This window comes from Halopseudomonas sabulinigri (assembly GCF_900105255.1).
GTDB classification, from domain to species: Bacteria; Pseudomonadota; Gammaproteobacteria; order Pseudomonadales; family Pseudomonadaceae; genus Halopseudomonas; species Halopseudomonas sabulinigri.
The window spans coordinates 3182672-3240342 of record NZ_LT629763.1; the positions used below are offsets into that span (position 1 = coordinate 3182672).

45 protein-coding genes and 2 pseudogenes (2 of these 47 running past the window's edge) are annotated in these 57671 nt (G+C 59.9%); 33 read left to right on the forward strand and 14 right to left on the reverse strand.

All coding sequences use genetic code 11. The features are described from left to right. Window positions 1-5548 carry the 5' end (the start) of a VCBS domain-containing protein gene (locus BLU26_RS14430; protein ID WP_092287575.1) on the reverse strand. 14459 nt of this gene lie to the left of the window's left edge, so only the first 5548 of its 20007 coding nucleotides appear in the window; it begins with the start codon at window positions 5546-5548; the stop codon falls past the left edge of the window. Between the two features lie 220 nt (window positions 5549-5768). Between BLU26_RS14430 and BLU26_RS14435 the strand changes: the two genes are divergently transcribed. Next, window positions 5769-6557 (forward strand): SIR2 family NAD-dependent protein deacylase, encoded by a 789-nt coding sequence (locus tag BLU26_RS14435; RefSeq protein WP_092287576.1) that lies wholly within the window; start codon window positions 5769-5771, stop codon window positions 6555-6557. A 38-nt stretch (window positions 6558-6595) separates the two neighbouring features. On the opposite strand, the gene BLU26_RS14440 is transcribed toward BLU26_RS14435, so the two are convergent. Together BLU26_RS14440 and BLU26_RS14445 are read right to left on the reverse strand one after the other, a co-directional pair. Continuing rightward, complete coding sequence (locus BLU26_RS14440) at window positions 6596-6877, reverse strand: hypothetical protein (protein WP_092287577.1); 282 nt, start codon at window positions 6875-6877, stop codon at window positions 6596-6598. Window positions 6878-7098: 221 nt separating this feature from the next. Next, window positions 7099-7977 (reverse strand): cache domain-containing protein, encoded by an 879-nt coding sequence (locus BLU26_RS14445; protein WP_092287578.1) that lies wholly within the window; start codon window positions 7975-7977, stop codon window positions 7099-7101. Between the two features lie 231 nt (window positions 7978-8208). Here BLU26_RS14445 and BLU26_RS14450 point away from each other — a divergent pair, with 231 nt between their 5' ends. After that, window positions 8209-9780 carry a gamma-glutamyltransferase family protein gene (locus BLU26_RS14450; protein ID WP_092287579.1) on the forward strand — a complete coding sequence of 524 codons (1572 nt, stop codon included), beginning with the start codon at window positions 8209-8211 and terminating at the stop codon, window positions 9778-9780. 132 nt (window positions 9781-9912) lie between these two features. After that, complete coding sequence (locus BLU26_RS14455) at window positions 9913-10608, forward strand: GntR family transcriptional regulator (RefSeq protein WP_092287580.1); 696 nt, start codon at window positions 9913-9915, stop codon at window positions 10606-10608. Here BLU26_RS14455 and BLU26_RS14460 read toward each other — a convergent pair. From BLU26_RS14460 to BLU26_RS14475, 4 genes are all read right to left on the reverse strand, one after another. Next, window positions 10582-11841, reverse strand: coding sequence for an amidohydrolase family protein (locus tag BLU26_RS14460; protein WP_092287581.1), 1260 nt, complete (start codon window positions 11839-11841; stop codon window positions 10582-10584). The two genes, BLU26_RS14455 and BLU26_RS14460, sit on opposite strands and share 27 nt — an antisense overlap. Continuing rightward, window positions 11838-14354 carry a branched-chain amino acid ABC transporter ATP-binding protein/permease gene (locus tag BLU26_RS18790; protein WP_092287582.1) on the reverse strand — a complete coding sequence of 839 codons (2517 nt, stop codon included), beginning with the start codon at window positions 14352-14354 and terminating at the stop codon, window positions 11838-11840. The genes BLU26_RS14460 and BLU26_RS18790 overlap by 4 nt, the downstream gene beginning before the upstream one ends. Continuing rightward, complete coding sequence (locus BLU26_RS14470) at window positions 14351-15220, reverse strand: branched-chain amino acid ABC transporter permease (protein ID WP_092287583.1); 870 nt, start codon at window positions 15218-15220, stop codon at window positions 14351-14353. Before BLU26_RS14470 ends, BLU26_RS18790 begins: the two co-directional genes overlap by 4 nt. 66 nt (window positions 15221-15286) lie before the next feature. Beyond that, window positions 15287-16474, reverse strand: coding sequence for an ABC transporter substrate-binding protein (locus BLU26_RS14475; protein ID WP_092287584.1), 1188 nt, complete (start codon window positions 16472-16474; stop codon window positions 15287-15289). A gap of 198 nt (window positions 16475-16672) precedes the next feature. Between BLU26_RS14475 and BLU26_RS14480 the strand changes: the two genes are divergently transcribed. Next, window positions 16673-17071 carry a nuclear transport factor 2 family protein gene (locus tag BLU26_RS14480; RefSeq protein ID WP_092287585.1) on the forward strand — a complete coding sequence of 133 codons (399 nt, stop codon included), beginning with the start codon at window positions 16673-16675 and terminating at the stop codon, window positions 17069-17071. Between the two features lie 3 nt (window positions 17072-17074). On the opposite strand, the gene BLU26_RS14485 is transcribed toward BLU26_RS14480, so the two are convergent. Then, window positions 17075-17899 (reverse strand): AraC family transcriptional regulator, encoded by an 825-nt coding sequence (locus BLU26_RS14485; protein ID WP_092287586.1) that lies wholly within the window; start codon window positions 17897-17899, stop codon window positions 17075-17077. A gap of 136 nt (window positions 17900-18035) precedes the next feature. Between BLU26_RS14485 and BLU26_RS14490 the strand changes: the two genes are divergently transcribed. Continuing rightward, window positions 18036-19028, forward strand: coding sequence for a bile acid:sodium symporter family protein (locus BLU26_RS14490; RefSeq protein ID WP_092287587.1), 993 nt, complete (start codon window positions 18036-18038; stop codon window positions 19026-19028). An 82-nt stretch (window positions 19029-19110) separates the two neighbouring features. Here BLU26_RS14490 and BLU26_RS14495 read toward each other — a convergent pair whose 3' ends face one another. Next, entirely contained in the window at window positions 19111-19479 is a 369-nt protein-coding gene (locus BLU26_RS14495) for a hypothetical protein (protein WP_197674491.1), read from the reverse strand. A 408-nt stretch (window positions 19480-19887) separates the two neighbouring features. Between BLU26_RS14495 and BLU26_RS14500 the strand changes: the two genes are divergently transcribed. From BLU26_RS14500 to BLU26_RS14520, 5 genes are all read left to right on the forward strand, one after another. Next, the gene (locus tag BLU26_RS14500; protein ID WP_092287588.1) at window positions 19888-20757 is read left to right on the forward strand and encodes a sugar phosphate isomerase/epimerase family protein; all 870 of its coding nucleotides are present in this window, start codon (window positions 19888-19890) and stop codon (window positions 20755-20757) included. Between the two features lie 118 nt (window positions 20758-20875). Continuing rightward, window positions 20876-21889: a fatty acid desaturase family protein gene (locus BLU26_RS14505; RefSeq protein WP_092287589.1), complete on the forward strand. Its 1014-nt coding sequence runs from the start codon at window positions 20876-20878 to the stop codon at window positions 21887-21889. A gap of 47 nt (window positions 21890-21936) precedes the next feature. Beyond that, complete coding sequence (locus BLU26_RS14510) at window positions 21937-22743, forward strand: ABC transporter permease (RefSeq protein WP_197674492.1); 807 nt, start codon at window positions 21937-21939, stop codon at window positions 22741-22743. A 115-nt stretch (window positions 22744-22858) separates the two neighbouring features. Next, window positions 22859-23908 carry an ABC transporter substrate-binding protein gene (locus tag BLU26_RS14515; protein WP_197674493.1) on the forward strand — a complete coding sequence of 350 codons (1050 nt, stop codon included), beginning with the start codon at window positions 22859-22861 and terminating at the stop codon, window positions 23906-23908. Then, a complete protein-coding gene (locus BLU26_RS14520) occupies window positions 23905-24717 on the forward strand; it encodes an ABC transporter ATP-binding protein (protein WP_092287590.1) in 813 nt (270 codons plus the stop codon). Before BLU26_RS14515 ends, BLU26_RS14520 begins: the two co-directional genes overlap by 4 nt. 90 nt (window positions 24718-24807) lie before the next feature. On the opposite strand, the gene ppnN is transcribed toward BLU26_RS14520, so the two are convergent. Continuing rightward, window positions 24808-26181: a nucleotide 5'-monophosphate nucleosidase PpnN gene (ppnN, locus tag BLU26_RS14525; RefSeq protein WP_092287591.1), complete on the reverse strand. Its 1374-nt coding sequence runs from the start codon at window positions 26179-26181 to the stop codon at window positions 24808-24810. A 268-nt stretch (window positions 26182-26449) separates the two neighbouring features. On the opposite strand from ppnN, the gene BLU26_RS14530 reads away from it, so the two are divergent. The 6 genes from BLU26_RS14530 to BLU26_RS14555 all read left to right on the forward strand — a co-directional run bounded on the left by BLU26_RS14530 (window position 26450) and on the right by BLU26_RS14555 (window position 31828). Further along, entirely contained in the window at window positions 26450-26629 is a 180-nt protein-coding gene (locus BLU26_RS14530; protein ID WP_092287592.1) for a DUF2292 domain-containing protein, read from the forward strand. A gap of 232 nt (window positions 26630-26861) precedes the next feature. Then, complete coding sequence (locus BLU26_RS14535; RefSeq protein WP_092287593.1) at window positions 26862-27878, forward strand: sulfate ABC transporter substrate-binding protein; 1017 nt, start codon at window positions 26862-26864, stop codon at window positions 27876-27878. Between the two features lie 65 nt (window positions 27879-27943). Continuing rightward, window positions 27944-28765, forward strand: a complete 822-nt coding sequence (cysT, locus tag BLU26_RS14540; protein ID WP_197674575.1) for a sulfate ABC transporter permease subunit CysT — start codon at window positions 27944-27946, stop codon at window positions 28763-28765. Window positions 28766-28778: 13 nt separating this feature from the next. Continuing rightward, entirely contained in the window at window positions 28779-29702 is a 924-nt protein-coding gene (gene cysW, locus BLU26_RS14545; RefSeq protein ID WP_092287595.1) for a sulfate ABC transporter permease subunit CysW, read from the forward strand. Further along, window positions 29699-30781, forward strand: a complete 1083-nt coding sequence (locus BLU26_RS14550) for a sulfate/molybdate ABC transporter ATP-binding protein (protein ID WP_092287596.1) — start codon at window positions 29699-29701, stop codon at window positions 30779-30781. Before cysW ends, BLU26_RS14550 begins: the two co-directional genes overlap by 4 nt. A 156-nt stretch (window positions 30782-30937) precedes the next feature. Next, window positions 30938-31828, forward strand: coding sequence for an alpha/beta fold hydrolase (locus BLU26_RS14555; protein WP_092287597.1), 891 nt, complete (start codon window positions 30938-30940; stop codon window positions 31826-31828). A 163-nt stretch (window positions 31829-31991) separates the two neighbouring features. Here the strand turns inward: BLU26_RS14555 and BLU26_RS14560 are convergent, their stop codons facing one another. Continuing rightward, window positions 31992-33194, reverse strand: a complete 1203-nt coding sequence (locus BLU26_RS14560) for an alpha/beta fold hydrolase (protein WP_197674494.1) — start codon at window positions 33192-33194, stop codon at window positions 31992-31994. A gap of 497 nt (window positions 33195-33691) precedes the next feature. Here BLU26_RS14560 and BLU26_RS14570 point away from each other — a divergent pair, with 497 nt between their 5' ends. From BLU26_RS14570 to BLU26_RS14585, 4 genes are all read left to right on the forward strand, one after another. Then, window positions 33692-34765, forward strand: a complete 1074-nt coding sequence (locus BLU26_RS14570; RefSeq protein WP_092287600.1) for an amidohydrolase family protein — start codon at window positions 33692-33694, stop codon at window positions 34763-34765. Between the two features lie 8 nt (window positions 34766-34773). Beyond that, window positions 34774-35958: an amidohydrolase family protein gene (locus BLU26_RS14575; protein ID WP_231701956.1), complete on the forward strand. Its 1185-nt coding sequence runs from the start codon at window positions 34774-34776 to the stop codon at window positions 35956-35958. Between the two features lie 3 nt (window positions 35959-35961). Then, the gene (locus BLU26_RS14580) at window positions 35962-37203 is read left to right on the forward strand and encodes an NADH:flavin oxidoreductase/NADH oxidase family protein (RefSeq protein WP_092287601.1); all 1242 of its coding nucleotides are present in this window, start codon (window positions 35962-35964) and stop codon (window positions 37201-37203) included. Between the two features lie 138 nt (window positions 37204-37341). Then, complete coding sequence (locus BLU26_RS14585) at window positions 37342-37956, forward strand: TetR/AcrR family transcriptional regulator (RefSeq protein WP_407920354.1); 615 nt, start codon at window positions 37342-37344, stop codon at window positions 37954-37956. A 35-nt stretch (window positions 37957-37991) separates the two neighbouring features. Here BLU26_RS14585 and BLU26_RS14590 read toward each other — a convergent pair whose 3' ends face one another. Beyond that, complete coding sequence (locus BLU26_RS14590; protein ID WP_197674495.1) at window positions 37992-39611, reverse strand: bifunctional 3-(3-hydroxy-phenyl)propionate/3-hydroxycinnamic acid hydroxylase; 1620 nt, start codon at window positions 39609-39611, stop codon at window positions 37992-37994. A 239-nt stretch (window positions 39612-39850) separates the two neighbouring features. On the opposite strand from BLU26_RS14590, the gene BLU26_RS14595 reads away from it, so the two are divergent. The 10 genes and pseudogenes from BLU26_RS14595 to BLU26_RS14640 form a co-directional block, all read left to right on the forward strand. After that, entirely contained in the window at window positions 39851-40942 is a 1092-nt protein-coding gene (locus tag BLU26_RS14595) for a VOC family protein (protein WP_092287604.1), read from the forward strand. 90 nt (window positions 40943-41032) lie between these two features. Further along, window positions 41033-41992: a fumarylacetoacetate hydrolase family protein gene (locus BLU26_RS14600; protein ID WP_092287605.1), complete on the forward strand. Its 960-nt coding sequence runs from the start codon at window positions 41033-41035 to the stop codon at window positions 41990-41992. Beyond that, the gene (locus BLU26_RS14605; RefSeq protein WP_092287606.1) at window positions 41992-43890 is read left to right on the forward strand and encodes an acyl-CoA synthetase; all 1899 of its coding nucleotides are present in this window, start codon (window positions 41992-41994) and stop codon (window positions 43888-43890) included. Before BLU26_RS14600 ends, BLU26_RS14605 begins: the two co-directional genes overlap by 1 nt. 89 nt (window positions 43891-43979) lie before the next feature. Then, entirely contained in the window at window positions 43980-45806 is a 1827-nt protein-coding gene (locus BLU26_RS14610) for a DUF1302 domain-containing protein (RefSeq protein WP_092287607.1), read from the forward strand. 9 nt (window positions 45807-45815) lie between these two features. Next, entirely contained in the window at window positions 45816-47177 is a 1362-nt protein-coding gene (locus BLU26_RS14615) for a DUF1329 domain-containing protein (protein WP_092287608.1), read from the forward strand. A 120-nt stretch (window positions 47178-47297) separates the two neighbouring features. Continuing rightward, window positions 47298-49277 (forward strand): arylsulfatase, encoded by a 1980-nt coding sequence (locus BLU26_RS14620; RefSeq protein WP_092287609.1) that lies wholly within the window; start codon window positions 47298-47300, stop codon window positions 49275-49277. 66 nt (window positions 49278-49343) lie between these two features. After that, window positions 49344-50129, forward strand: coding sequence for a crotonase/enoyl-CoA hydratase family protein (locus BLU26_RS14625; RefSeq protein WP_092287610.1), 786 nt, complete (start codon window positions 49344-49346; stop codon window positions 50127-50129). A gap of 88 nt (window positions 50130-50217) precedes the next feature. Then, on the forward strand, window positions 50218-52014 hold the full coding sequence (locus tag BLU26_RS14630; RefSeq protein ID WP_092288511.1) for an acyl-CoA dehydrogenase: 1797 nt from the start codon (window positions 50218-50220) through the stop codon (window positions 52012-52014). A 303-nt stretch (window positions 52015-52317) separates the two neighbouring features. Beyond that, a pseudogene (locus BLU26_RS14635) lies at window positions 52318-52443 on the forward strand (leucine zipper domain-containing protein); the annotation flags it as partial. Continuing rightward, a pseudogene (locus BLU26_RS14640) lies at window positions 52415-52714 on the forward strand (transposase domain-containing protein); the annotation flags it as partial. The pseudogenes BLU26_RS14635 and BLU26_RS14640, both read left to right, overlap by 29 nt. A gap of 107 nt (window positions 52715-52821) precedes the next feature. Here the strand turns inward: BLU26_RS14640 and BLU26_RS14645 are convergent. Continuing rightward, window positions 52822-53697 (reverse strand): LysR family transcriptional regulator, encoded by an 876-nt coding sequence (locus tag BLU26_RS14645; protein ID WP_092287611.1) that lies wholly within the window; start codon window positions 53695-53697, stop codon window positions 52822-52824. Between the two features lie 95 nt (window positions 53698-53792). Between BLU26_RS14645 and BLU26_RS14650 the strand changes: the two genes are divergently transcribed. Further along, entirely contained in the window at window positions 53793-54293 is a 501-nt protein-coding gene (locus BLU26_RS14650; protein ID WP_092287612.1) for a lactoylglutathione lyase family protein, read from the forward strand. 315 nt (window positions 54294-54608) lie between these two features. Here the strand turns inward: BLU26_RS14650 and BLU26_RS14655 are convergent, their stop codons facing one another. Then, entirely contained in the window at window positions 54609-55535 is a 927-nt protein-coding gene (locus BLU26_RS14655) for a quinone oxidoreductase family protein (protein ID WP_092287613.1), read from the reverse strand. 184 nt (window positions 55536-55719) lie between these two features. On the opposite strand from BLU26_RS14655, the gene fdhD reads away from it, so the two are divergent. After that, window positions 55720-56538, forward strand: a complete 819-nt coding sequence (fdhD, locus tag BLU26_RS14660) for a formate dehydrogenase accessory sulfurtransferase FdhD (RefSeq protein WP_092288512.1) — start codon at window positions 55720-55722, stop codon at window positions 56536-56538. Further along, window positions 56535-57671, forward strand: the start of a protein-coding gene (locus tag BLU26_RS14665; RefSeq protein WP_092287614.1) for an FdhF/YdeP family oxidoreductase. 1200 nt of this gene lie beyond the right edge of the window; 1137 of the gene's 2337 nt are visible here — the first part of the coding sequence; its start codon is at window positions 56535-56537; the stop codon falls past the right edge of the window. Before fdhD ends, BLU26_RS14665 begins: the two co-directional genes overlap by 4 nt.

Below are 57671 nucleotides of genomic sequence, written 5' to 3' on the forward strand. Positions count from 1 at the left end.
GGCCGACTTCGCTGCCGGTTCGCTCGCCGTTGCTATCGCAGTCGGTGCCGACGTTGGAACCGCCCCAGTCGGTAAAGTCTTCCGGCAGGCTGCTCCAGGTCAGGGTGGCGTCGGTACTGGCGATGGCGTCCTGATTGGGCAGGTCTACCTGATAAATCAGGGTGACAGTGCTGCCGCTGTCGAGCTGCTCGAAGTCGACGCTGAGCGCGCCGTTGGTAGCGGCAGTCACGCCGGCCGGCAAGCCGTCTGCGCTGTAGCTTATGCCGTCTATCTCAATGCTGAGCAACTGGTAGTTGCTGGCGGTGGGCAGGCTGTCGCTGAGGTTGACATCAAAGGCCGGCGAGCCGCCGTTCTGGGTGAAGCTGACCGAGACGGTGGCGCTGCCGCTGTTGCCAGCGGGATTGGCATCAAAGTCGATGATCTGCTTGTTCAGGCCGTTGAATGAGGGTTCGACTATGGTCTCGCGCAGACTCTTCTCGGCGGACAGGTTGTTGCTGCCCGACCGATCAACCGCCGTGGCGGTCAGGCTGGTGCCGGCAATATTGGCAGCGCTGTTTTCCACCTGCACGTTGAACTCAATGCTGACGCCCTCAAAGTCGTCATCGCTGTCATTGTTGACCAGTGAGCCCAGGTTGAAGTTGAGCACGGTGCGGCCGCTACCATCGGTGCTGACGCTGATCTGCGCGCCGTTGAGCACGCCGCCGGGTGAGTTGCCGGATAGATCCGGCTGGATCGGCTGAGCTTCGTCGCTGCCTTCGTTGCCGGTAATGTTGAGCACGCCAGCGGTAATCAGATCGGTGACATCGGTGCTGATGCCGTTATCGGAGATAAATACCACCCGGGCGGTGCCATCGTTGAGAAAGCCCAGCCCCTCATCCAGGGTGATCTGCAGGTTGTAGTCGCTGGTGCTGCCCTCTGCCAGCAGGCCGGAAACGCGGTAGCGAATGATTTCGCCGATCGCCACATTTTCATTGTCGCTGTTGGTCGGGTTGGGCGCAGCGGTGTCGTCCAGCCCACCCACGCGGGAGATCACCACCGCCTGCAGTACCGGCACCGAAATGGTCGAACTGCTGCGGTAGTCGTTGAGCACGCCGCTGTTTAGCGGGCCGTCCACACCAGTGCGTTCGCCCACGGCGCTTTGGTTGCCACCGGCGTCATTCAAACTGCTCCACTGCACGCTGGCGATATTGTCGAAACTGGCCTGGCTGGCGGCGCTGTCGTTGACCGTGCCGGAGATGCGAATCTCGATGCTGCCGCCCTTGCTGATATCAATATTCGCGCCATCAACGCTGCGCAGCTGGTTGCCGATCAGTTCAAAGTCGGCGCCGCCGTTGTTGGTGGCGTTGCTGTAGGTGATGCCATCGATTCTCAGGCCGCTCAGCTCGCTGGGCAGGTCGTCGAGGAAGCTGAGGTCGAAGGCGTCGAAGTCGCTGTCGGCATTGCTGTTGCGCAGGGTAATGATGTATTCGACGCTGTCGCCCTGATCCACGCCGCGGCTGTTGCTGAACTGGGTTTGCTGCTCAACGGTTAGCGTCGGCTCACGCAAGGTGATAGTGGGTTGGCCGCCGGTGAGGCCAAGGCTGCGTTCAATGTTGTCGCTGCCATTGGGCGTATCGCCATCGCTGTCCTGATAGCGCAGCTGTGCATTGTTCTGCAGTGACTGGTTGGCCTGGTTGGCAATTACGTTGCTGGCAATCAACTGCAGGCGGATGACGAAGCTGTTGTTGCCGGTGTCATTGTCGTTATTCACGTTGGCGGCGCTGAAGGTGAACTGCGCGTCTGCGCCGTCATCACCCAGGTTGCCGCCGCTGCCGGCAAAGCTGCTGACCGTGATAATGCCGCCAAAGTCGGCGCCCAGCGATCCACTGCCGGCGCTGCTGGTAATCAGCTGATAGCCCTGGCCGCCGTTGTAGTCGGTATCCAGGCGCATGCCGGCCGGGATCAAGTCTTCTATTACCAAACCTTGCGTGTTGCCTTCGGGCAGGGTGACGACGATGTCATAGAGCATGCTCTCGCCGATTACCAGATTGCTGCCCGTGGTGTGGCTGGCACTGGAGTCGCTGTCGTCGAGGCTGCCGTCGGCGAAGTTCTTGCTGATCTCAGGTGCGGCAACCTGTTGGTTGGCCTCGTCGCTCAGGTCGACGCCGGTGAAGTCGCTGCCACCGTCGACGCTGGCGTAGTTGCTCAGATCGGCGCTCGATTGCAGTGTGCGGCTGGCGTCGATACCGTCTGCTACCACCACATCGTAGGTGATGATGACAATATTGCTGCCGTTGTTGTCCGCTTCGGTGCCGTCACGCCCGGCCTGCAGCGAGGCGGCGAAATTGGCATCCAGGAAGGTGATCTGGTTGCCGCTGACGCTGTAATCCACGCCCTCGGTCAGGCTGGTGCCGTCGCCGCGGGTGACTTGCAGGTTGGCTGCATCCAGGTTGCCGCCGACGAAGCTCAAGCCGTTGGGCAGGGTCACGCTGGTGGTGACATCGTAAGCGCCGCCGCCACCGGTATTCTCGATGGCCGTCGCCAGGCGCAGCAGGTCGCCGGCGTCGACATCAGTGACGTCGCCATCAATCGCGCTCAGGTCGGTAATATTGCCGGAGAAGGGCGCGCCACCGCTGCCGGGTGCGTTCCAGTTGCCACTGGTACCGCTAACGGTGCCATTGCTGGCGGATACCACGCCGTGACTCATTGCCAATAGTGGTTCGGCAATCGACGAAATGATCGCAGTATCGGCGGAGGAAACCAGCGCTTTGCCATCCAGCGTAGTGACCTGGCTCGACTGCGCCAAGACGTTGAAGGAGCGGTTATCGGCAAACGGCTGGTCGCCGACGGTGATGGTGAATTCGACCTCGATACGGCTGCCGTCGACGCCGCTGTTAACGTAATCGCCAAAGTCGAACACGATCGAGTTGCCGGCGCCGGTGGTGACCGAAACAATCTGGCCGGGATTGGTGTTGCCGTCGCCGAGGCTCCACTGGTTGTTGCCATCGCCCTCGCTCCAGCTGACGCCGGAAATATTGAACAGCGGCAGCGGCAGGTAGGCGGTCAGATCAAAGTTCTCGTAATCGCCGGTGAGCAGGTCGTAACTCAGTCGGAAAGTAACCTCATCGCCAGGGCGCAGTTCAGCGTTGGGCGGCGGTGTGCTGCCGTTAATGTCCACCAGATCAATACCGACCGTGCTGGTAGGTATGCTGCTGCTGGTACTGGAGCCATCGGCCTCATCGTACCCGGTCAGGTTGAAGCGGTCCTGCAGCAGGGTGGCGGTGACGGTGGCGCTGTTGCCAAAGCCGTCGCCTTCGTTTATCTCACTGTGTGGCGCGCCCGCTGGCGGGGTGTAACTTTGGCCAATGACCGCCAGATAGCTGATCACCGCGGTGGTGGCGCCTTGTTGTTCATCGTCGAACGCCAGGTCACCGTTCAGCCAACTGACGATGGGGAAGGCGTTGGACAGCGATTGGCCAATATCGAACACCATGCTGGTGGTGCCGTCCGGATTTACCTGACTGCTGTATACCAGCTCGATGGTTTCACTCACGCCATTGCGGCTGAAGCTTAGCGTGGGTGTGCCGGTTAGCGTCTGGCCGTCGCTCATTTGGTCGGCAACGGTAAATTCGCCGGCTTCAAAGGTGGTGCGGCCGAACGCGAAGTAATCTGAAATCGCCAGATTCAGCGTGTAATTCAGGGTGTCGCCGGGGGTCAGGCCGCTGGAGCCAATATCGGTCTGCAGGCTGACGTTCTTGTCGAGGGTAATCGACTTGGCCACGAAGCTGGTCTCGAAGCCGTTGCCGCTGAAATCGATGCTGGTGTCGGGCTCGGTGACATCGCGTGGGTCAACCGGGATCCACTCGCCGCTGCCGCTGGGTGCGCCTATGGTAATGGTAACGTCGTCACCGGTCTGCGCGTTGATGATCGGCTGGCCGCTGGCATCGGTCTCTGGCACATAAAATGCCACCACGGTGTCGGTGGAGGCGGACATGGCGGCATAGGTAACCGTAAACTCACTGATGAAAACCGTATCGCTGGCGATGGCATCGGCGATCGCTGCCGGGTCGGTAATCACGCTGCCGTCTGTCAGGGTGATGGAATCCAGCGAGCCACCGTTACCGGGGGTGATGGCGGTGACCTGAATGTTGTCTGGCAGTGGCTGGGTAATGGTGACGTTGGTCAGCGTCTGGCCCGGTGCAGGCGTGGTGGTAATGGTTAAATCGCGACCAAAGTTGGGGCCGCTGGCGGTTTCACCCTCGGGCGTGCTGATGGTCTGATCGAAGGTGATCACGGTTGGCAGGATGACGAAGGACTGGGTGTCAGCCTCGATCAGCGTCGGGTCCTGGGTTGGGTTGTTCAGCGAGTCGTTGCCGTACTGGAAGCCGGCGCGGGCCTGAATGGTCAGCTCTGGCGAACCGTTGGAGAAGCTGGTGTCGGCCAGGTTGCTGAGGCTGGCAGTTACCTCGATTGGAATGATCGGTTGCCCGCTGGTCACACTGGCAAAGGGCACTGCCAGCACCACCAGCTTGTCGCCGGCCTGCATGCCGAAGTCGGCCGCATTGATAATCAGCGCTTCACCGTTGGCGTCAACAGCCAGGGGGTGAGTGGCCAGCCCGTTTTCGTCAAAGGTTACGGTACGGCTGGTGAGGCTCTGACCCAGGTAGCTGGCCGAAATAAACTCGACGCCATCGTCGCCGTCTCTCCCGGTAGCCGGTATGAACAGGTCGACAAAGGGTGCATAGCCCTCTTGGCTGGCGGGGTTGCTGAGGTTGACCGTGAAATTGAACTGATCACCCAGCAGCACGCTACTACCACCGCTGCTGAGGGTGGTGGTGGGTTCGGCGTCGGCCAGCAGGCCATCAAAGGCCGCCACGGCGGCGGCATCGAGCGCCAGGGTTTTGTCGATATCGCCTACGCGGGTTTCCAGTTCCCAGTCGCCACCGGCGGCGATACTGCCGGTATCGTCAGCCGAGGCAGCGACATCGGCCCCGGTCCAGCGCGCCAGTTCAGCCACCAGGGTCTGCCCCGCCTCGCCAGCGCCAATGCGGCAGCCGTAAAGCTGAATGTCGGCGGTCTCGCTGAGTTGGCTCTTCCAGCTCTCCAGGCTATCGGAGATGCCCGCCAGGTTGCTGCTGGTGATGTTACTGCTGCCGAGATTGAACTGCCCGGCGCTGCCGTGTGACAGAATCTGAATGGAGTCGACATCCTGCATCTGTTGCAGCGCGGCGGTAATGGCAGCGATACCGTCTTGGTCGCCGTTGATGATCAGTGCCTGTACGTCATCCGGTAGCTGAGCGGCCAGTTGCTCGTGGTTCTCCACCCGACTGTCGATGACCACCAGGTGGCGCGGTGCGGCCGCAACAGCGGGGTTGGCCATGGCCTCGGGTTGCAGCGGGGCATGGTCGTCGGTGGTATTGGCGGCGGCGTGGTGGGTAGCGCTGTCGTCAATCTGATCTGCCGCGGCGGTCACTGCAGCACCGTCAAACAGAATTCGCTGTTCCAGAGCCATGGCCTGGCTTTGGGGCTTGAGCGGTTTGAACGCGTTGCTTGACGGCGGCTTCTGCATCGACCCAAATCCTTTGATAGTCTGGTCCCGGTATGCGGAGCGCCGGGCTGGTTACTGCTGTTGCGTGCCAATCAGCTCCTGGAACCGGGCACGCAATGACCACGCTAAGGTATTTGTATAGTCAAGGGTTGGCCGGGCGTAAAGGCAGCAGGCCTTGTTTTAGAGCCGTTTTGCAAAAAGGTGACGCGGTTCCTGACGACCGCACGAGGATGGCATTTTTATGACGATCACCGGGCCGCCCGGATGGCAAAGTGACCACCTGTTGGCCACTACACTGAGGGCTTCGCAGCGCGTGCTGGTTTTCACTGGTGCCGGGGTATCTGCAGAGAGCGGTATCGCCACCTTTCGAGATGCACTGACCGGCCTGTGGGCCAACTTTGATCCCGCGCGATTGGCCACCGTCGAGGCCTTCGAGCACGACCCAGCGCTGGTCTGGGGGTGGTACGAGTGGCGCCGCATGCAGGTGCTGGCAGCGCAGCCCAATGCCGCACACCGGGCGATTGCCGATCTGGCCGCCAGCGTCCGCGAGGTCACGCTGGTGACTCAGAACGTGGATGACTTGCACGAGCGTGCGGGCAGCATCGGCGTAGTGCATTTGCACGGCAGTTTGCAACAGCCGCGGTGCCACGCCTGCGGCGCCGGTCATCAGCTACCGGAGCAGGCGCCTCGCGAGCCGGACGGCGGGCGCCGACTGGCGCCACCCTGCTGTGAATACTGTGGCGGTAAGGTCAGGCCGGGGGTGGTGTGGTTCGGCGAGGCATTGCCGAGCGCTGCGCTGGAGACGGCGTTTGCGGCGGCCGCAGACTGCGATTTACTGTTGTCGGTGGGTACTTCGGGGGTGGTATACCCTGCCGCGCAGGTGCCGGAAATCGCCCTGCGCGCGGGCGCCGCGGTGCTGCATATCAACCCGCAGCCACAACTGCTCGGTGGTGGGCGTGAATGGGCATTGGCGGGCACGGCTGCTGAAGTACTGCCTGCGCTGGTGGCGCAGTTAAATGCGGGGTGTTGACCATCGGCAGCGGCGTACTGCGGCTGCCGATAACAGGGTCAGACGTAGGCTTGCTGACCAAAGCCGCGAGGTAGCCGTTGCGGCCCGCTGAGGGCCGCCAATCGCTGGCTCCAGGCCGTGCGCCAGGCACTCGTGCTGTGCGCTGCATCGCCCTTACGCGCCGCACGGCGTGCGGCGTTGCGCTGATCTTTGCGGGCCTGCTTGTACACCTCGGTATTACGGCAGTTGCGGCATTTGACCTTGTTCAACTCGGTGCTGCTGGTCAGGTCGCCTTCGCGGCCACAGGCAAGCTGACCGTCGTGCATGAAATGCGTCACCATGGGTGTTTCTCCTTGTTATAGACAGCGGAGCCGGCAGTACCTGTACGTTGCAGCAGCACAGTTTTTTGTCTGCGGCACTGTAATCTCTGACCTTGCCGCGCCGGTTAGGTTCTGCATCCCGGCGCGGGCGACCGGCGGGCAAGAAAAAGCCGACCTGAAAAGGCCGGCTTTTTTCGAAGGCGCCAGTGCGCGCGGTTGAGCTTTGGCTGGGCGCCGGGCAGTTACTCTGCCGCTGGCTCGATTTCCTGGTAGTAGCCGACCGCGACCAGATAATTACCAACCTTGCGGATCAGGGTTTCCTTTTCTTCCAGGTGCCCGGTGACGGGGTTTGGCCATTCATAGGTGACCGCACTCTCGCCGGCGTTGGCGGCATCGATCAGCTTTTGGCCAACCTGAATACCCGCTGGGTTTTTCATGTCAGGGAAGTGAATACCGATCAGTCGGCGGTTGTAGCCATGCGCCACCATGGTCTGGCTGGTCAGGTCAGCCACAAACACGTAAAGGTCGTCGCGGTTGAACTGGGGATCGAGCTGGTTAATGCGCTGAATAGCCTGTTGCGGGTTTTCCTGTACTGCCGCGGCAGCGTCGTCGAGCAGTTTTTTTGCAGCCTCGGGGCTGGAGCGCTGCACGAAATAGCCCACAGCAAAAGATTTGTCGTCATACAGTTGGTAGTAAACCCGCTTGGGCTCCACCTTGCCGTCGCGCCAGTTCATCCAGCGATACTCGTCGCTGTAGATCTTGTCAGAGTCGGGCTGTTTGAGCGCTTCGGCCAGGTGCTCTTTCAGCTCGTCGTCCAGCAGCGGCGACACGTCGCGTCCGATCAGCGCGGCAGAAGGGCCGCCGGCGGCGAGCATGCGCCCATCACGGTCGAGCACGTAGACGTAAAGGTCGCCATCGGTAAACTCGCCCTGGCGGCTGAATTTGGCAAAGGCGGTTTTACCTTCTTCCTTGTACAGAGCCACTGCCTTGTTCAGCAGTGCGGTGGCGCGGGCCGCTTCTTCTTCGTAGCCGGGGGCTACCGGGGAGTCTGCCATGCTGGCAGTGGACAGAAGCGACAGCAAGGCTGCCGCTGCAAGCAGGGCCGGGGTCAATAGTTTCATAGGGTTTCCTCTGCGGGATTTGTGACTACTGGGTGGGGCGCAGCCGGCTGCGCCCTTGTCCAGCTTAGAAGTATACGCAGTCCTGTCTAGCCCCGCGCCGCGCCGTGCGCATTGGTCGCGGTGCTCAGCCGGTGAGCGCAATGTGAAAGCCCGCTGAAGCGTCAGGCCGGAATGAATCTTGCTTTAATTGCTAGCAATTAAATAAATTTTGGCTAGGAAAGAGAGGTTTGAATGCTGGCGCAATCCCACGGCGGGGTGATCTGTACTCCCCACGGCGAAGCAAGTGCAGCAGGTATGCGGGTTCTGCAGGCGGGCGGCACCGCGATTGACGCCATGCTGGCAGCCAGCGCCATGCTGGCGGCGGTGTATCCGCACATGACTGGATTGGGTGGTGACGCCCTGTGGATGATTCACGACAAGCGTGTGCGCACCATTATGGGGATCGGTCAGGCCGGGCAGCAGCTGCCCGAGGGTGGGGTGATTGGCTTGCGCGGGCCGAGCGCGGTGGCGACCACGGCGGGGGCATTGGCCAGCTGGCAGACCGCGCAGAATATCAGCCGGCAGGAGTGGGGCTCGCGCCTGGGCTGGCAGGACCTGCTCGGGGACGCCGCGCAGGTCGCGCGGACAGGGGCCGAGGTCTCGGCGTCGCACCTGTTCTGGCAACAGCAGCGGCAAGCGCTGATCGAAACCCTGCCGGATCTCAAGACGCTGTGTCAGGTAGACGGGCGCTGGCTGCAGGCCGGTGACCGGCTGCGCCAACCGCAACTGGCCAACACCCTTGAGCAGTTGGCGCGGCATGGCGTGCAGGACTTTTATCACGGTGAGCTGGCCAGTGCTTTTGCCGAGCATTTCACGCGGATTGGCTGCGGCTTGCGCCGTGAAGACTTGGCAGCGACCCGCGCTGAAGAGCTGGCGCCGCTGTCGATTCGTTATCGGCAGGGCACTCTGTATAACGTCGCGCCGCCCTGTCAGGGGTTGTATACCCTGCAAGCCATGGCCGCCCTGCAGCACAAGGCGCTGGCGGCCTGCGGCAATGGCAGCACGCGTTACTACCATTATCTGGTCGAGGCGATCAAACAGGGGCTGTTGCGGCGCAATGCTGAGCTATGTGATCCGGCCAGCATCGACTGGGATTACGCTGCCAGCCTGTCGAGTGGCTGTGGCCGCGATTATGCGGCAATCATTGATGACCAGCGCGCTGCGCCCTGGAGCGAGCCGGGCCGTCCGGCGGATACCATCTGGATGGCCGCGACCGATGCGCAGGGTCGCACCGCCTGCCTGATCCAGAGTCTGTTCCACGACTTTGGCTCGGGTTGCGTGATGGGTGACACCGGGGTGCTCTGGCAGAACCGCGCGGCCGGCTTCAATGCCGCCCCGACCCATCCCAACGCCTGGGCGCCCGGCAAGCGGCCGGCGCATACGCTGAACCCCTCGGCGTATCTGGCAGACAATGGCCGCCGGCTGTTTTTCGGTACCCAGGGCGGCGATGGCCAGCCGCAGACGCAGATGGTGCTGGCAACGCAGCTGGTGGACTTCGCGCAACCGATCGACAAGGCGCTGCGCATGCCACGCTTCCTGTTGGGACGCAGCTTCTTCGACAGTACCGACAATCTCAAACTGGAGGCGGATATCGACCCTGCCGTGGTAACCGGGCTGGCGCAGATGGGGCATGAGGTGGAAAGCATTCCGGCGCTCAGCCCGTTCACCGGGCAGGCCGGCGCCATCGCCATCGAAACCGATGGCCGGCGGTATGCGATGCACGATCCGCGTGGGCAGGGTACGGCGCTGGGCGAGCCTGGCTGATCGTGGCTCTGACGCTGTGGTCGCCAGCGCGGCGCAAGCGGCCGGTTGTATCAGCCCGTTGCGCAGGGTGATAATGCGCTACTGCTAGCCATCGCCCTTTTGCCCAGACCAAAAGGGTCCGACGAGAGAATCATGGTCGCGAAAACCCAAACCGCCAAACAAGCCGAAGTTCAGCGTATTTTCGATGCGCTCTCCAAGGCAATTGCCCAGCACCGCCTGCGGCCGGGCACCCGGCTGGTCGAGGCGCAGATCGTTGAAGCGCTCAAGGCCAACCGCAATCACGTGCAGAGCGCGTTGCAGCGGCTGGCGTTGCAGCGCATTGTGACCATCGAGCCGAACCGGGGCGCGCTGGTGTCGCAGCCCAGTGCTGCCGAGGCGCGGGATGTGTTTGTGGCGCGGCGGGCGATTGAGCGGGCGATTGTCGAGAGTATTACGCCTGCCGCCATGCACAAGCACCGGCAGCGAGTGAGCAACCATGTGTGCAATGAGCGCAAGGCGACCGACTCCACCGACCGCCGCGACATCGTGCGTGAGCTGAGTGAATTTCATCTGATGCTCGGCGATCTCAGTGGCAATCAGGTGCTGAAGGAAATTCTGGCCAACCTGATGGTGCGCAGCTCGCTGATAGTCGCGCTTTACCAGCGCAATGACGTGCCGTCCTGCGCCTCGGACGAGCACGAAGAGATTCTCGCCGCGCTGGAGCAGGGCGATCATGGGCGCGCCGTGCGGGTGATGATCGAGCACCTCGATGAGCTGGAAAGTCAGCTCGACCTGAACGAGGTGCCCGCCGCCGAGATAGACCTACGCCAGGCGCTGTCCGATCTCTAGCGGCTGATGCCGGTGCGGAGCCAGCAGCTGCGGCTGCTCGCGCACAAAGGTCTGGCGCCCGGCCTTGAAGCCCATCAGTGGTGCCTTGATCTGCGCGACCACCGCCGCCGCACTCGGGGCATCAAACACCACAAAATCCGCCTTGCAGCCGGGTGTCAGGCCGTAGTCCGGCAGCCGCAGCAAGCGCGCCGATTCAGTTGAAACCCAAGCCAGACAGCGCAGCAATTCGGCCTCGGTAGCCAGCTGGCTGACGTTGGCAAACAGGTTCGCCTGACGCACCAGCGAGGCATCACCGTAGGGCGTGAAGGGGTTGTCGATGTTGTTGGTCGAGAGCGAGCAGGTCACGCCGCACTGATCCAGTTGCGCCAGCGGCGCCAGGCCGCGTGGCTTGTTGTGGAATAGCTCGCGGCCGGTCAGAAACAGGTCGGTGCTCGGCAGGCAGGTGACATTCACCCCGGCTTGCGCCAACTGCGCCGCCTTGGCCAGCAGTTCCTCGCGGGGTAGTGCCGAGAGCTTGGTGACGTGGCCTACCGTAACGCGGCCTCGCCAGCCGTAGCGTTCGGCGCATTCGATAACCTTGTCGATGCCCATCTGCTGCGGGTTCAAATCAAAGTCGAGATGAAAGTCCAGGTCGCAGTTGTGCGCCTGCGCCAGCGCGAACAGGCGTTCTATTTGGCCATCAGGGTCACTGTCGGTGTAGGGGCAGCCGCCCAGCAGATCGGCGCCTTGCTGCAGCGCGCGCACCAGCAGCGCCTCGGTGCCGGGGTTGTTGAGCATGCCCTCCTGCGGGAAAACACAGATTTGCAGGCTGATGGCCCAGGCGTAATCCTCGCGCAGTCGCAAAACCGCGTGCAGCCCGGTCAGGCCGATCTGCGGGTCGATTTCCACGTGGGTGCGCATGTGGGTGGTGCCTTGCAGTATGGCCTGCTCGAGCACCTGCGCGCCGCGCTGGTAAACGTCCTCTTCGCTAAAGGCCGCCTTGGCCTGCCGGGTCTGCTCAACCGCTTCGGCGAGGGTGCCGTGCTGCAGCTGGCAGCGGCTCATGATGCAGGCCTTGTCCAGGTGGATATGGGTTTCCAGCAGGCCGGGTAGCACCAGTTGGCTCTGCAGGTCGAGGCTGGCTGGTGTTTGTCCGGTACTGAAATCGCTGACGAAGTAGCCATTTTCAATGCGCAGCTCGCACAGCTCGGCCTGTTCCGGCAGGCGGGCGTTGATCAGGCGTAAGGCGGTCATGCCACTGCTCCTGCGCCTTGACCTGTGCCCTGACCTTGGCCCAGGTAGGCTGCCTCTAGCTCGCGGTCGCCGCGTAATGCCTCGGCACTGCCGGATTTGACGATGCGACCGGTTTCCAGCACATAGGCGCGGTCGGCAACCTGCAATGCCAGATTGGCCATCTGATCGACCAGCAGCAGGGTCACGCCTTCATCGCGCAGTGCGGCCAGGGCGTCGTACAGCTCGCCGATCATCGCCGGGGACAGTCCCAGTGAGGGCTCATCCAGCAGCAGGATTTTCGGTTTGGCCATCAGCCCGCGGCCGACTGCGACCATTTGTTGCTCGCCGCCGGACAGCAGTCCGGCAGGGCTGTCGATGCGGTCACGCAAGCGCGGGAAGCGGCGCAGAATGGCGTCGATTTCCGCCGCCTCATCGACCTTGTCGGTGCGCGAAAACGCGCCGAGCAGCAGGTTGTCGCGTACCGTCAGCTGCGGGAACATCTGCCGGCCCTCCGGCACCAGCGCCAAACCGCGTTTGGCGATCTGGCTGGCATCCAGGTGATGAATGCTTTCGTTATCCAGCAGGATCGAGCCGGCGGTGGCCGGGTGCAGGCCAGCCAGGCTTTGCAGAATGCTGGATTTGCCCGCGCCGTTGGCGCCAAGAATGGCAATCAGCTCGCCGGGATTGACCACCAGATTGACCTTGTCGACCACCGGTGCAGCGCCGTAGTCGAGTACCAGATCCTTGATATACAAACGCGCATCGCGCGAACCGCGCCAGGCCTGTTCACGCGGGGTGGCCTGATAGCTGGTGCCGCCCAGATAGGCCGCAATCACTGCCGGGTTCTGGCGCACCTCTGCGGCCGAGCCCCAGGCGATCGGGCGGCCGGCATCGAGGACCAGAATGCGCTCGGACACCGCCATCACCAGCGTCATGTCGTGCTCCACCAGAATCACCGCAATGCCGTAGCCGGCGAGCGTGCGAAAGAGCGCGGCGAGCTGTTGGGTGTCCTGTTGGCTGAGGCCGGCGGCGGGTTCGTCGAGCAGTAGCACCCGTGGTTTCGAGGCCAGCGCGCGGGCGATCTCGACCAGGCGGCGATCCACGTGGGGCAGTTCGTCCGCCAGGGTGTTGATAGAGCCGCGGTAGCCAACCAGTGCCAGCAGTTGCAGCGCCAGCTCGCGTTGCTGGCTGCTGGCGCCTTTGATGATGTTACCCAGCTGGCCTTGCTGCATGCCGGCCAACAGGTTGTCGAGCACACTGAGTTCACCGAACAGCTGAGTGGTCTGGTAGGTGCGGGCAATACCGGCGCGCGCCAGTTTCCAGGCTGGCAGACCGGCGACTTCCTGGTCCAGCTGGATGCTGCCGCTGTTAGGCGCGTAGAAGCCGCTGATCATGTTCAACACCGTGGTCTTGCCCGCCCCGTTGGGGCCGATGATGCTGGTGATGCTGCCGGGCGGTGCGCTAAAGCTCACATCCTTGGCCGCCTGCACGCCGCCAAAACGAATGCTGATGTCGGTCACCTCAAGCCCATTGCCGGCTTGTCCTCCGGCAAAGAAAGCGCTCAATACGGGCAGGTCAGCCTGAGCAGGTGCGGGCTGTTTAACCGGCTTCAGCCACAGCCGCGCCGCGCTACCCAGCAGGCCGCGCGGGGCGACCCAGAGCACGCCCAGCAGCAGGCCGGAGAAAATCAGCAGGCGGTACTCGGCCGCGCCGGACAGCGCCTCCGGCAAGAGCACAATCAGCAGTGCGCCCAGCACTGGCCCCAGCACGGTACCGGCACCGCCGACGATCACCGCCAGCACAAAGAGAATCGATTGGGTAAAGGGGAAGGACGCCGGGTTGATGAACATCATCAGCGGCGAGACCACCGCGCCGGCCACGCCGGTCAGCAGAGCCGATAACGCAAAAGCCAGGGTCTTGGTCTGCACCGGGTTGAAGCCTAGCGAGCGAGCGGCGATTTCAGAAGCCTTGACTGCGCGCATGGCGCGGCCCCAGCCACTGTTGCGCAGCAACTGGAAGAACAGCAACGCGCCGAGCATCAGCGCACTGGAGATCAAGGCCAGCAGCACCGCCGGGTCGGTATCACCCAGGCTTGGCATGGGAATGCCCATCAATCCGTTGGCGCCGCCGGTCAGGCTGCGCCATTCCACCAGACCGTGATGGACCACCAGCGCGAAGGCAATGGTGATCATCGCCAGATAGGGGCCGTTGACCCGCAGCGCCGGAATCGCCAGCAGGCCGCCGGCAATCGCGCACACCAGCCCGGCAGCGGGCAGCGCCAGCCACAGCGAAAAGCCCTGCATGGTCAGCAGTGCCGAGACGTAGGCGCCGATCGCGTAGAAGGCGATGTGGCCGAAGGAAATCTGCCCGCTCAGACCGATCAGAATGTTCAGCCCCACGCCGACCACCACGGCCAGTGCGAAGAAACTGAACACCAGCAACGAGTAGCTATCCAGCGTGAAGGCCATGCTCACGCTGGCGATGGCCAGCGCGATCAGGCAGAGGGTCAGCAGGGCCTTGGCTTGCTTGTTCATACCTTCACCAGTGTCTTGCTGCCGAACAGGCCGTTGGGGCGCAACGCGAGCGCCAGAATGACCAGTCCGAACGTGAATATTTGGGTAAATGCCGAGCCGAAGTAGATGGTCACCAGCGCTTCTACCAGACCAAACAGCAGCCCGGCGAGAAACACCCCGCTGGCGCTGGAGATACCGCCCAGAATCGCTACGGCAAAGGCCTTGAGGCCAAACAGCGTGCCCATTTCGGCACTGACGTTGAACAGCGGCGCGATCAACATGCCGGCAATCGCGGCGAACACCGCCGAAACGGCGAAGGCAATGGCCACCACGCGGTTGACGCGGATGCCCATCAGCATGGCGGCTTGCGGGTTCTGCACGCAGGCTTCCAGCACCTTGCCAAGCCGCGTGTAACGGCGCACTAGCAAGAGTGCGAGGGCGATGGCAGCGCCGATCACCGGAATCAGCATCTGCAATACGGAAATATTGGCGCCCAACAGGGTGACGCCAGTGTTGGCCAGTTCGGAGGTGAACTGGCGAGGTTCCTTGCCGAAGGTAAACATGGCCAGGTTGTCGACCAGAATACCGGCGGCCACGGTCGCCATCAGCCAGGCTTCAGAGCCACGCGAGCTGAACGGGCGCACCAGAAAGCGTTCGACCGCCAGCCCGTAAACGGCGCAGAGGGTCAGGGTCATGGGTACCGCTAGCCAGATCGGCCAGCCCCAGGTGATATGAAAGCTGTAACCCAGCACGGCGCCGACCATCATGGCGCTGCCCTGGGCAAAGTTCACCGTTCGCGAGACCACGTAGGTAATGTGAAAGCCCAGCGCCAGCAGGGCATACATACTGCCCAGTCCGAGACCGCTAATAAGGGCGGCGGTAATCATGTTGATGCTCCTTCAAGGCGGCGACGGGTTACGCCGCCGCGGTATAGCCAGGTAATGCGAGTTTGCTCAGGGCTTGACCGGCACGATGCTGCCGTCAACAAAGTGGGTAAAGATGTAGTCCTTTGGCCCCAGGGCGTCGTGCTGCTCGGGGGTGAAGGCAGGCTTGTAGTCCTTGATCAGGCCCTTGTACTCGTCAATGGCATAAAACCCATCGCGTACCGCGGTGCCGTCGGTCGAGCCGGCCTTTTCAATCGCCAGGGCAGCCAGGTGCATGCCGTCATAGGCGTTGGCGATGCCGACTGCCGGGGTGATGTCGGCCAGGGTTTTGATCTCGGGGTACTTGGCTTTCAACGCGGCCAGTACCTGATCGCCCTTGGCGCTGTTGTTGTCGGTAAATACGTAGGTCTGGATGAAGTGCACACGGCTGGCGTTCGGGCCGGCCAGCTCACTGAAACGGCCACCGGCCGGACCCCAGTGGGAAACTACTGGCACGTCCCACTCCATGCGGTCCAGCGATTTGACCACCTGCGCCGAGGGGCCAACGTTGCCGACCATCAGCAGGGTATCAGCGCCGGCATTTTTCAGGCGGGTGAGCTGCGGGATCACGTCCAGGTCGCTGCTTTCAATACGCTCGATGCCGGCCCACTCCATATCGCGCGACTCCAGCGCATGGCGGAAACCTTTCTCGTTGGACTCACCCCAGGGGTTGTTGATCAGCAGCATGCCCGGCTTGCTCATGCCGTACTCATCGATGCCGTATTGCACCAGGGCTTCATCGACGATCTCGTCCATGGCCGACACGCGGAACACGTAGTTGTCCTTGGCACCGTTCTGAGTAATGGAGGTGCCGGCGGCCCACGGGCCCATGAAAGGCACTTTCATCTGATTGACCAGCGGCACTATGGCCAGCGACACCGGGGTGTCCAGGCCGCCAAACAGCACCGCGACCTTCTCGCGCTGCACCAGCTCGCGGGCTGCCAGCATGCCCTTGGCCGGGTTGCTTTCATCGTCGCGGCGGATCAGCTCGACCGGCTGGCCAAGAATGCCGCCGGCGGCGTTGATCTCGTCGATGGCGATGGTCAGACCACGGGTCAGCGCTTCACCAGATTTCGCCGATTGGCCCGACAGCGCCGCAACCAGACCGATCTTGATGGTGTCGGCGGCCTGCACCGGGCTCAGCACCATGAAGCTCAACGCGGTGACCACAGCGGCCTGTGGCCAGAGTCGGCGCAACGGGGTAAGTACCTTTTTCATGTTGTTTCTCCTTGATGGCTAGCATTTGTACGATATTTGCTAGCAAAATGGAGGCCATGCTTTAAAACCGGAATTCAACCGCGTTTTAGCCGGTTTTTTGCCATTTTTGCGCACCCTGGTGGTGCGCTGCGCACCGAATTCAGGCAGTGGCAGCGATGCCCTGCGTTTAGTAAACAGTGAGTAATCAAGAGACAGACAATGAGCATTGAAAATCAGGCGGTACAGATTGTTAGCGATTTTCTGGCGGCGTCCATGGCGCCAGACCCGGTCAAGGCCGCTACCTATATGAGCAGCGATGTACGCATCACCTTCACTGGTGGCCGCGTGATGCCCTCAGCGACCGAGATCACCGCGTTCAACGCCGCGCGCTACAACTGGGTAAAGAAAGAACTGGGCCAGTTCGACTGGACCGAGCACGCCGACCACACGGTGGTGTACTCCAACGGCACGCTGTACGGCGAATGGCCCGATGGCCGCAGCTTCAGCGGTAACCGCTATCTTGATCGTTTTGAGGTGCGCAACGGCAAGATCACCCGCATGGATGTGTGGAATGACAGCGCCGAATGGATTCTGGTCCCCGCGATCGCTAAACCCTGAAGATCAACGCGGCGGCAGCGCCGCAGTGAGTTGCCCGTGTTGTTCGCCGAAAGCGCTGGGCGTTAGCCCCATGTGCCGGCGAAAGGCGGCGATGAAAGCCGAGGTCGAGTCGTAGCCGCAGGCCAGTGACACATCGGTCACCCGTTCGCCCTGCTGCAGCAGGGGCAGGGCACTGAGCAGCCGCAGGCGCTGGCGCCAGGCCCGGAAGCTCAGCCCTGTGTGCTGCACAAACAGCCGGGTCAGGGTTTTCTCCGATAGCGCTAGTTGCTGCGCCCAGTCACTGAGGGTGTCGGGCAGGTCGGGGCTGCGATATAGCGCTTCGCACAGCGGCTGCAGGCGCGGTTCGGTCGGCCAGGGAAGGTATAACCCGGTATCGGCAGCGGCTTGCAGTTGATCCAGCAGAACCGCGACCAGACGGCCATCGGCGCTGCGCTCATCGTACTCGGCGGGCAGGCTGCCGAAGTGGTTGATCAGCTCGCGCGTCAGCGGATTGATCTCCAGCACCTTGCAGTGCTCTGCCACCCAGGGAATGGCGCTACGCTCGATATACAGGCTGCGCATCTCGGTGGCCGGTGAGCTGATCACGGCGTGCGGCAGATCCGGCGGTACCAGGATGGCCCGCTGCGGCGGGGCAAGAAAGCGGCCGCGTGCGGTGTGCACCGACAGCACCCCGCGAATGGCGTACGACAATTGCGCCCAAGGATGGCTGTGCCACTCGGTGGCGGCACTGCGCGGCAGCGACTCCACTCGCGCATAGAGCGGGCGGGGCAGGCCAGCCAGCTCGGGTACGCTGCGGTGAATGGGTGATTTGTGTCCGTTTTTCGACATTGTGTTGTCAGATCGCGTTAGTCGGTCGTGATGGCACACAGTAAACTGCGGCATTGCTGGTAACAAGCCAGTCGTTCGTAAGCCGCTGTGATAGGTAACTCCTGATAACACGCAGCACCGATAAAGAGAGCAGAGCATGGCTAGACCGCGTTTCCTTCCCGATAACATGACCCTTTGCCTGATCGCCGTGGTGATCGCTGCCAGCCTGTTCCCGGTCAGTGGCCAGGCGGCGGTGGCCTTCGATGGGTTGACCAACGCGGCCATAGCCCTGCTGTTTTTCATGCACGGCGCCAAGCTGTCACGCGAGGCGATCATCTCCGGCATGACGCACTGGCGCCTGCACCTGCTGGTATTTGCCTGCACATTTATTCTTTTCCCGCTGTTGGGGCTGGCGCTGAAACCCGTGCTGGTGCCGCTGGTCGGAGATGAGCTCTATCTGGGCATCCTGTTTCTCTGTGCGTTGCCGGCCACAGTGCAGTCGGCGATTGCGTTCACCTCGCTGGCGCGGGGTAATGTGGCGGCTGCGGTGTGCAGTGCGGCGACGTCGAGCCTGCTGGGTATCTTTGTCACGCCGCTGCTGGTGCTGCTGATGATCGGCGCCCAGGCCGGTGAGTCCAACACGCTGGATGCCATCGGCAAGATCGTGGTGCAGCTGCTGCTGCCGTTTATCGCTGGTCAGATTGCCCGGCGCTGGATTGGCGACTGGGTGACCCGCAACAAGGGCTGGCTCAAGTCGGTGGATCAGGGCTCGATTCTGCTGGTGGTGTTTGGTGCCTTCAGTCACGCGGTGGTAGAGGGTATCTGGCAGCAGGTGCCGCTGTTCCAATTGGCCGGTCTGGTGATCGCCTGCTGTCTGCTGCTGGCGCTGGTGCTGTTTATCGTCAGCTTTCTGGCCCGCCGCGCTGGCTTCAATACGGAAGATCGCATCACCATCCTGTTTGCCGGCTCGAAGAAGAGTCTGGCCACCGGGGTACCCATGGCGCAGGTATTGTTTGCCGGCGGCGCGATTGGTGCGCTGATTCTGCCGCTGATGCTGTTCCACCAGATTCAGCTGATGGTCTGTGCGGTGCTGGCGGAGCGGTATGCGCGGCGGCCTGAAGTGGCAGAGGGCGCGGTGGCCGACTCCTGATCGGCCCCCGTTCCACCGGGCTTCTGACGGCTAGAGGCCCGGCGCAGTCTGCTATGAGAGCTTGAACGCGCAAGTGACAAGCTTAGTTGCCGATATCTCTGAAGCTCGCACAGGTATGGTCCAGGAAGCGTTCAACCTTATCTATTGCGCGCTCACTCAGGGTGACCAGCCGAATACGCTTGTCGGTCTCACACTCGTGCTCAATCAATACGCCATCGTCAATGGCCTTTTGAACGTACTTCACCGCCGTACGCCGGCTGATATTGGGCATCAGATTATAAAGCTCGGTTTTCGGCTGTGGGGTGTCGTGGCGCATTAGCCACATCTGGGTAAACAGGTCGCAATAGTTCAGGTCGCTGAGCGTTGTATCTGCGAAAGTCTCTGCCCAGAAGCTGTCAATCGCAAAAATTGCCTGAGCGGCCTGGATACGCTGCGTGTTGGCTTTCTTCATCCGGGTGCTGGTGTCCGTGTCGGTCGATGCTTTTATTAGGCGTCATTGTCATGGCTTGTGCAACGTTGCACCTGTTTCAGGCAGCGCGAGTGCAAAGCCTCACTCGCCTTTAGTCAAGCTGTGTGACCTATTTCGCGATCCCTACCCGTGTTGCACAGAACATAAAGTGCGCACTACGCCGTTGTGTTTTGGCTTCCTCCCTGAAAAGGGAAGCGCGGCGGGCTGGTCGTCGCAATCTGGTGCACCTTGCCGCGCGCTGCGCTTGATCTGTGCACAATTGCATCTAAGTGCGAGCGTGCTCATACATGCTGAAGTGCATGTAAAACAAGGGAATATGCAACTTTGCATCTATATGGCATGGGCTTTGCTACCTCTTGGTAAGGCAACTTATCAGGCTGGAGTAGTTTCATGCGACTGGATTTGTTCAAGACGCTGTGGGGGCACGCGGGCAGTGTGCAAGAGGCCGCAACCTTGGCGGTAGACGCAGGATTTGTGGGCTTGGAGGCACCAGCGCCGGCTGATGATGCGGCGGTGGAGCAATTGCAGGCCACGCTGACGGAGCATCGGCTCGATTACATTGCCGAGATATGTACCACCGGCAGTTACGTACCTGATCGCCATGCCACGCCGGAGGACCACCTGGTGTCTCTGGAGCAGAAACTCCAGCGCAGCAAACGGCTGAACCCGCGTTTTTGTAACGTCATGGGAGGCTGTGACGCCTGGCCGCTGGACGTGCAGATCGATTTCTTTCGGCGTGCCAAGGATCTCGCTGACCGGTGCGGGATCATCTGCAGCTTTGAAACCCACCGGGGCCGCTCATTTTTCAATCCCTGGGTAACGCGTGACGTGCTGCGTGCCTTGCCCGATCTGCGTATCACCTGTGATTTCAGCCATTGGGTGGTGGTCTGTGAGCGGCTCATGGATGCGGAATGGGAAACCATTTTGGAAGTGGCGGAGCAAGCGCATCACGTGCATAGCCGGGTGGGTTATGACCAAGGCCCGCAAGTTCCTCACCCTGCAGCGCCGGAGTACGCCGTGGCGCTGGAATCCCACGAACGTTGCTGGCAGGCGATCTGGGCCAGCCAGAGCAAGCGAAACTACGCCAGCAGCACCATGACCCCGGAATTTGGGCCGGACGGTTATCTGCACACCCAGCCTTTTACCAGTATGCCGGTCGCTGACCTTTGGCAGGTAAACCGCTGGATAGGCTTGCGTGAGCGTGATCAATTCGAGGTCTGGCGAGCTGCGCGCAAAGAAAGCGCTGGCGCCAGCGCTTAGACAAATAGCGCTCTCACCGTCAGTAATGGCGGTCGAGACCAGATGTTGAAACACAAATAAGAGCGCCGCGTAACCCGGTGTGCGTTTTATGTTGGAAAGTGAGCAGGAGACATTGGTTATGCAGTTCTACAAAAACCTATGGCGTGATAGCGGCATGTTACCCAACACACTGGCAGTGGGTTACGTACTGTTGACCTATTTCGGCGGTTGGGCGCTGCTGTTTCTCGGCACTTGGTGGAGCCTGTTATTGGGCACGCTGGCTGTTGCGCACGGGATGACCATCGCGGCCTATCTGTTGCACGATTGTGGACATAACGCCTTGTGCAAGAAGGTGGAGCACAACACACGCCTCGGGCGCTGGATGAACGTAATTACCGGATCGCATTACGGCACTTATGAAGACATGCGATACAAGCACATGCGTCATCACGTCGACAACTGCGAGCCGGTGGCATTCGACTATCGCGCCTGGCTGGTCCAGCGTCCCGTCCTGCATAAGTTCGTACGTGCCCTGGAGTGGTGTTACATCCCGGCAGTGGAACTACTGATGCACGGCATGCTGATCGCCGCGCCCTTTGTCTATGACAGCAAGAAAGCGCAGCGCAGCCGCGTGCTTCGCATTACTTTGCTGCGCGTCGCCTGCTTTGGCTTGGTTGGCTGGTTCGCGCCTTTGGCGCTGTTGGGCTACGCGCTGGCTTACTGCCTGTTTCTCACGTTCCTGCGGTTTATGGATTCGTTTCAGCACAACTATGAGATTTTCTACACGCTGGACACGCCCGACGCCAAGCCACCGTACAAAGGCAACCGTGACTACGAAGAATGTAATACCTACAGCAACCTGATCTCGGCACGCTGGCCATGGCTGAACCTGCTAGCGCTGAATTTCTCCTATCACAATGCGCATCACACCAAGCCAAACATGCCCTGGTATCGACTGCCGGCTTACCACCGGGAAATTTACGGTGATAACTGCCCGCAGCAATTGAGCATTTGGGGGCAGGTAAAAAGCTTTCACCGCCACCGGGTTGAGCGCGTACTGGCAGAGGAATACGGCACGGCTGATGTGCGTGAAACTGTGCGTGAAGGCAAGGCTGTTGGGGTTAATGCGCTGTCTTTCCTGACCGCATTCTGAGTGCATATCCGCTGTATGACGGTGCCGGGAGAGAGTTGATGCGGGGATTGGGTACAGAAATTTGGAGCAGCTTTGATTTCAAACAACGGGTAACACCCACCACCAAGCTGATATTAGGTGTCGTCGCTTGGTTGGCCTTTGTTCTGTTATGGCACGTGGCCGCCAATGCCAAGGATACCCTCAGTCCGCTGTTTCCCGGCCCGCTACAGGTGCTGGAAGCCTTGCGCGAGCTCTTTTGGGAGCGTGAGTTCAGCGCTGACGTGTTGAGCAGTCTGCAGCGTATCGGTATCAGCTTTGCGGTGGCCGTCGCCATTGCATTACCGCTGGGTGTGTTAATGGGGGCGTTTCCGCTGATCGCGGCATTCTTCAGTCCATTGGTCTCGGCGTTCCGCTATTTACCGGACCCGGCGTTTATTCCGTTGTTGCTGATGTGGCTGGGTACCGGGAATGAACAGAAGATTGCACTGCTGGTTCTGGGCGTGATTTGGTTCCTGATTACCTTGGTCAGCGATGTCGTCCGGCAGGTACCGACAGATTTTATCGAAACGTCGAAAACACTGGGCGGCTCACGCAAGGTAATTCTCTGGACGGTGGTAGTACCTGCCGCGTTACCCGCAATTGTGGATACCTGCCGGCAGATGCTTGCCGTCAGCTGGACCTATCTGGTCATCGCCGAGATTGTCGCTGCCACCGACGGTATCGGCGCCATGATGATGCGCGCCAAACGCTTTGTGCATGTGGACGACATCATGGCCGGCATCCTGGTGATAGGTCTGCTGGGACTGCTGTGTGATCTGGCGTTTCGCGCAATCCACTGGCTGGCTTTTCCCTATCTGCGGCAAAGAGCACGTTAGCGCCCGTGAGGGGCCTGCGTGATGCGGTGACGGATAAAGCCGTCGATTCAGCTTGAGGGGCAGGCGTTACGGCAATAAGGCGGTTACAGGGTTTATTCCATCTAGGAGAGCGATAATGAAATTAGGCAACTGGAGCAAGGCAGCCAAGGGCTGCGTACTGGGCGCGGCGCTGATGTGCTCTAACGGCATGGTGCAGGCGGCAGAGAGCGTCAATGTGTCACTGTTTTCCTGGCCGGGGTATGGCTTCTGGTTCATCGCCAAGGAGAAAAACCTGGTACCTGAGCTGGATCTGAATATCAGTATTATTGAAGACCCCTACGAAAGTTTCGGGCTGATGACAGCAGGGCAGCTGGATGTCACCTCCAGCACGGTTGAATACGGGCCGATTGCGGTAGACAAGAACATCCCCATCAAACTGGTGACCTACACCAACCCGTCGTACGGCACGGACAAGATCATCTTGGCGCCGGGCATCAATTCGGCCAAGGATCTGATCGGTAAAAAGATCGCTGTGATGGAAGGTGGTTTGACCCAGATATTCATGGGCATCTGGCTGGAGCAGAATGGAGTCGCTATCGATGAGGTGGAATTCGTCAACGTGATCATGGATGAGGCCGTGGGCGCGATGCTGGGCGGCAGCGTGAGTGCGGTTGAGCTCTGGGAACCCTTTGGCAGCCAACTGCTGAAGAACATGCCGGGCGCTACTGTGGTGGCGGACTCCAGTCAGGGAGACTGGATCAGCACCGCGTTGCTGGGTGACGGCATGTACATGAGCGAAGCCTTTCTCACCGAAAGGCCGGAAGCGGCGAATTTGGCGATGCAGGCCTATTTCAAGGCGGTCGAATTCTGGAAGCAGAACCCGGAGGAGGGAAACCGGATTATTGCCGACGCCATTCAATTTGATGTGAGTGATGTGGAGATGGTCATTGGCGTCGATGGCGAGATCCACAAGGGCGGCATCATGGTGTTCGATCTGGACGAGGCTGCTCGGTTCATGGGCGTCAAAGACGGCGACCTGCCGCTGGGCATGTCCAATGGACAGATTGCCGAGCACTGGAAGACTACCAACACCTGGTGGCAAAAGTTCGGTATGGCCGACGCCATGCATGACTGGACAGAGGGCGTAGACCTGTCGCCGCTCAAGGCTGCAGTGGAGGCTGAATGAGTGCATCGCTAGCAGCAGAGCCGGGAGCCGCTCCTGCGGGCTTGCAGGTTCGGCAAGTGGGCAAGGTGTTTGCTGATCATGGCCGACAGGTTGTCGCCGTTGATGGCGTCAGCTTTGAGGTGGCGCCCAAACAGGTCTGCGTGCTGCTGGGGCCGTCGGGCTGTGGCAAGTCGACAGTGCTGCGCATGATGGCGGGATTGGAGTGTCCTTCTAGCGGCAGCGTCAGCCTGGATGGGGAAGCGGTGCGCGGCCCGCACCGCGACCGGGGGATGGTCTTTCAGGGGTACACCTCTTTCCCTTGGCTCAAGGTGCGGCAGAACGTGGCCTATGGGCTGCGCATAAATGGGGATGCCTCAGCGATGCGCGAAGGCACGGTCGATTATTTCCTCGACAGGGTTGGCCTCACAGCCTTTGCCGGCGCCTATCCACATCAGCTTTCCGGTGGCATGCGCCAACGGGTTGCCCTGGCCCGTGCCTTGGCCAATTCACCCAAAGTCCTGCTCATGGACGAACCTTTCGGTGCACTGGATGCGGAAACACGCTGGCAGATGCAAGAGCTGCTGCTGGATGTGATCCGCAAGGAAAGCATGACGGTGGTGATGGTCACGCACGATGTGGAAGAAGCGCTGCTACTCGCCGATCAGATTGTATTTCTGTCGAGTCATCCCGGGCGGGTAAAAACGGTTTTGCATCCGCCCTTCAAGGCCAATGGCAGCATCACTACCCGCGAGGACCTGCATGCCCACCCCGAGTACGCCGCGCTGGAGAAACGCATTCTGGAAATGATGCGTGAGGAAGGCCGGGCCTGAAACGCACCTGCGACCGGCGGCGTGCGAACAGGTCAGCGAACGCCATTGTTCGCTGACCTCAAGTGGTTATGGCGATGCCAAGAGCCGCGCTCAGCTCACCACCCGATAACAAGGCACATAATCCGCGCCACCCGGCAGCTTCATCCGGTGCTGGCTTACAAAGGCCTGTAGCAGACGGTCCAGTGGCTGCATGACCTCGGCGTCGCCGTGGATTTCGTAGGGGCCGAATTCTTCGATGCGGCGGATGCCCTTGTCCTTCACGTTGCCAGCGACGATGCCGGAGAAGGCGCGGCGCAGATTGGCGGCCAGTTCGTGCGGGGGCAGGTTGCGGCTTAGCTGCAGACTGGCCATGTTCTCGTGGGTGGGGTCGAAGGGACGCTGGAAGCCTTCTTCAATCCGCAGCAGCCAGTTGAAGTGGAAGGCATCGTTGCGTTGCCGGCGGAAACGCTCGACCTCACCCAGGGCACTGGTCATTTGCCGGGCCACGTCGGCGGGGTCGTCGATGATGATTTGATAGTGCTGTTGCGCCGCCTCACCCAGGGTAGCGCCAACAAATTCATGCAACTGCTGCAGATAGGCCTTGGCGCTGGCCGGCCCGGTGAGAATCACCGGAAAGGGCAGCTCGGCGTTGCTCGGGTGCATCAGAATGCCCAGCAGATAGAGAAACTCCTCCGCCGTGCCGGCGCCGCCAGGGAAGATGATGATGCCGTGGCCCACGCGCACGAAGGCTTCCAGACGTTTCTCGATGTCCGGCAGTATCACCAGTTCATTGACGATCGGGTTGGGCGCTTCGGCAGCAATGATGCCGGGCTCGGTCAGCCCCAGGTAGCGGCCGCCGCGGTTGCGCTGTTTGGCATGGGCAATGGTGGCGCCCTTCATTGGCCCCTTCATCACGCCAGGCCCGCAGCCGGTGCAGATATCCAGGCTGCGCAGGCCAAGTTCATGGCCAACCTTCTTGGTGTATTTGTACTCTTCGGTGCTGATCGAGTGACCGCCCCAGCACACCACCATTTTCGGCTCCACGGCCGGGCGGAGCGTGCGCGCGTTGCGCAGCAGGTGGAACACGTAGTCGGTGATTCCTTCCGAGCTGCTCAGGTCGATGCGCTGGCTTTCCAGCTCGCTCTCGGTGTAAACGATATCGCGCAACGCGCTGAACAGCATCTCGCGGGTACTGGCAATCATCTCGCCATCAACGAAGGCATCGGCCGGTGCGTTGACCAGCTCCAGGCGCACGCCGCGATCCTGTTGATGAATGTAAACATCAAAGTCCTGATACGCCTCAAGAATGGTTTTGGCGTTATCGACGTGGGCGCCGGTATTCAGAATGGCCAGGGCGCATTGGCGGAACAGGCTGTAGGTGCTACCGGAGCCGGCGGCGCTGAGTTGTTGTACTTCACGTTGTGACAGGGTTTCCAGACTGCCCTTGGGGCTGACTGAGGCGTTGATGACCTTCTTTACTGGCATGCGGTATTCCTGAGGTGGCGATCGGCCGAAGGGTAAATTCCGTGTTGTCTGCATTCTCCACGCGATGCGCTATTCAACGCAAACCCTGTGCAATCACAGTGGCCACGCCCAGAGGGCAGACGGCTGTTGAAAGGGCAGAAACGAAGCTGCTCTCTTATCTCTAAAAAGAATATAAAAATAAATAAACAGTATTTATTTGAATAAAGGTTTTATGGCTATGATCTGCCGGTCGACACATGGTGTGTCGCGCCAACTACAGGAATCAGCCATGACCGCAACCAACAAACTTAACGCGGCGGTGGATGATCAGCAGGTTATTGCCGTGATTGCCGAGGCCTTGCGCAGCATTCAGTTCGGCGCGCTGGAAATAACTCTGCACAACGGTCAGGTGGTACAGATTGAGCGCAAGGAAAAGCTGCGTTTTCAACCGCCGGCCAGATCGTCCTGAGTTAACCCGGCGACGGGATCAACCAAGTTTTACAACAACGCATCACCACCGACTGGACCGCCAGAGGTAGCTGACCAATCTTTACCTCAGGAGCACCTTATGCACCAGTCCATCGCTTTGGTAACACCTCGTTTCTCTGCTCTGCATCAGCTCTGTCGAATGTGTCGCCCTGGCACCTGAATTCGGCAGCACCCCTTACTGATTGCACTGTTGCATAGAGAGAGAAAGCACCATGAAAAATTCCTTGCGCCACACCCTGATCGGTGGCCTGGCTACGCTGTTTGCCGCCTCGGCGTCAGCCGCTCAGATTGAACTGTTGAACGTATCCTACGACCCGACCCGCGAGTTTTATCGCGAATACAACGCCGCATTCAGCCAGCACTGGAATGGGCTGACGGGTGATGAGGTGAAAGTGCGCCAGTCCCACGGCGGTTCCGGCTCGCAGGCACGCGCGGTGATCGATGGCCTGGATGCCGATGTGGTCACCCTGGCGCTGGCCTATGACGTGGATGCGCTGCGTCAGCAGGCGGAGCTGATCCCTGAAGACTGGCAAAGCCGGTTGCCGGACAACAGCGCGCCCTATACCTCGACCATTGTGTTGCTGGTGCGCAAGGGCAACCCGAAAAATATCCACGACTGGGACGATCTGGTGCGCGACGATGTGGCGGTGATCACCCCCAACCCCAAGACCTCCGGCGGCGCACGCTGGAATTACCTGGCTGCCTGGGGCTACGCGTTGCAAAAGTTTGCTGGCGATGAAGACAAGACCTACCAGTTCATCAGCAAGTTGTTCCAGAACGTGCCGGTGCTGGACTCCGGCGCGCGTGGCGCCACCAACACCTTTGTGCAACGCGGGCTGGGTGATGTGTTCATCGCCTGGGAAAACGAGGCCTTTCTCGCGGTAGAGCAGTTGGGCAAGGGCGAGTTCGAGATAGTGGTGCCTTCGGTGAGCATTCTGGCGGAGCCGCCGGTGACCCTGGTCGACAGGAACGTGGATCGCAAGGGCACCCGCGAGGTAGCCGAAGCTTACTTGCAATACCTCTACAGCGATGAGGCGCAGCGGCTGGCGGGCAAGCATTACTACCGCCCGTCCAACCCGGCCATCGGCAAGGAGTTTGCCGATAGTTTTCCGCAGGTTGAGCTGTTCAGGATCGACGAGGTATTCGGCGGCTGGCAACAGGCGCAGGAAACCCACTTCAACGATGGCGGCAAGTTCGACAGCATTCTGGAAGCCATCTCCCGGCGCTGAACACGAGCTTACCAACCAACCCGGGCGACCATCGCCCGGGACTCCGCTTGAGGTGATTTATGTCGCTGACGAGAAGGCGCCGCGTTATACCCGGCTTCGGGTTGACCATGGGGTTTACGCTGTTTTATTTGAGTTTCATCTTGCTGATCCCGGTCGGCGGCTTGCTGCTGTACACCTCGTTGATGAGTTGGGAGGACTTTTGGCAGGCGATCAGCCACCCGCAGGTGGTGGCCTCGTACAAATTGTCGTTCGGCGCATCGCTGATCGGCGCCTCTATCAACCTGGTGTTTGGTGCGCTGGTGGCCTGGGTGCTGGTGCGTTACCGCTTTCCGGGCAAAAAGCTGGTCGATGCCCTGGTTGATCTGCCCTTTGCGCTGCCAACGGCAGTCGCCGGTATCGCTCTGGTGACGCTGTATGCCAGCTCGGGTTGGGTTGGCCAGTATCTGCAGGTGGCCGGCATCAAGGTGGCTTACACCCAATTGGGTGTGGTGGTAGCGCTGACCTACATAGGCTTGCCCTTTGTCGTGCGCACGGTGCAGCCGGTGCTGGAAGACCTTGAGGCCGAGCGTGAGGAGGCCTCGGCCAGCCTGGGCGCGAGCCGCTTTACCACCATCAGACGGGTCATTTTGCCCTCGCTGCTGCCGGCCTTGATGACCGGTTACGCGCTGGCGTTTGCTCGCGCGGTGGGTGAGTACGGCTCGGTGGTTTTTATTTCCGGCAACATGCCCTATCGCACCGAAATCACCCCCTTGCTGATCGTCGCCAAGGCCGAGCAGTTTGACTACCACGGCGCTGCGGCTATCGGCACGGTCATGCTGCTGGCGGCGTTCGCGCTGCTGTTGCTGATCAACGGTCTGCAGTGGTGGACCGCAAGGCGTGGCGTATGAGGGGGAGAATCGCATGACAACAAAAACCGCAACTGGCTACCTGGTGCGCCACGAGGCCAATCCGCAGCTCGCCGCGCGCTGGCGCCGGGCGACCGAAGAGCCGGCCTGGGTGCGCTGGACCCTGATAACCATTGCGCTGACCTTCCTTGCGCTGTTTCTGGTCCTGCCGCTGCTGGTGGTGCTGTATGGCGCATTCGAGCAAGGCCTGAGCGTCTGGTTCGCGGCGATCAACGAGCCCGATGCCCTGGCAGCGATTCGCCTGTCTTTGCTGGTGGTGGTGATCGTAGTGCCGATCAATGTGCTGTTCGGCGTTGCCGCAGCCTGGGCCATCGCCAAGCACGAGTTTCGCGGCAAGCCGATTCTGATTTCGCTGATCGACATGCCCTTTGCCATCTCGCCGGTGGTGGTGGGGCTTATCTTCGTCATTCTGTTCGGCTCGCAGGGCTGGCTTGGGCCCTGGCTAGCAGCCCATGACCTGCGCATCATTTTTGCGGTGCCGGGCATCATCATCGTGATCGCGTTCGGCACCATGCCCTTTATTGCCCGCGAGCTGATCCCCCTGATGCAGCAACAGGGCAAGGAAGAAGAAGAGGCATCGCTGACGCTGGGCGCCAACGGCTGGAAGACCTTCTGGTACGTGACCCTGCCCAATATCAAGTGGGGGCTGATCTACGGAGTCATCCTGTGTAACGCCCGCGCGCTAGGCGAGTTTGGCGCCGTGGCGGTGGTCTCCGGGCGAATTCGCGGCGAGACCAACACTATGCCGCTGCACATTGAAGTGCTCTACAACGAATACCTGTTTACCGCCGCCTTTGCCGTGTCGTCGTTACTGACCGGGCTGGCGCTGGTGACCATCGCAATCAAGAGTTTCGTCGAATGGCTGGATGAACGCAGCCGCGAAGCTACCGCTATCAGCCATGAAGGGGCCGCGTCATGAGTATTGAAATTGATCAGGTGAACAAGCGTTTCGGCGATTTTGTGGCGGTGGATAACGTCAGCCTCAGCTTGAACGACGGCGAGCTGACCGCGCTGCTGGGGCCGTCCGGTTCCGGCAAGACCACCTTGCTGCGGATCATCGCCGGGCTAGAGCAGCCGGACTCGGGCCGTATTCGCTTTCAGGGCCAGGACACCACCGATCTGCACGTCAGTGATCGCGGTGTGGGCTTCGTATTCCAGCACTACGCGCTGTTCAAGCACATGAGCGTGTATGAAAACGTCGCCTACGGCCTGACGGTCAAACCTCGCAGCCAGCGCCCAAGCAAGGCCGAGATCCGTAAGCGGGTGATGCACCTGCTGGAGATGGTGCAGCTGGACTGGACCGCAGACCGTCTACCCTCGCAGCTGTCCGGCGGTCAGCGTCAGCGCATCGCCCTGGCCCGCGCGCTGGCGGTCGAGCCGCAGGTGCTGCTGCTGGATGAGCCCTTCGGCGCGCTGGATGCCAAGGTACGCGCCGAGCTGCGCAGCTGGCTGCGGCGGCTGCACGATGAGCTGCACGTCACCAGCGTGTTTGTCACCCACGATCAGGAGGAAGCGCTGGAAGTGGCAGACCGCGTGGTGGTGATGAACCACGGCGCAGTTGAACAGGATGGCCAGCCGGAAGCGGTCTACGACCACCCAGCCAACGCCTTTGTTTACGGCTTTCTGGGGCAGGTAAATCGCTTCAATGCGCAGGTGCAGGGTGGCGTTGCCCGCATTGGTCCGCTGCAGTTGCCGGCAGCGGAGTTTGCCGGTCAGGCAAACCGCCGGGCCACCGCCTATGTACGCCCCCACGACATAGACGTGTTGGCCACGGCGCAGCACGGCGCCCTGCCTGCGCAGATCGAGCAGGTGTTGATTGTGGGCCCGCATGCGCGGCTGGCGTTGCGCACGGCTGAGGCCGAGGAAGCGGTGAAGGTAGAGCTGTCGCGCGCACGCTTTCGCGAATTGGGCCTGCAGCAGGGCGCAGATGCCTGGCTCAAGCCGCTGTACTCGCGGGTGTTCCTGAACGACGACCAACTGGCTGACGCACTGGACTAAAGGGCCTCGGCTCGGGCCGTTGCTTTTTATGTATTATGGTTATAATTTAAAGGCGGTCTGTTGTTGCACCTGGGGCGCTAATTTGGATGCAAGCTGTCTTCAGCCGAACATTCACCGCGCGCTGGCGCGCTTCATCTGCCTGTTACAGGAGTTGCTATGACCATTTCATCCGCCAAGCACAGCAAGACCGCCACTGGTGCCGCACTGGCCACCTTCGAGGCATCGGTAGAGCATCATTACGCCGATAACCGCGGCGTGCGCATTCACTACGCAGCCGCCGGCAGCGGGCCTTTGCTGGTGTTTTTGCACGGCTTTCCGGATCACTGGCTCGGCTGGTGGCAAGTGATGGACAGCCTACGCTCGGACTACCGCGTGGTGGCGCTCGATATGCGCGGCTACAACCTGAGCGATCAGCCGGCTGAGCCGCAGGCCTACGCTGTGAGCGAGTTGGTCAAGGATGTGCGGGCGGTGATCAACCACGAGGGTGCTGAAAGGGCGACCATCATCGGTCACGATTGGGGCGGCTTCGTCGCCTGGCATCTGGCCATGGACATGCCCGAGCTGGTTGAGCGCTTGGTGGTGCTCAACATGCCGCACCCCTGGGCCATCTCGCGCGAGCTGGCCAGCAACCCGGCGCAGCAAAAAGCCAGTGAGTACGTGACCTTGTTCAGCCATCCACAGGCGCATCTGCAGTTCCCTCGCGAGCGGCTGGCAGCCTGGGTCACCGACCCCGCCTTCCAGGCCCGGCAGCAACAGGCCATGGACAACTCATCGCTCAATGGCATGCTCAATTACTACCGGGTGAACTGGCCGACGCCACCCTGCAGCCAGCACGCCGCCCCGCCCCCCAAGGTGCAGGCGCCCACCTTGCTGATGCACGGCCTGCAGGACCCCTACGCACTGCCCGCCGGGCTGAACGACGTGTGGCAATGGATCAACAACACGCTGGATATCTACACCCTGCCCGAGGCCGCGCATTTCATTCAGCATGATCATGCGCCTGAGGTGACGGCGCGTTTGCGGGCGTGGTTGGCGCGGGGAAGTTAATTGGTTGGGGCAGTGGAATGCGCTGAGATTTATTCCCATTACATTTTGCATCAGCCTGATGCGAGGGCGGCCCGAAGCGGCTGTCTTTTGTTTTGGTGTAAAGCTCGGATACTGTCCGATAAGACTGTGCTCAGCCTTATCGGACTGAGCACAGTCTTAGCTCTTAGAGCTCTTCTGGTTGGAAGAAGTCCAATAGTATCCGCAAAAATTCCTGCGGGTTATCTAGATGCACGACGTGCTCGGCGGCCACCTTTACGTAGGTGCCGTTCTGCAGCAGTGACGCGGCCTGGTCTGCTTCTTCCTGACTCATGGCGCCGTTCAGCGTACCGTCTTCCATAATCTCGGTGTTGGCGTGCAGCAGCAGCGTGGGTGCGGTGATCTGCATCAGCGCGGTTGCGTGATCAAAGCCGTAGTTCCAACTGCCATCGTAGAATGCGGCGCCGAACCGTGGGTCGTATTGATCAAGCCCACGAAGCAGAAGACGCACTATGTCATCTTTGATAATGCCAAGTTCGATTGGCTGGTTCGGATGAGTCAGCCGGTAGGCTTTGATGGTCTGCTTGAGAATGAACGGGGAGCCGACGCCGATGTTGTTGCGAAAGAAGTCGGCGTTGCCATCAATCCAGTACAACAGGAAGTCGTCCGGGTGGTCCACGGTCGCCGCTTCGTGGCTGGTCCGGAACGCACGGTAGGCAATGGTCTCTGTAATGCGCGGATACTCGGAAGAGAAGAGCGGAGGGTCTTCGAGCAGAACCGAGGTAACTAGCTCTGGCCGGTAGGCCGCCAACCAAGTGGCCAGAAGACCGCCGGAAGAGTTGCCGGTTATGTATACCGGCTCCCCAATCTCGTTCTCAATGAAGTTGGCCAAGTCTGCGCCAATCTGATCGGCATTCATTGGGTAGTTTGCCGGGGTTACAGTCTTGCCGTGCCCGGGATAGTCAATATTGAAGACGTGGAAGTGCTGAGCCAGCTCTGGCATGACGCGACTATAGCTGAACCAGTCCATGAGTTGGGCGTGGAGTAGTACCAGCGGAGGCCCATTGTCCGGCCCTTCAACATAACTTAACTGAACCTGATTGACTTGGGCGGTCTTCTCTACGTAGCCCGCGTCGGCGACCAGTTGATGGTAGGGGTCGACGTAGTTACCTGGCAGTGTTATCGCTGCGCTGCTTGTGTTGATAAAGAGGGCATGTCCGATAAAAACGGTAGCGGCAGCCATGGTTTTCCACAACGTGCGTGGGCGTTTCTTGCGTTGTTGCTTCCGGTCACTAAAGGGGACTTGTATTTTTAGCATTGTCAATCCTCCTGCTTTTGATTGTGTTCCACCGCTGCGCTGCAGACGGCGGATGACGGTAACGCGGCGCATACCTCTGCTGTTGAGTAGGCGGTGCACCAACTGATCTCTGGTTCGTATTTTTCCTCCCGGTTGTTTTTCTTGCTCTGCCTGTCAGGGAATTGGACGTCTTCCATCCATACGCTGACGGCTGGCTTAAATATTAGACCAAAACATAACAATTGAACACTGATGTCCATTTCTGATAATTTGCAAAAGCAAGTTATTCGATCATGCCGCTCGCTTTTTTTTGGCCGCAAGGCAAGGGCGAGCTAGATGCGGTGATGCGCCGATTGGAAGTGGCTGCTGCTTTCCGTCTGCCGGCTCGGAGTAGCTTGGTCGCTTAAGCGCTTGCAGTGTGCTGGCAACCTTCTTGCTGTTGATTGCAGGTAGCGGAGCCGGGCTGAAGCGAGTGCCTACATAATAAAAATCACTACCCAGAGGCTGTGCCATGCCCTTACTTTTGATTTCGCCGCGGTCCAGCGGCCGTTCGTCTTGGACCGGCACCCTTACGGTTTTGGGGGGCTGAAATGACAATCAAGCAGGGACTGATCGACGTCCACCACCACATTATTCCGCCGCTTTACGCCGAGGCGTTGCGCAAGTACGGACTGGATCTGCACGCCGGCATGCCGCTGCCGAAGTGGTCGCTTGAGCAGTCGCTGGAGGTCATGGAGATCAATGGCATCCAGTACGCCGTGACCTCGTTGACCACGCCCGGCGCGCATCTGGGCGGCGGCGTACAGCAGGCGGCGACCCTGGCGCGTCAGTGCAACGAGTACGCCGCTGAGCTACGCCAGCAGCAGCCGACGCGTTTCGGCAGCTTTGCGCTGCTGCCGCTGCCGTTCACCGAGGCCTCCTGCGCCGAGGCCATTTACGCGCTCGACGTGCTGGGTGCGGAGGGGGTGGTGGTGTTTAGCAGCAATGACGGCGTATTTCTTGGCGATCCGTCGCTGGATGAGCTGATGGCCGAGCTGGACCGCCGCGCGGCGGTGGTGTTTGTGCACCCCAACCTGCACAAGACCAGCGAGGAGCTGGGCTCGCCGCTGCCGGGCTTTCTGGTCGAGTTTCTCTGTGACACCACCCGCGCGGCAGTGAACCTGATCTTTAACGGCACCCTGCAGCGCTACCCACGCATTCGCTGGATTCTGGCCCACGGTGGAGGGTTTCTACCGGCGATCAGCGGTCGCCTTCAGGGCCTGGAGCAAACCGAGCGTTACCAGGCGCAGGGGCTCGACAGCGTCGACAGTTATCTGCGGGGTTTCTACTACGACACCGCGCTCTCGCCGTCGCGCTATTCACAGGTGGCGTTGAAGCACCTGGTGCCGCAGACGCAGATTCTGTCTGGCTCGGATTTTCCCTTTGCCCCGGCGCCGCTGACGGCGTTGCAGCGTCAGACGTTGGACGAGAGCCCGTTGTGGGATGAGCGTCAGCGCTACGCCATTTATCGCGGCAACGCCATTGGCTTGTGGCCGGCACTGCGCCAAGCCGACGAGCAACCGGTTGCCGAGCCCATCGTCGTAGACGAGCCCTTCGCCCTGCGTCTCAAGCGCAGTTTGTCCAAACCCGTCGCGTCGCTGGTCGACGGCGTACGCAGCCGCTGAGGGTCGTCATGAAACGTAGAGAATTTGTTACAGGCATGGGCCTGCTGATGGGCGCCTCTATGCTGAGTCGTGGCGTTTTTGCATCGGGCATAGAGCCTGGGCTGGCGGTGAGTGAGTTACGGAACGGCGCGTCTGGCACCACGTCTTCGTCGGCATTGGCCGGGCACTTTGATGTGCACCAGCAGGTTATTCCGGCGGCTTATGTCGCTGCGTTGCAGGCCCGTGGAATCGACCACTTTGCCGGCCGCACCCTGGCGGTCGACTCCGCTGGGCAGGCGCTGTCGGCGTTAAGTGCGCAGGGCAGTGGCTGCGCCTTGCTGTCGCTGCCGGCGCCGGGTGTCTGGCTCGGCGACGGCAAGGGCGCGGCGCAGCTGGCGCGCGACTGCAACGATCAGTTGGCCGCCTTCGCCGCGCAGCAACCCCAGCAGCTCGGCTGGCTGGCGGCCTTGCCGCTGCCGGATGTCGAACAGGCCGTCGCTGAGGCCGCGCGGGCTCTGGATCAGCTGGGGGCGGATGGCGTTGCGCTGATGGCCAGTGTGGACGGGCGCTTTCTGGGGGATAGCGAGTTTGACCCGTTGCTGGCGGAGCTGAATCGCCGCGAGGCGCGGGTTTTGGTGCTGCCCAACCTGCACCCAACGAGCGCCGAGTTGCAGCTGGATGTGCCGGGGTTCGCGGTTGAACAGGCCTGCGATCTGACCCGTGCAGCAGTCAATCTGGTGCTGTCTGGCAGCATGGAACGTTACCCGGCGATCCGCTGGATTCTCGCTGAGGGTGGCGGCTTTTTGCCCTACGCTGCCTGGCGGGTGTCGCTGGCCAACGCGATGCCTGGCTTCGCTGACTTGGCCCCCCAGGGCGTGATGACCTACCTGCGGCGCTTTTATTTTGCCACCTCCAGCCTGGCGCTGCCGGCTCTGGCCGTGCTGGGCGAATTGGTCGAGCCAAGCCGCGTCCTGTATGCCCGTGCTGATCAGGCTGCGCCGCCGCTGGCGAAGGCGCAGCAAGTGGGTATCTGGTCGGCGGCGGAGCTGGCCGGTATTCGGCGCGGCCACGCGCTGAGCCTGTTTCCGCGTTTTGCGCAGCCGGGTGAGGGGGTGGTGCCGGCGCCGGTATTTACCTCTGAAACTTCCCTGCAGCGGCTGAAGCGCGCCGCTGCCCAACCGCTTGCCGCGCTGATGCAGCGCATGAAGGACTGACCCATGACCGACCTGTTCCAACCGCTCACTCTGCCCAACGGGCAGCAGATTCCCAACCGCCTGGCCAAGGCTGCAACCGAAGAGAATCTGGCGGACAGCGAACACCAGCCTGGCAGTGCGCTGCGCACGCTTTATGGCACCTGGGCCGACGGCGGCGTGGGGCTGATTATTACTGGTAACGTGATGGTCGACCGTCATGCGCTGACCGGGCCGGGGGGGGTGGTGCTGGAAGATGACCGCCAGTTGCCAGCGTTCCGCGCCTGGGCGAAGGCTTGCCGCAGCCACGGCGCGCAGGCGTGGATGCAGATCAACCATCCGGGGCGTCAGATGATGGCGGCGCTGGGCCAGCCGGCGCGCGGCCCCTCGGCAGTGTCGGTAGCAATTCCGGGCATGGAAAAGCTGTTTGCGGTGCCGCAAGCGCTCACTGAAGCCGAGATCGAAGGGATAATCCAGCGTTATGTCAACGCAGCCAAGCTGGCCGAGCAGGCAGGGTTTGCCGGGGTGCAGATTCACGCCGCGCACGGCTATCTGTTCAGCCAGTTTCTCTCACCATTGACCAACCAGCGCAGCGATCAATGGGGCGGCACGCTGGAAAACCGCGCGCGCATTCTGCTACGTACAGTCGATGCAGTGCGCGCGGCGGTGTCGCGGCAGTTCTGTGTGGCGGTGAAACTCAATTCGGCGGATTTTCAGCGCGGTGGCTTCGCGGTGGATGACGCCATTGCCGTGGTGCAGATGCTCAACGAGCGGGCGGTGGACCTGATTGAGCTGTCGGGCGGCAGCTACGAGAGTCCGGCGATGCAGGGCCAGTCCCGCGATGGCTCTACCTTGGCGCGCGAGGCTTACTTCCTGACCTTCGCTGAGCAGGTGCAGCAGGTCGCGCGCATGCCGCTGATGGTGACGGGCGGGGTGCGGCGGCCGCAGGTGGCACAGCAGGTGCTTGATAGCGGCATTGCCATGGTCGGTATGGCTACGGCCCTGGCGCTGCAGCCCGATCTGCCCAGGCGTTGGCGCAGCGGTGAAAGGATCGCGGTTGAGCCGGTGCGGGTGAACTGGAAAAACCGCACCCTGGCGTCGGTGGCTACCCAGGCTATCGTCAAGAAGCAACTGGTGCGGCTAAGCCAGGGCAAGCCGACCAAGGTCAAGGTGTCGCCGTTGCTGGCGCTGGTGACCAGCCAGCTGAAAATCAAGCGTCAATCAAAGCGCTACCGTCGCTGGGTCGCGGACGTCGACCAGCGGGATTGAAACCAGCTGCGTGCCGGTCTGTTGGATGGGGGCTGTATGCTTGCAGGGTTTACGGGCTAATCTGCAGAATCGAGATCAACGCCTTGAACTAATTTGAACATTGTTGTTCAATCTTGCCCAGTCCAACATAAGGCACGCATAGAACCCATGACAGCAGCACAGCGACGCATCCACGAGGCCGCCCTCAAGTTATTTGCCGAAAAGGGCATTGGCGAAGTCAATGTCAGCGCCCTTGCCGAGGCCGCCGGGGTCGCCCGGGGTACCATCTACAACAATCTGGACAGTATTGAGTCACTGTTTGAGAAGGTGGCCAAGGAATTGAGCGAGGAAATGATCGTGCGGGTGGCGCTGAGTCTGCCTGCCGACGTTGAACCTGCGCAGCGGCTTGCCACCGGCATCCGCTTCTATATTCGCCGGGCGCATGACGAACCCAGTTGGGGGCGTTTTTTGGTGCGCTACGGATTCAGCTCCGAGGCCCTACGCAGCATGTGGTCTGGTCAGCCGCTCGCTGATCTGCAGGATGGCCTGCAGCGTGGTGCCTATGACTTTGAGCCGGAACAGGCTACGTCAGTACTGGCGCTGATCGCCGGTGGCGTGCTGACTGCCATGATCCTGGTGCAGGAGGGGCGCAAGACCTGGCGCGATGCCGGTAGCGATGTGGCGGAGATGCTGCTGCGGGCGGTCGGGGTTGAGTCGCGGCAGGCTCAGAGCCTGGCCCGCGACGAATTGCCGGCGTTGGTTGAGGCGGCCTGACCGGGCGCTGTGTGCCGCGGCCGGACAGGCACGTTTCACTCTGTTTCCAGTTGACGCAGGCATGAGCTGAGCAGGCGGTTGGCATCGCCATCCTCGGCGCAAGCCATGATGATGCGGTCGGGGCGTACGACACAGAGCATGCCTTCGGGTGCTTTATCCAGCAGGCTTTGGGGAGCTTGCGCCACCATCGTTCCTGTTCCTGTTCCTGTTCCTGTTCCTGTTCTGGCGCAGCTATCGTTTTGCCGCGCCAGTTGCACGAACCCTCCGCCCATCTGCTCCCAGCGTCGGCGCAGGCTTGGCCCCAGATGTCGAGCGGGATCACTCTGAAAGCCGACCAATGTAAGCTGGTCGTCGAGCAAGCTGTCACTCAGGGCAATGTCACCAGTGGAGAGTCTCACGCCGGCCTGTGGAAACAAGCCGCCACAGATCAGCTGTCCACGCTGTTTTGCAGGGATAAATAGCCCCTGTTTGAATACGTTCTTGGGCTTGATCTCCATTTCCTCGAAACGCCGCCTGGCCGCGGGGATGGTGCGCATCAGCTTCATCATGCCGTGCGACAAAATAGCCGCCGGCACGGTGCGCGGCATCACCAGTTTGCCCATGAACTTGGCCAGGTTGATCATCTCGTGGGCGTGCGGGCGCCGCTCTTGGTCGTAGCTGTCGAGGATGCTCCGTGCGACGCGTCCCTGTAGTACCCAAGCGAGCTTCCAGGCCAGGTTGGCGGCATCGCGCAGGCCAGCTACCAGCCCCTGACCGACAAAGGGTGGGGTGATGTGTGCGGCATCGCCAATCAGAAAGATATCGCCCTTGCTGAACGCGCTGCAGCAGCGCGCGTGAAAGCGGTACACCGCCTTGCGCTCGATCTGCAGCTGATCGGCGGGTATCCAGCGTGCCAGTAGCTTGGCGACCTGTTCGCTGCTTTCCATGTAGGCCTGGTCTTCGCCGTCGCGCAGCATGAACTCCCAGCGCTCGCGTCCGCCCGGTGCCGGCATGTGCGGGGTCGGGCGGCGGTGGTCACAGAGAAACTCGACGTGGTCGATCGCCTTGCCCTCGCGGCCACGGGCGTCGACGATCAGCCAATTCTCGCTGTAACTCTCGCCCTCGAAGTCCTGCCCGATCAGGCTGCGAACCAGTGAGCTGGCGCCGTCGGCGCCGACCACAAAGCGTGCCTCAAGTTGGTGTTCAATGCCGTTCTCGTCGCGCATCCGGGCGAGCACGCCCTTGGCTTGCTGCTGCAAATCAAGTAGCTCCAGGCCGGTTGCGGGGCGCACGCAATCGTAGCTGGCGTAACGTGCGCGCAGAGCGTGTTCAAGGTCTGGCTGATAGAAGGTCACCAGTTTGGGGTGGCCGTCCAGGCTGCCGCTGGTATTGGCGCGGCTGAACTCGCCCAGCATCGGGCAATGCATGCGTACCTGCGGAATCACAATGCGCTCGAAGGCGTCTTCGCTGAGACCCATTTGCTGCAGGATGCGCAAGGCCTCGTTGTCCAGCGCGATGGCACGTGGCATCAGCAGGACATCATGGACCTTGTCGATGACCAGAGTATTGATGCCCAGACGGCCGAGCAAGGTAGCCATGCCGGCGCCAACCGGACCGTTGCCGACCAGCAGCACGTCCACGGAGGTAGGCAGGGGGGCGGAGTTTTTATTGTTCATTTGCAGACCCATCTCAAATCGGTTTTGAAAACGTCGCGGAGTGCGATGTCACTTGCAAGGCGCCCAAGGGTGGGTTCGACTTGTCGATGGCGTCGAGTATAGGTTGATGTTGACTAAAATTGAACACTGTTGTTCAATTGCGCTGTCGCGATGATGAGGCAATCGCTGCGAGCAAGCTGCCGCAAGCCAGGTGCCTCGTCATGACGCAGTAAATCTCAGTCCCAGAGCCGAGAAGAAAAATGACAATAGACAACGCTCCAGTCGCCTTGCGCTGTGAACAGCCACGTCGACACCCGCACCCGACCGTTAAGGCGCAGGCGATCACGCACTTGATATTCGAGCGGCCTGACCTGGATCGAGCCGAAGCCTTTCTGACTGATTTCGGATTGATCCCGGTCAGCCGCGTTGCCGATTGCCTGTACTTTCGTGGCACCGGTGCTGCGCCTTATGTCTACCGCGTTCATCGCGGCAGCCAGGCGCGTTTCGTCGGTTTCGGCCTGAGTGTGGACAGTGTTGCTGATCTGGAGCGCCTGGCCGCCTTGCCGGGTGCCTCTGCGATCAAAGACAGTCCGCATCCGGGGGGTGGGCATGCGCTCAGCCTTAACGACCCATCCGGCTTTCTCGTGGAAGTACTTTCCGGGCAGCGTCGGGTACCTGAGCTCGCGCATCGGTCGGCCCTGGCGTTCAATGCAGTTGATGCGCTACCGCGCATCAACAGTACGCAGCGGCCGCCTATTGCTCCGGCAGAAGTTATCCGGCTGGGGCATGTAGTGCTGGAATTGGCGGATTTTCAAGCCACCTGTGCCTGGTACACCCAGCACTTCGGCTTCATTCCCAGCGATGTACAACTGCTGCCAGACGGCTCTCCTGCAGTCGCCTTCATGCGTTTGGATCTGGGTTCTACTCCCGCTGACCACCACACCCTGGCGCTCGCTCAGACCTTTATGGCTGCTTACAGTCACAGCGCTTTTGAAGTGGTAGACGCGGACGCGGTTGGTATGGGGCAACGGGTACTGGCTGAGCGTGGCTGGAAGCACGCTTGGGGTATGGGGCGACACATTCTCGGTAGCCAGATTTTTGATTACTGGCAGGACCCTTGGGGCGACAAGCACGAGCATTATTGCGATGGCGACCTGTTTACCGCCGAGCGTCCTACGGGCTACCACCAAGTTAGCCCCGACGCGATGGCCCAATGGGGTCAGCGCATGCCCAAGAGCTTTACCAAACCACGCATGAACGGTGCCGCCTTCAAGGCGTTGCTGGTCAACCTGCGGCGCAGTCCGGATGTGACGCTACGCAAGCTGATCACCATGGCCCGGATGTTCGGTTAATGCAGCGTTCCCCTTGTTCTGGCGGCCTGCGTCAGACACCACAACAACAAAAGCTCGGCACGCCTGGCGGCCGACAGCGGAGTAAGCGTTATGGCAATCAATATTGTGCGATTTGAACATCAGGGTGTGGTCGGCTGGGGTGTCCTGCAGGGCATCCAGATTGCCCGGGTTGAAGGTAACTTTGCGACTACCGGCGACTTTATCGCAGGCACCAGCTTGGCGGCTCTCAAGGCGCTGGCGCCAGGGCAACTGGCGGTCAGCGAGGTCAAGCTGCTGTCGCCGGTCACCCGCAACCAACAGTTTGTCTGCCAGGGCGCCAACTACCGCCAGCACATGATCGAGTCCGGCCTGGATCCGGACGCCAAGCACTACAACATGATCTTCACCAAGGCGGCGAGCTGCATCGTTGCTGCCGACAGTGATCTGATCAAGCCCAAGGGCGTGCGCTTTCTCGATTACGAAGTCGAATTGGGGCTGATCATCAAGCGTGAGATCACCGGGTCGGTCAAGGTGACCGATGCTAACCTGCTGGACTATGTGGCCGGCTTGGTGGTGGTCAACGACTACTCAGCGCGCGATGTGCAGATTCCGCAGATGCAGTTCTACAAGGGCAAGAGTTTCCGCACCTTCGGGCCGGTTGGGCCCTACCTGTGCCTGCTCGAACCGGGCGATGCCGGTTATCTGAAAAACCTGAATCTTTCGCTCAAGGTCAACGGCCAGAGCCGCCAGGCAGACAGCACCGCCAACATGGTGTTCGGTCCGGCCGAGACGCTGACCGAGCTGTCTGGAGTGCATGATTTTGCGCCGGGTGACCTGATCGCCACGGGCACGCCGCACGGCTGCGCACTGACGGTGCCCTCTCCGGCCAAGCAGCGCCTTGCTGCTGCTCTGTTGTCGCCGGCCAAACGCATGCAAACCTTTCTGAAAATGCAGGAGGCGCGGGCTAACTATTACTTGAAAGCGGGTGATGTGGTTGAAACCGGTATTCGCAGTGCAGATGGCGTGATCGACCTCGGTGTTCAACGCAATCGCGTGGTGGAGCAGGGCTGATGGCGACCCGGTGTCTGGCGGATATCCACACCATCGAGCAGGTGCCCTTGGCCAGCCGTAACTTGCCGGCCAGTACCTACGCGGCACTGCGCGCGGCTGCGGATCGTCACCCTGCCGCGCTGGCGCTGCGCTTTGTACCCGATGTGCGAGACCTGCAGGCGAGTCATGCCTGGAGCTACAGCGAATTACTGGCCGAGATCACCCGTGTCGCTAATACGCTGAACGCAATTGCTCTTGGTAAGGATGATGTCGTCGCCTTCCTGTTGCCAAACCTGCCGGAAACCCACTTCGTGATCTGGGGCGGCGAGGCGGCTGGCGTAGTGATGGCGGTCAATCCGTTGCTGGAGGCAGAACAGATTGCCAAGCTGTTGCGTGCTGCCAACGCCCGGGTTGTGGTAACGCTGGCGCCCACTCCAGGTACCGACCTGTGGGAAAAAATCAGCAGCATCGCTGACGATCTGCCCAGCGTAAGCCATTACTTCTGGGTCAGCATGGCGCCCTACGTCGCCCCGGCTCAGCGCGAAGCCTTGCAGCAACTGGGCGAACAGCGGCGTGCCGAGCATGCCGCACTGGATATTCGCTGGCTGCATCACAGCATGCAGGCGCAGGCGGCTGATGCCCTGGATAGCGGGCGGGACATTCAAGGGTCGGACCTTTCCTCGTTATTTTGCACTGGCGGTACCACAGGGCTGCCGAAGATCGCCCGACGCACCCATGCCAGCGAGGTATTCAATGCCTGGGCCATGTCGGAGAACCTGCAGCCGCAGGCCCAGGGCCAGGTGTATTTCTGCGGGCTGCCACTGTTTCACGTTAACGGCCAGCTGGTTACCGGGCTGATGCCATGGATGCGCGGTGATTCAGTGCTGATCGGCAGTGCGAAGGGCTATCGCGGTGACGGCGTTCTGGAGAACTTCTGGGCACTGGTCGAACGTTATCGGGTGAGCTTCTTTTCGGGTGTGCCGACGGTCTACTCCAGTCTTTTGCAGTACCCGGTGGGTGGCCGCGACATTGGTTCGCTGAAGTACGCATTGTGCGGCGCAGCTCCAATGCCAGTGGCACTGTTCAATACGTTCGAGCAGGTCACAGGTGTGCGGATTCTGGAGGGCTACGGGCTCACTGAAGGGGCATGTGTATCGTCCTCTAACCCGGCGGATGGCGAGCGCCGCGTTGGTTCTATTGGTCTGCGCCTGGCCTATCAGCATATGCGCGCGGTGGTGTTGGATGACGAAGGTGGCTATCTGCGCGATGCCCCAACCAACGAAGCTGGCCTGTTGGTTATTCGAGGGCCCAACGTGTTTGCCGGCTACATCGAGGCGGCCCACAACCAGAGTGTCTGGATCGAGATCGACGGTGAGCAGTGGCTCAACACCGGCGACCTGGGGCGTCAGGACGCCGATGGGTATTTCTGGCTGACCGGTCGCAAGAAGGAACTGATCATTCGCGGCGGCCACAACATCGACCCGGGGCAAATCGAGTCGGTCCTGCAGTCGCATCCGGATGTTGGCCTGTGCGCTGCGGTCGGCAGCCCCGATGCGCATGCCGGTGAAGTGCCAGTGGCCTATGTCCAGCTGCGCGTTGGTGCGGTTGTAAGCGAAGCGCAGTTGCAGGCCTTTGCCTCTGAGCACATCAGCGAGCGGGCGGCTGTTCCCAAGCGTATTCATGTGGTCGAGGCGCTGCCGACGACCGCGGTTGGCAAGTTGTTCAAGCCAGCTCTGCAACAGCAGGAAATACGCAACACCCTACAGGCAGAAGTCGAGCGGGCGGGCCTGCGGAACCTTGGCTTTGACGTAGTGCAGGACGCCAGCAGAGGCTTGCTGGCGCGGATTGACGGGCAGGTTTCTGCCGCCTTTCGAGAGGCTATCGAGAGGTACGCTTTCAAGGTCGAGTGGATCGACTGAGACGCTGTCTGGTGGTTTCCGGTTGCTGTCTGGGAGTGGATGGCAGCAGGCGTGGTTGGGTTCAACATCAATAACAAGAAGGAAAGAAGATGAATACAAGAACAATATGTGCTTTTCCTGTCTTCCTCGGGTTGTGCGGCGTCTTTGCAACGCCGGCCTTTGCGCTGAATTTCACCCTGGGCGAGGTTGAAGGGCAGCTCGACTCGGTGCTGTCGATTGGCTCCAGCTGGTCGACCCAGTCACGCGAGCAAGAGCTGCTGGCATCCAGTGGCGATGATGGGCGCCGCAACTTCGACAAGGGCGATGCCTTTTCCACGGTTTTCAAAGGTATCCATGACCTGGATCTGCGCTATCACGACTCCGGGGTCCTGGTGCGTGGCCGCTATTGGTACGATTTCGAGCTGGCCGACGGCGATCATCCGTTCAAGGAGATCAGCGACGACGGCCGCGCGAATATGGCCCAAAGCTCCGGCTTTCAGCTGCTGGATGCGTTCTTCTATCACAACTACCAGGTCGGTGATCTGGGCGGTACCGTGCGTATCGGCCGGCAGGTGATCAACTGGGGCGAGAGTACCTTTATTCGTGGCGGCATCAATGGCATGAATCCGGTAGACATCTCGGCCCTGCGCCAGCCGGGCGCCGAGATCAAGGAAGGTTTGTTGCCGGCAAATACCTTCTTTATCTCCCAGGCACTGACCGACAGTTTCACGCTGGATGCTTTCTACCAATTTGAATGGCAGAAGACGGTGGTCGATAACTGCGGCACTTTCTTCGCTGCTAACGACTTCGTCGCCGACGGTTGTGGCGGCGCCACCGTTGGCCCGGTGCTGGACCAGAACGCCATTGCTCAGGCGGCGCTGAGCCCTTTTGGTGTCAACTTGACCAGCGAAGGTGTTGAAATCAAACGCATGCGCGACAAGGAGCCGCGAGACAGCGGGCAGTTCGGGGTCGCCGGGCGTTGGTATGTTGGCAGTCTCGATGCCGAGATTGGCGCCTACTTCGCCAACTACCATAGCAAGCAGCCCTACGTCAGCTCGCGCTTCAGTCCGAATGTGGAGGACACCGCGTTTGTACCGCAGCTGTGTGCCAACGTCGGGCTGGCAGGGCCAGCTTGTGGTGCGCTGATGGGCAGCCAGCTTGGGCCGGCACTGGTGGCGGCCTATCGTATGGGTACCGCCGGGTATTACATCGATTACCCCGAGGACATCCGTCTCTATGGCCTGAGCTTTAGCACTGCGCTGGATATTGGTACCAGCCTGGCGGGGGAGATCAGCTACCGGCCAAACATGCCGATCCAGCTCAACTCCGTGGATCAGACCATCGCGGCCGTCGGCATTCCGGCTAACACCCCGTTGCTGTCATCGGGCGAATATACCGCGACCAATAACGGCTTCTTCAACGGCTACCAGCGCAAGGAAGTCACCCAGGCGCAGATGACCGCTATCCACATGTTCGACCGCGTGATGGGCGCTGATCGCTTTACGCTGATCGCCGAGGCGGGGGCAACCTATGTTGGCGGCCTGGAAGGTAAGGGCGGGCTGCGCTATGGCCGTGCCAACACCTTTGGCCAGGGCGAACTCTACCCCGATAACAGCTTGTGCGGCGGCCCCCATTGCAATGACGAGGGCTTTGTCACCGACTTCTCTGCCGGATATCGCATGCGCGGCGTGTGGGATTACAGCAGCCTGATTGCCGGGGTGGAACTGCGCCCAAGCGTGACCTGGTCGCATGACGTTTATGGCTATGCCCCCTCGCCAGGCTTCGAGGAAGGCGCCCGTGCCATCGCGCTGGGCGTTGATGCGACCTACTTGAACCAGTATGGCGCCGGTATCAGCTACACCAACTTCTTTGGCGGCAAGTACAACACTGCCGTAGATCGCGACTTTCTGTCGCTCAGCTTCAGCGTGTCCTTCTAAGGAGGCCCCATGAAAACCCGTATTTCCTTGCTTTCTGTACTAGCGCTTGCGCTGGCGGCTGCGCAGGCCAACGCGGCCGTGTCGGCTGATGAAGCCGCTCAATTGGGCGCAAGCCTCACACCCACTGGCGCTGAGCGTGCCGGCAATGCCGACGGCTCTATACCTGAGTGGACCGGCGGCCTGCCAGAGAACGCCGGCAGCGTGGATGCCGCCGGCCGCCCTGCCAACCCTTATGCTAACGAGCAACCGCTGTTTGTCATCACAGCGGCTAATATGGATCAGTACCAAGCTCTGTTGAGCGACGGTCACAAGGCCATGCTGCGCCGCTATACCGACAGCTTCCGCCTGCCGGTTTATGCTAGCCACCGCAGTGCGGCGTTGCCTCAGTCGGTCTACGATGCGATTGCGCAAAACGCCGTAAAGACCACCATGGTGGATGGTGGCGCCGGGCTGAAGAACTTCTCTATCGCCACGCCTTTCCCAATCCCCAAGGCGGCCAAGGAGGTGGTTTGGAACCACATTGGTCGATATCGCGGTGGCAGTGCACGCCGTCAGGTAATTCAGACAGCGCCGCTGGTCGATGGCACCTTTGTGCCGGTGCTGATGCAGCAGCAGTTCAGCTACCGCGACCAGTTGAAGGACTTTGATCCGGCCAACCCGGACAATGTGCTGTATTACTTCATGCAGGAAATCAAGTCGCCAGCGCGGTTGTCCGGCAGCATCGTGCTGGTTCACGAAACGCTGGATCAGGTCAAGGAGCCACGGCGAGCCTGGCTCTACAATGCTGGCCAGCGCCGTGTACGTCGTGCGCCGCAGGTATCCTATGACGGCCCTACTCCGGCCACAGACGGCCAGCGGGTTGCCGACAATCTGGACATGTTCAACGGCGCGATGGACAAGTACGACTGGGAGCTTAAAGGCAAGCGCGAGGTGCTGATGCCCTATAACAACTTCCAGATCGACTCTCCGAGCCTGAGCTATGACGATTTGATTCAGCCCGGACACCTCAACCCTGATGCCCTGCGTTACGAGCAGCACCGGGTCTGGGTGGTAGAAGCCACCCTAAAGCCGGACGAGCGTCATATCTACGCCAAGCGGGTGTTCTATATCGACGAGGACACCTGGCAGATCTCGCTGGCCGAGCAATACGATGCACGGGGACAACTGTGGCGGGTTTCGGAGGGCTTTATGATTCCACTGTATGACCGCAAGATTCCCTGGTTAGCCGCTGAGTCTATCTCTGACCTGCTCAATGGGCGCTATTCGGTATTCGGGCTGCGTAACGAAATCAACAGTCCGATCGAGTTCGGATTTACTGCCAGTTCATCGGAATACACGCCTAACGCGCTGCGTAACTCTGGCGTTCGGTAGTGCTTCTTGCTGCTCCGTTGCGGTAATTGCTGCGACGCTTTGCCGCCCGGTATCGGGCGGCTTTTTTTGCGTCAGGCCGTCTGGTACTGATGAAGGGCTTATATAACAAGAGGGTTTTGAATGTTCCGCTTTTGTGCGTTGTCCAGAGGCTGCCTCAAGCTGTCGATACTGCTGTTGTGTACCCTGACGGCCGTCACTGCGCAGGCTCGTTCTGAAAAGCCCAATGTGCTGTTCATCGTGGCCGATGACTTGGGCTTCAGTGATATCAGCCCTTTTGGCGGTAGCGAGATTCATACCCCGAACTTGCAGCGCTTGGCCGAGCAGGGTGTGGCATTTACCAACTTCCACACGCTGCCCACCTGCGCGCCCACGCGCTCGGTGCTGCTGACTGGCGCGGATAATCACTTGGCCGGCAAGGGCGCGCAAGTCATTACCCCGGAGCAGCAGGGGCACGATGGCTATGAAGGACACCTCAACGACCGTGTGGTGACCTTGGCTGAAGTGCTCGGCAAGGCCGGTTATCGCACCTATTTCTCTGGCAAGTGGCATCTGGGCGATGAGCCTGAATATGCGCCGTTCAATCGTGGCTTTCAGGAATCCTTTGCGCTGTTGCCAGGCGGTGCCAGCCATTACGCTGACATGCGCCCGCTGCATCCGGCTGAGCCTGTGGTCTATACCCGCAACGGCAAGATTGTTGATAGTTTGCCAGCGGATTTTTACTCAACCCGCAACTACACGGACTACCTGATTGACTGGCTGCAACGCGACGCTGCCAGTGATCAGCCGTTCTTTGCCTATCTTGCCTACACCGCACCGCATGACCCCTTGCAGGCACCGGAGGAGTACATCCGCAAATATGACGGTGTTTACGACGAGGGATACGGGAAACTGCGTGCAGAGCGCTACGAACGGCTCAAAGCGCTTGGTGTCTTCGCCGACGTGCCGCTGCCACCGTGGCCGGAGCTGATTGCCGAGTGGGACTCGTTGCCCGAGTCTGAAAAAGCCCTGCGACGTCGCGACATGCAGATCTACGCCGCCATGATCGATTACATGGACGAGCAGATTGGCCGCGTGCTCGACGTGCTGCAGCAGCAGGGCCAATTGGATAACACCTTGATTGTGTTTTTGAGCGACAACGGTGCCAACGGTACGCCACCGAAGATCTATCCGGCGCATACCCGCGCCTTCCATGAGAGCTTTGATAACAGCCTGGAAAATCGCGGTGCGCCTGGCTCTTTCGCCTCGCAGGGACCGGGCTGGGCGACGGCCAGCGGCGGTGGCCTGAACCTATTCAAGTATTTCGTCTATGAGGGTGGAATCCGCACGCCGGCCATCATGGTCTTGCCCGGTGCGCAGCAAGCGGGCATTCGGTCGGCTGCGTTCACGCACGTAAGGGATATCGTGCCCACGGTATTGGATGCTGTGCATCTCGTGCACCCTGGTCAGCAGGATTCTAGTTTGGCCCCGCTGGAAGGGCGCACGCTGCTTCCGCTGCTAAGGGGTAAGACTGCTTCGACGACACCCTACGAAGTGGGTTACGAGTTGCATGGCTCGCGTGCTTACATCCGCGATAATTGGAAGGTGGTGCAGTCGGCAATACCCGCTGGAACAGGGCAGTGGCAGCTGTTTGATTTGAGTTCTGATCCGGCTGAGGTAAACGATCTGGCAGGTGAATACCCTGAAAGGCTTGCTGAACTCAAGCGAGCGCAGGCCGCCTACGAGCAAAAAAACGGTGTGATCTACAGCCCACCAGGATTCATCAGCAAAGCGCAGATGCTCAGCGCCATCCTGCTCTGTTTATTGGCAGCGGGTGCATTGCTGCAAATACTGCTGCAGCTGCGCACTGGCAGTACAAGAAGTGTGTTGCGGCTGTTGTCTGCCGGCATACGGATAGCTCTATCTGCAGCGCTGCTGATGGATTGGCGTATTGGTCTTTTCTACTTGCTGTGCGGTCTGCAGCTGATTGATCTGTTGATGGCTTTACGGGGGCAGCGTTGGCTGCGTGCGCTACTTGGCGGTGGGTTGTTGCTGCTGGTAGTGGCGCTTGTCTGTTTACTGCATTCAGGGCTGGGTCTTTGGGTGCTTCTGCAGGACTACTGAGCAAGTGCTGCTGTATCCAAGTGTATTGATATATCTCAGATGGGCGCAGAGACAGGGGCCGGATAGATGAATGACAAAGTTTGCCTGACCTGTCAGGGCGACGTGCTTTGCATTGGGCTTAACCGGCCTGACAAGCTGAATGCCATGGATATTGATCTCTATGTGCAACTGGCAGAGGCCTATGGCCGGTTGGATGGCGACCCTTCACTCCGCTGCGGCGTGCTCTACGCAGAAGGGGCTCACTTCACTGCCGGGCTGGAGTTGGACCAATGGGCTGAACAGTTCCGAAAGGGATGTTTCCCTAAGCTGCCAGCTGTCGCTTGCGATCCTTTCGGTCTGGACCCTGATCGACGGCTATCCAAACCCATGGTGGTTGCAGTGCAAGGTATCTGTTTTACCGCCGGGTTGGAGCTCATGTTGGCCGGCGATATCAGGGTCGCCTCCGAGGATTGCCGCTTTGGCCAGATTGAGGTGAAGCGCGGGCTTTATCCAGTGGGCGGCGCGACTGTGCGCTTTATCCAGAATATGAGCTGGGGCAATGCAATGCGCTACCTGCTGACCGGCGATGAGTTCTGCGCCCGGGAAGCGTACCGGCTTGGGCTGGTTCAAGAGGTGTGTGAGGTTGGTCAGGCATTCGAGCGGGCGCTAGATATCGCGCAGCGCATTGCCCGGCAGGCGCCGCGTGCCGTTCTGCAGACGCTGAGCAGTGCGCGGAAATCGCTGGATGAGGGCGGACTGGAGGCTATTGATCGGCTCATTCCCGATCTGCTGCCGCTCCTTGGTAGTGAGGACTTTTCTGAAGGCGTAGCTTCTTTCCTTGAGCGCCGGCCGGCCCGTTTTGTAGGGCGTTGAATTTTCTATGGTTAGCGCTGCCGCCCTGCCAGCAGGTGTGAGCCGCGAGCGACTGTATTTCAATTAGTTGGATTTCTACGAGGTAAATATGAGCATCAGGCTGCTGAACGAGCGCGAGCTGAACTTCCAGCTATATGAAGTGCTGGATACGGAAGCACTGCTGCAGCGACCGCGTTATGCAGAGCATGACCGCGCCGTATTTGACGCGACACTGGAAACGGCGCGGGCTATAGCGACCGACTATCTTGCTCCGCACAATCAGAAGGGGGACGCCAACGAGCCGACATTTGATGGTGAAAAGGTGACCCTGATTCCGGAAACCAAGGTCGCATGGGCTGCCTTGTCGCAGGCTGGCTTTCATGCCGCGCACCACGATGCAGAGTATGGCGGTTTGCAGTTACCAGAGGTAATTCTGCGTACCTGTGTGGCCTATTTTTCTGCTGCCAATATCGCCACGGCGGCCTATTCCTTTTTGACAATAGGCGCGGCTAACCTGGTAAAAAGCTTTGCCAGCGATGCCCTGCGCGATCGTTTTCTGCCGCCGATGCTGGATGGTCGTTACAGTGGCACCATGGCGCTGACCGAGCCAGGCCAGGGTTCGGCTTTGGGCGACATACGAACCTCCGCGCGCCAGAGCGCGGATGGGAGCTATCGCGTTTTTGGTCAGAAAATGTTCATTTCCGGTGGTGACCATGAGCTGACCGAGAACATTGTGCACATGGTGTTGGCACGCATAGAGGGCGCGCCAGCCGGGGTCAAGGGCATTTCCTTGTTTCTGGTACCCAAGGTGCTGGTGAATGACGCAGGTCATCTTGGCAAACGTAATGATGTGGCCTTGGCGGGGCTGCTGCACAAGATGGGGTATCGCAATACCACCTCAACGGTGCTCAGCTTCGGCGAGCAGGGCGGCGCGGTGGGATACCTGGTCGGTGAGCCCAATAAGGGCCTGTCATACATGTTCCAGATGATGAACGAAGCACGTATCGGCGTCGCCCTCGGTGCATCGGTCCTGGCGTACCAGAGCTACCTGCATGCGCTGGATTATGCCCGCGAACGCCCACAGGGACGAGCCCCTGCGAGCAAGGATCCGCTATCGCCTCAAGTGCGTATTGTTGAACATGCGGACGTTCGGCGGATGCTGCTGCAACAGAAAGTCTATGCAGAAGGCAGTCTGAGTCTGTGCCTGTACGCCAGCAGCCTGTTCGAGGACGCCCACACCGCGCCGACCGCTTCCGCCCGTGAAGATGCGGCCGAGCTGCTTGATTTACTGATCCCGATGGTTAAATCCTACCCGTCAAAATACGGCGTCCTGGCCTCGGATCTGGGTATTCAGATACTGGGGGGCTCAGGTTACATCCGTGAATACCCCTTGGAGCAGTACTACCGAGACAACCGTCTGAATCCTATTCACGAAGGTACCGAAGGCATTCACGGGCTTGACCTGCTGGCGCGAAAACTTAGCCAGCGCGGTGGCAAGGGGTATCGCCTGTTTCTGCAGGCTGCACGCAGCAGTATTGAAAGTGCCTCTGGCGCGTGTACTGAAATAGCCGCAGCACTGGCAGACGCGCTCGCTATCCTCGAACAAGTTAGTACTGACCTGCTGGCGCAGGTGAACGCGAATACAGATGCTGGGCTCGCCAACGCCACGGCTTATCTGGACTTATTCGGGCGAGTGCTGGTCGGTTGGATCTGGTTGCGCCAGGCCATGGTTGCCGACCGGGCGTTGGAGGCCGGCACAGGCAGCGATGAAACAGCCTTTTATCAAGGCAAAATCCATGCGGCGCGCTATTTCATGAACTGGGAACTGGCTGGTCTCGCGAGTCAGGCACGTTTGCTCAGTGCAGGAGACAGTTTGACCTATGACATGCAGGATAAGTGGTTTTAAGGAGGACTATTGTTGTTCGCTCATGGGCTTACAACCTTCGGGTCGTAGGGTAACCGAACTCTTGGTGTAACGAGTTGCGCAGTATCTGCTGCCGATGCTCCACAGCGAGGACTTTGCCGAAGATGTCGCGTCATTTCTGGGGCGCCGGGCTGCGAACTTAAAGGGGCGTTGATCCGTCGAGATCGCGGGCCGCACAAACTGCGTCGCCACTAGTGCGCCTAGCTGTGATCTTTCAGTAGGTTGTTCATTCGGGACATACCCGGCAGATTGGAGGTGCGAAACAACAAGCCCCCGGAGCCCCGAATGAACAACCACAAAAATGCCCGATTAACTGTCCATGGTCGAGCCCTTTTGATCACGCGTATCCTTGAAGATGGTCTGCGCCCCTGCGAAGCTGCCCAAGCGATGGGTGTCAGCCTGCGTAGTGCTGACGCGCTACCTGGATGCTGCTCCTGTGTCCATCGACAACTATGCGGTCGAGTACCGGATCAGGCCGTGGGCGCTTGGCAGGTAAAACAGGCTCTCTGCGGGATCGTTGCGCAGCGGTAAGCGGGCTGCTGGGATCATAAGCCTGACCCAGTCGACTTGCATGAATGGCCATGACCCGTATGTCTACCGCAACGACATGCTGACGCGGTTGCCAATGCAGGAGGCTAGCGAGATCGACCAACTGCTACCGCGTCAGTGGATGTCGGGCTGATCGGCGCGCGGTGTATTCCCAGTACGCTTACCGTGTATGGCGTGGTTACAACGACAGAAGAGTTCCTCGCAAGCTGATTCCAGCCCCCGATGCTGAGCTGGTACTCCCTAGAGACTGGACACTTGCAAGCTTAGTTCTTCGATAACCCATTTGGCCCGGCTAGAGAGAGGCCACTCCGAGCGATGGATCAGCCAGAGCGTGTCTTTAACCAACACAGGCCCATCGATTACTTGGATGCTTTCAGGGCGTTGGAAGGCCAAGCGGGCGTAACGGGGCAAAATTGTGAATCCCAGCCCTCGCGCCACAGGTTCCAGGATCATACTTATCTGGTTGGTAAATCCGTGAGAGGGAATGCTGTCAATTCCCTTCTCGCCTGGGTAGTAGCGGCTAAGTAGACGGCTTCCCATGGCACGAGCATCCGGGTGGTCAATGAAGCCGATGCGCGCTAGGTCCTCCCAGCTGTTGATACGCTCTGACGCTGGTGCCACAAGCTCTAGCGGTTCCTCGGTAAAGCGACTCACGCTAATGCGCTGATCATCAGGCTTGAGGGCTGTTAGACCTAGTTCGTAGCGGTTCTCCAGGACGGCTTGGAGTATTTCATTATCAGGGGCAAAGCGCTGACGCATGATAAGCCCCGGGTTTTCTTGCTGTAATGCCAGCATCATTGGATGCAAGACCAAGCCTATGCTGCCAGGACAGATCAGCCCGATTTCTCCATAGGTATCGTCTGCCTCTGACAGCTTTCTGCGAAGCCGCTGATCGGCGGCGCCGACCTCCCTGCAGTAGTCCAACAGTGCATGACCAGCGGGTGTGAGCTCAAGTTGTCGAGGGCGACGTATCAGCAAGGGCCCAAGCTGTTCTTCCAGCTTCCTCACGTGCTGACTGACCGCGGCCTGGGTCAGGTCGAGATGCTCGGCACAGCGTGTGAAACTGCCTTGATCCCTCAGGGCCAAGAAGGTGCGCAGCCATTGTGGATTTAGCATAATGATATCTTATGGTTTCAATAACTTTCTTGTTGTTTTAATTATAGGCTTGCCTCCCTAGACTGGCCACTGATCAAACATCAGGAGATACAGTCATGTCGCAGGCTTATCCGAGAAGCTTTTCCCATATCGGTCTTTCTGTTACCGATCTGGATGCCGCAGTGAAATTCTACACAGAGGTGATGGGTTGGTATCTCATCATGCCACCAACCACTATCAGTGAGGACGACTCAGCGATTGGGGTCATGTGCAGCGACGTATTCGGTGCCGGCTGGGGCTCATTCCGGATTGCTCATCTATCAACCAGTGACAGGGTTGGTGTGGAGATCTTTGAGTTTAAAAATGCCGAAAAGCCTGAAAACAACTTTGAGTATTGGAAAACAGGTGTTTTCCACTTCTGTGTTCAGGACCCAGATGTTGAGGGTTTGGCGGCTAAGGTTGTCGCGGCTGGTGGAAAGCAGCGCATGCCGGTACGCGAATATTTTCCCGGTGAAAAGCCGTATCGCATGGTTTACATGGAAGACCCCTTCGGCAACATCCTTGAGATCTACAGCCACAGCTATGAGTTGATTTATTCGGCTGGCGCCTACGAGTGAAGCCCTTCAGTTCTACGGGCGCATCACTTCTGGCTGTGCCGGTGCCGCGTTGATCAGGGCGTGCGGGATAGCATGGCTCTCTGGCTAAAGCTCTCCCCGCGTAGGCCCAATGCAATCGGAGAAAAACATGCCTTGTAAGCCATTCATTGCTGCCTTGCACCGCTCAAACAGCATTTTGATTTAATGCCTAAGTTGCCGAAGCCTGTAAGAAATCGATCTAGAGGTGCTTCTAGTTTTATTAAAAAAAGGGAGCGCACGCCTCGAGGCGATTACTCCCTAGGAGAAAGGGTTGTCAGTTCGAGATGAGAAAACAGGCTAATTGAGCTTCGCGTAAATTTTGGCGTGGGGGCCGTTCTGCTGAGCTTGCCATGCATCTGACGTATCGGAGAAAGAGAACTCCGAGTAGTCCACGGTGATGTTTTGCTCTTGAGAGATTTTCAGCAGTCGCTGCCAAATTTTCTGGCGGTCTGCAGGCGGCCTTTGTCCGGTGCCGATGCATGACAGAGTTTTGAATAACAGGTCAGCGATATCCAAATTGATCTGGCGGCCGGCACCCGTTCCTATCGTCATTATTCGTGCGCCCCAGCGACAGGCCTTTAATGCGTAAAGTAATGGCTGGCCACATACTAAATCCAACACTACATCGTAGCCTTCACCAGCCTCGCTCTTCAGGGCTTGTACATCGCTTTCATCGCCTTTAAGGCAGACGACGCTATCGGCAATTCCGCGCTCGGTGAGTCTTGCCAGGGCTTCGGCGCTGCGCCCGGCAGCAACCACTTTTCCTGCACCGAGGTAACGCGCAAGTTGCAGAGCTATCTGCCCCAGCGTTCCTGTCCCGCCAAGTATCAGAACGGTCTCACCCTGCTTGATGTTCGCTGCTTCGAGAGGAACGAGGGCGCCTGTGGCCGCTATGCCCATGGTGATAGCGGTACGGTCATCGATGTGGTCAGGTACCTCCCAAACTTCTTCTGCTGGAACCAGAGTTTTTTCCGCCCAAGCGCCAAAAGGTAATACCGACCGTTCACCAAAATAAACGCGCGTGCCTTCAGCATTACGGCCAACACCTTCGCCGCGAATGACGCAGGGGTACTCAACACCCAAGCGGTAAGCGCCAAGCACATCCCAGCCACCCAAGCCGGCGGTGTCTACACTGATAAGTACAGAACCTTCTTGTGGGGCAGGCTCTTTGAAGTCTTGAATGACGGGCAGTGCGCCGCGTTCATTAATAACAGCTGCTTTCATGATTGTGTTCCTTGGAGCGATAGCTTGGCTGTAACCTTAGGTCTAAAACACGCAGCAATAGCTTTTGTTTTTCAGGGTGTTTGTGTGTTCTGTGATGGGTTATCATTCTGAAATAAGATTTCCATTCTGTCAAAAGAATGATTGAGAGTCCCGTTATGCTCGTATTGAGCTAGAGGTGCCCCCCTTGCCTTATTCATCCAATAACCAATCAGGTTTTCAAGCAGCCCATCCGCAGCTTCATTCGTACACCGAACTAGGTGGTCAAAAAGGGACTGCCTCGATTTTTTTACCTGAAGAGGTGCCTGTTGCTTTCGTCTATAACGGCATCAGTCAGGCCGTCATGATGGCAAGCCCTTTTGACCTTGAAGACTTGGCGATCGGCTATAGCATTGGCAGCGGCTTGATAAAGGATGCAGCTTGTATCTACGGCATAGAGGTTACCCAGGGCCTTGTTGGTATTCAGTTGCAGATAAGTGTGAGTCAGCGCGCTTTCACCAAGATCAAGCAGCTACGCAGGTCGCAGGCAGGGTCGACCGGCTGCGGCCTGTGTGGTGTAGAGTCACTTGCCAACGCGCTACCGGACTTGCCGGTTCATCCCACACGAGCGTTACCTCCAGCCCAGCACCTGAGCAAGTTACGTTCTTGTCTGGCCAGCCACCAACTACTGGCCAAACAGACAGGTGCGTTGCACGCCGCGCTCTATGTGGATGAAAGGGGCGAGATCAAGCTATGTCGTGAGGACGTGGGGCGGCACAACGCCATGGACAAGTTGATTGGCGCGCTGCTAAACGATCAGCGCCTCCCAAGTAATGGTTTTGTGGTGGTCACCAGCCGCTGTAGCCTTGAGCTGATACAGAAAGCGGTGCGCGCAGGGTTTTCTACCCTTGCCACCTTGTCAGCTCCAACCGACATTAGTGTTTCCTGGGCTCGCTACTGCAATTTGAACCTTGTGCACATACCGCGTTCCAGCGCTCCCAGAGTCTATAGTCCGGAGCCAGTATGAGTACGCCAAAAGCCGGCAAGGAAAAATTTAAACGTTATACGGGGCCGGCGGCAGGTTGGGGTGCGTTGAGCAGCGTTACCAATGCATGGCTGGGCAGCAGCCAACCAATCAAGAATATTCGTGCGCTGTTGAAGACTAATCAGCACGGAGGTTTTGATTGTCCAGGGTGCGCCTGGGGAGAAGAGCCCGGCACGGGGCGCGTGAAGTTTTGTGAGAATGGCGCCAAGGCTGTGAACTGGGAGGCAACCTCCCGAAAAGTTGATGCTGATTTCTTTGCACGGCATAGTGTTGCGCAACTGCGCCGGCAAACGGATTACTGGTTAGAGTACCAAGGTCGGTTGACCGAGCCGATGCGCTATGACCGAGATAGCGATCATTACGTGCCCATCAGTTGGGACGATGCCTTTGCGCTTATCGGGCAGCATCTGAACGCCTTGGATTCACCAGGCGAGGCAGAGTTTTATACCTCTGGGCGGGCCAGTAATGAGGCGGCTTTCCTATATCAGTTATTCGTTCGCATATTTGGTACCAACAACTTTCCTGACTGCTCCAACATGTGTCATGAGGCGAGTGGAGTTGCCTTGGGGGCGAGTCTTGGCACCGGCAAAGGCACGGTCACCTTTGCCGACTTTGAGCAAGCTGACGCAATTTTTGTGCTGGGCCAGAATCCGGGAACCAACCATCCAAGAATGCTAGAGCCCTTACGCGATGCAGTACGCCGCGGAGCACAGGTGGTTTGCTTCAATCCGCTGAAAGAGCGCGGGCTAGAACGCTTTCAGCATCCGCAAAGCATGGCGAGAATGCTGAGCAATAGCGCTGACGCGATGCACACCGCTTATTTTCGGCCAGCTCTGGGTGGCGATCTCGCGGTACTGCGCGGGATGGCCAAGTACATGCTGCAGTGGCAGCGTGAAGCTCAGCGGTATCGTCTGGAGGGTGTATTTGATGAGGCGTTCATACTTTCTCAGACCAGTGGCTTTCAGGATTATATCGCCGTGCTGGATACAACTGATTGGGCTGATGTAGTTGCTCAGTCCGGTCTCCGCCTAGACGAGATAGAGCAGGCGGCGCGGCTTTTTTGCGATGCCGGAAACACTATTTTCTGCTGGGCAATGGGGATAACCCAACACCAT

Bases quoted from the DNA above. Each gene is read 5' to 3' on its own strand.
- BLU26_RS14435 (WP_092287576.1), top strand. From the start codon at position 5,769: ATGACGATCACCGGGCCGCCCGGATGGCAAAGTGACCACCTGTTGGCC.
- BLU26_RS14440 (WP_092287577.1), bottom strand. From the start codon at position 6,877: ATGGTGACGCATTTCATGCACGACGGTCAGCTTGCCTGTGGCCGCGAA.
- BLU26_RS14445 (WP_092287578.1), bottom strand. From the start codon at position 7,977: ATGAAACTATTGACCCCGGCCCTGCTTGCAGCGGCAGCCTTGCTGTCG.
- BLU26_RS14450 (WP_092287579.1), top strand. From the start codon at position 8,209: ATGCTGGCGCAATCCCACGGCGGGGTGATCTGTACTCCCCACGGCGAA.
- BLU26_RS14455 (WP_092287580.1), top strand. From the start codon at position 9,913: ATGGTCGCGAAAACCCAAACCGCCAAACAAGCCGAAGTTCAGCGTATT.
- BLU26_RS14460 (WP_092287581.1), bottom strand. From the start codon at position 11,841: ATGACCGCCTTACGCCTGATCAACGCCCGCCTGCCGGAACAGGCCGAG.
- BLU26_RS18790 (WP_092287582.1), bottom strand. From the start codon at position 14,354: ATGAACAAGCAAGCCAAGGCCCTGCTGACCCTCTGCCTGATCGCGCTG.
- BLU26_RS14470 (WP_092287583.1), bottom strand. From the start codon at position 15,220: ATGATTACCGCCGCCCTTATTAGCGGTCTCGGACTGGGCAGTATGTAT.
- BLU26_RS14475 (WP_092287584.1), bottom strand. From the start codon at position 16,474: ATGAAAAAGGTACTTACCCCGTTGCGCCGACTCTGGCCACAGGCCGCT.
- BLU26_RS14480 (WP_092287585.1), top strand. From the start codon at position 16,673: ATGAGCATTGAAAATCAGGCGGTACAGATTGTTAGCGATTTTCTGGCG.
- BLU26_RS14485 (WP_092287586.1), bottom strand. From the start codon at position 17,899: ATGTCGAAAAACGGACACAAATCACCCATTCACCGCAGCGTACCCGAG.
- BLU26_RS14490 (WP_092287587.1), top strand. From the start codon at position 18,036: ATGGCTAGACCGCGTTTCCTTCCCGATAACATGACCCTTTGCCTGATC.
- BLU26_RS14495 (WP_197674491.1), bottom strand. From the start codon at position 19,479: ATGAAGAAAGCCAACACGCAGCGTATCCAGGCCGCTCAGGCAATTTTT.
- BLU26_RS14500 (WP_092287588.1), top strand. From the start codon at position 19,888: ATGCGACTGGATTTGTTCAAGACGCTGTGGGGGCACGCGGGCAGTGTG.
- BLU26_RS14505 (WP_092287589.1), top strand. From the start codon at position 20,876: ATGCAGTTCTACAAAAACCTATGGCGTGATAGCGGCATGTTACCCAAC.
- BLU26_RS14515 (WP_197674493.1), top strand. From the start codon at position 22,859: ATGAAATTAGGCAACTGGAGCAAGGCAGCCAAGGGCTGCGTACTGGGC.
- BLU26_RS14520 (WP_092287590.1), top strand. From the start codon at position 23,905: ATGAGTGCATCGCTAGCAGCAGAGCCGGGAGCCGCTCCTGCGGGCTTG.
- ppnN (WP_092287591.1), bottom strand. From the start codon at position 26,181: ATGCCAGTAAAGAAGGTCATCAACGCCTCAGTCAGCCCCAAGGGCAGT.
- BLU26_RS14530 (WP_092287592.1), top strand. From the start codon at position 26,450: ATGACCGCAACCAACAAACTTAACGCGGCGGTGGATGATCAGCAGGTT.
- BLU26_RS14535 (WP_092287593.1), top strand. From the start codon at position 26,862: ATGAAAAATTCCTTGCGCCACACCCTGATCGGTGGCCTGGCTACGCTG.
- cysW (WP_092287595.1), top strand. From the start codon at position 28,779: ATGACAACAAAAACCGCAACTGGCTACCTGGTGCGCCACGAGGCCAAT.
- BLU26_RS14550 (WP_092287596.1), top strand. From the start codon at position 29,699: ATGAGTATTGAAATTGATCAGGTGAACAAGCGTTTCGGCGATTTTGTG.
- BLU26_RS14555 (WP_092287597.1), top strand. From the start codon at position 30,938: ATGACCATTTCATCCGCCAAGCACAGCAAGACCGCCACTGGTGCCGCA.
- BLU26_RS14560 (WP_197674494.1), bottom strand. From the start codon at position 33,194: ATGCGCCGCGTTACCGTCATCCGCCGTCTGCAGCGCAGCGGTGGAACA.
- BLU26_RS14570 (WP_092287600.1), top strand. From the start codon at position 33,692: ATGACAATCAAGCAGGGACTGATCGACGTCCACCACCACATTATTCCG.
- BLU26_RS14575 (WP_231701956.1), top strand. From the start codon at position 34,774: ATGAAACGTAGAGAATTTGTTACAGGCATGGGCCTGCTGATGGGCGCC.
- BLU26_RS14580 (WP_092287601.1), top strand. From the start codon at position 35,962: ATGACCGACCTGTTCCAACCGCTCACTCTGCCCAACGGGCAGCAGATT.
- BLU26_RS14590 (WP_197674495.1), bottom strand. From the start codon at position 39,611: ATGAACAATAAAAACTCCGCCCCCCTGCCTACCTCCGTGGACGTGCTG.
- BLU26_RS14595 (WP_092287604.1), top strand. From the start codon at position 39,851: ATGACAATAGACAACGCTCCAGTCGCCTTGCGCTGTGAACAGCCACGT.
- BLU26_RS14600 (WP_092287605.1), top strand. From the start codon at position 41,033: ATGGCAATCAATATTGTGCGATTTGAACATCAGGGTGTGGTCGGCTGG.
- BLU26_RS14605 (WP_092287606.1), top strand. From the start codon at position 41,992: ATGGCGACCCGGTGTCTGGCGGATATCCACACCATCGAGCAGGTGCCC.
- BLU26_RS14610 (WP_092287607.1), top strand. From the start codon at position 43,980: ATGAATACAAGAACAATATGTGCTTTTCCTGTCTTCCTCGGGTTGTGC.
- BLU26_RS14615 (WP_092287608.1), top strand. From the start codon at position 45,816: ATGAAAACCCGTATTTCCTTGCTTTCTGTACTAGCGCTTGCGCTGGCG.
- BLU26_RS14620 (WP_092287609.1), top strand. From the start codon at position 47,298: ATGTTCCGCTTTTGTGCGTTGTCCAGAGGCTGCCTCAAGCTGTCGATA.
- BLU26_RS14625 (WP_092287610.1), top strand. From the start codon at position 49,344: ATGAATGACAAAGTTTGCCTGACCTGTCAGGGCGACGTGCTTTGCATT.
- BLU26_RS14630 (WP_092288511.1), top strand. From the start codon at position 50,218: ATGAGCATCAGGCTGCTGAACGAGCGCGAGCTGAACTTCCAGCTATAT.
- BLU26_RS14645 (WP_092287611.1), bottom strand. From the start codon at position 53,697: ATGCTAAATCCACAATGGCTGCGCACCTTCTTGGCCCTGAGGGATCAA.
- BLU26_RS14650 (WP_092287612.1), top strand. From the start codon at position 53,793: ATGTCGCAGGCTTATCCGAGAAGCTTTTCCCATATCGGTCTTTCTGTT.
- BLU26_RS14655 (WP_092287613.1), bottom strand. From the start codon at position 55,535: ATGAAAGCAGCTGTTATTAATGAACGCGGCGCACTGCCCGTCATTCAA.